The 57273-nt window shown below is 59.0% G+C and carries 51 protein-coding genes and 1 pseudogene (2 of these 52 cut by a window edge); 33 read left to right on the forward strand and 19 right to left on the reverse strand.

Translation table 11 applies throughout. From position 1 onward, the window contains the following. From tssG to AB4P92_RS16455, 24 genes are all read left to right on the forward strand, one after another. A protein-coding gene (tssG, locus tag AB4P92_RS16340) for a type VI secretion system baseplate subunit TssG (protein WP_042561791.1) crosses the window boundary here: on the forward strand, nucleotides 1–67 show its end. Its footprint begins 941 nt before the window's first position; 67 of the gene's 1008 nt are visible here — the last part of the coding sequence; the start codon falls outside the window, past its left edge; it ends in the stop codon at nucleotides 65–67. A gap of 11 nt (nucleotides 68–78) precedes the next feature. After that, on the forward strand, nucleotides 79–2736 hold the full coding sequence (gene tssH / locus AB4P92_RS16345) for a type VI secretion system ATPase TssH (protein WP_042561790.1): 2658 nt from the start codon (nucleotides 79–81) through the stop codon (nucleotides 2734–2736). Nucleotides 2737–2746: 10 nt separating this feature from the next. Beyond that, on the forward strand, nucleotides 2747–4267 hold the full coding sequence (locus AB4P92_RS16350; protein WP_042561789.1) for a sigma-54-dependent Fis family transcriptional regulator: 1521 nt from the start codon (nucleotides 2747–2749) through the stop codon (nucleotides 4265–4267). A gap of 93 nt (nucleotides 4268–4360) precedes the next feature. Next, nucleotides 4361–4501 (forward strand): hypothetical protein, encoded by a 141-nt coding sequence (locus AB4P92_RS16355; RefSeq protein WP_003229566.1) that lies wholly within the window; start codon nucleotides 4361–4363, stop codon nucleotides 4499–4501. Between the two features lie 18 nt (nucleotides 4502–4519). Then, nucleotides 4520–5716, forward strand: a complete 1197-nt coding sequence (tagH, locus tag AB4P92_RS16360; protein ID WP_042561787.1) for a type VI secretion system-associated FHA domain protein TagH — start codon at nucleotides 4520–4522, stop codon at nucleotides 5714–5716. A 5-nt stretch (nucleotides 5717–5721) separates the two neighbouring features. Then, the gene (gene tssJ / locus AB4P92_RS16365; protein WP_261735510.1) at nucleotides 5722–6222 is read left to right on the forward strand and encodes a type VI secretion system lipoprotein TssJ; all 501 of its coding nucleotides are present in this window, start codon (nucleotides 5722–5724) and stop codon (nucleotides 6220–6222) included. Nucleotides 6223–6224: 2 nt separating this feature from the next. Then, on the forward strand, nucleotides 6225–7556 hold the full coding sequence (tssK, locus tag AB4P92_RS16370; RefSeq protein WP_007920300.1) for a type VI secretion system baseplate subunit TssK: 1332 nt from the start codon (nucleotides 6225–6227) through the stop codon (nucleotides 7554–7556). A 5-nt stretch (nucleotides 7557–7561) separates the two neighbouring features. Next, complete coding sequence (icmH, locus tag AB4P92_RS16375; protein ID WP_042561785.1) at nucleotides 7562–8437, forward strand: type IVB secretion system protein IcmH/DotU; 876 nt, start codon at nucleotides 7562–7564, stop codon at nucleotides 8435–8437. A 13-nt stretch (nucleotides 8438–8450) separates the two neighbouring features. Next, nucleotides 8451–11990, forward strand: a complete 3540-nt coding sequence (gene tssM / locus AB4P92_RS16380) for a type VI secretion system membrane subunit TssM (protein WP_200612725.1) — start codon at nucleotides 8451–8453, stop codon at nucleotides 11988–11990. Beyond that, nucleotides 11990–12718, forward strand: coding sequence for a PP2C family serine/threonine-protein phosphatase (locus AB4P92_RS16385; protein WP_042561783.1), 729 nt, complete (start codon nucleotides 11990–11992; stop codon nucleotides 12716–12718). Before tssM ends, AB4P92_RS16385 begins: the two co-directional genes overlap by 1 nt. Beyond that, nucleotides 12715–13716, forward strand: coding sequence for a serine/threonine-protein kinase (locus AB4P92_RS16390; protein WP_395597886.1), 1002 nt, complete (start codon nucleotides 12715–12717; stop codon nucleotides 13714–13716). Before AB4P92_RS16385 ends, AB4P92_RS16390 begins: the two co-directional genes overlap by 4 nt. A 28-nt stretch (nucleotides 13717–13744) precedes the next feature. Further along, nucleotides 13745–15781, forward strand: coding sequence for a type VI secretion system tip protein VgrG (locus AB4P92_RS16395; protein ID WP_395597887.1), 2037 nt, complete (start codon nucleotides 13745–13747; stop codon nucleotides 15779–15781). A gap of 11 nt (nucleotides 15782–15792) precedes the next feature. Next, complete coding sequence (locus tag AB4P92_RS16400; RefSeq protein WP_261735514.1) at nucleotides 15793–16821, forward strand: sel1 repeat family protein; 1029 nt, start codon at nucleotides 15793–15795, stop codon at nucleotides 16819–16821. Then, nucleotides 16821–19856, forward strand: a complete 3036-nt coding sequence (locus tag AB4P92_RS16405) for a hypothetical protein (protein ID WP_395597888.1) — start codon at nucleotides 16821–16823, stop codon at nucleotides 19854–19856. Before AB4P92_RS16400 ends, AB4P92_RS16405 begins: the two co-directional genes overlap by 1 nt. Beyond that, on the forward strand, nucleotides 19853–20587 hold the full coding sequence (locus AB4P92_RS16410) for a hypothetical protein (RefSeq protein ID WP_261735517.1): 735 nt from the start codon (nucleotides 19853–19855) through the stop codon (nucleotides 20585–20587). Before AB4P92_RS16405 ends, AB4P92_RS16410 begins: the two co-directional genes overlap by 4 nt. A 427-nt stretch (nucleotides 20588–21014) precedes the next feature. After that, complete coding sequence (locus AB4P92_RS16415; protein ID WP_200612710.1) at nucleotides 21015–21692, forward strand: lysozyme inhibitor LprI family protein; 678 nt, start codon at nucleotides 21015–21017, stop codon at nucleotides 21690–21692. A 47-nt stretch (nucleotides 21693–21739) separates the two neighbouring features. Then, nucleotides 21740–22165, forward strand: a complete 426-nt coding sequence (locus tag AB4P92_RS16420; RefSeq protein ID WP_261735518.1) for a hypothetical protein — start codon at nucleotides 21740–21742, stop codon at nucleotides 22163–22165. Between the two features lie 9 nt (nucleotides 22166–22174). Beyond that, nucleotides 22175–22636 carry an XAC2610-related protein gene (locus tag AB4P92_RS16425; protein ID WP_261735519.1) on the forward strand — a complete coding sequence of 154 codons (462 nt, stop codon included), beginning with the start codon at nucleotides 22175–22177 and terminating at the stop codon, nucleotides 22634–22636. Between the two features lie 20 nt (nucleotides 22637–22656). Further along, on the forward strand, nucleotides 22657–24024 hold the full coding sequence (locus tag AB4P92_RS16430; RefSeq protein ID WP_395599678.1) for a lysozyme inhibitor LprI family protein: 1368 nt from the start codon (nucleotides 22657–22659) through the stop codon (nucleotides 24022–24024). 67 nt (nucleotides 24025–24091) lie between these two features. Continuing rightward, nucleotides 24092–25486, forward strand: coding sequence for a TIGR01777 family oxidoreductase (locus AB4P92_RS16435; RefSeq protein WP_395597889.1), 1395 nt, complete (start codon nucleotides 24092–24094; stop codon nucleotides 25484–25486). Between the two features lie 9 nt (nucleotides 25487–25495). Next, nucleotides 25496–27946, forward strand: coding sequence for an alpha/beta hydrolase (locus AB4P92_RS16440; protein ID WP_395597890.1), 2451 nt, complete (start codon nucleotides 25496–25498; stop codon nucleotides 27944–27946). Between the two features lie 44 nt (nucleotides 27947–27990). After that, entirely contained in the window at nucleotides 27991–28491 is a 501-nt protein-coding gene (locus AB4P92_RS16445; protein WP_395597891.1) for a hypothetical protein, read from the forward strand. 10 nt (nucleotides 28492–28501) lie between these two features. After that, complete coding sequence (locus AB4P92_RS16450) at nucleotides 28502–28873, forward strand: hypothetical protein (RefSeq protein ID WP_395597892.1); 372 nt, start codon at nucleotides 28502–28504, stop codon at nucleotides 28871–28873. 240 nt (nucleotides 28874–29113) lie between these two features. Continuing rightward, complete coding sequence (locus AB4P92_RS16455) at nucleotides 29114–29497, forward strand: SCP2 sterol-binding domain-containing protein (protein WP_395597893.1); 384 nt, start codon at nucleotides 29114–29116, stop codon at nucleotides 29495–29497. Between the two features lie 90 nt (nucleotides 29498–29587). On the opposite strand, the gene AB4P92_RS16460 is transcribed toward AB4P92_RS16455, so the two are convergent. The 6 genes from AB4P92_RS16460 to exbB all read right to left on the reverse strand — a co-directional run bounded on the left by AB4P92_RS16460 (nucleotide 29588) and on the right by exbB (nucleotide 36491). Further along, entirely contained in the window at nucleotides 29588–30988 is a 1401-nt protein-coding gene (locus AB4P92_RS16460; protein ID WP_047304175.1) for an aminoacyl-tRNA deacylase and HDOD domain-containing protein, read from the reverse strand. A gap of 79 nt (nucleotides 30989–31067) precedes the next feature. After that, nucleotides 31068–33143, reverse strand: a complete 2076-nt coding sequence (recG, locus tag AB4P92_RS16465; RefSeq protein ID WP_047304172.1) for an ATP-dependent DNA helicase RecG — start codon at nucleotides 33141–33143, stop codon at nucleotides 31068–31070. A gap of 9 nt (nucleotides 33144–33152) precedes the next feature. Beyond that, on the reverse strand, nucleotides 33153–34082 hold the full coding sequence (locus AB4P92_RS16470; RefSeq protein ID WP_042561765.1) for a hydrogen peroxide-inducible genes activator: 930 nt from the start codon (nucleotides 34080–34082) through the stop codon (nucleotides 33153–33155). Nucleotides 34083–34359: 277 nt separating this feature from the next. After that, nucleotides 34360–35106 carry an energy transducer TonB gene (locus AB4P92_RS16475; RefSeq protein ID WP_042561764.1) on the reverse strand — a complete coding sequence of 249 codons (747 nt, stop codon included), beginning with the start codon at nucleotides 35104–35106 and terminating at the stop codon, nucleotides 34360–34362. Continuing rightward, entirely contained in the window at nucleotides 35103–35531 is a 429-nt protein-coding gene (gene exbD, locus AB4P92_RS16480; protein ID WP_042561763.1) for a TonB system transport protein ExbD, read from the reverse strand. The genes AB4P92_RS16475 and exbD overlap by 4 nt, the downstream gene beginning before the upstream one ends. Before the next feature lie 6 nt (nucleotides 35532–35537). Beyond that, nucleotides 35538–36491 carry a tonB-system energizer ExbB gene (gene exbB / locus AB4P92_RS16485; RefSeq protein ID WP_047304169.1) on the reverse strand — a complete coding sequence of 318 codons (954 nt, stop codon included), beginning with the start codon at nucleotides 36489–36491 and terminating at the stop codon, nucleotides 35538–35540. 188 nt (nucleotides 36492–36679) lie between these two features. Here exbB and AB4P92_RS16490 point away from each other — a divergent pair, with 188 nt between their 5' ends. Further along, complete coding sequence (locus tag AB4P92_RS16490) at nucleotides 36680–37537, forward strand: SDR family oxidoreductase (RefSeq protein ID WP_395597894.1); 858 nt, start codon at nucleotides 36680–36682, stop codon at nucleotides 37535–37537. 140 nt (nucleotides 37538–37677) lie between these two features. On the opposite strand, the gene AB4P92_RS16495 is transcribed toward AB4P92_RS16490, so the two are convergent. From AB4P92_RS16495 to AB4P92_RS16520, 6 genes are all read right to left on the reverse strand, one after another. Then, a complete protein-coding gene (locus AB4P92_RS16495) occupies nucleotides 37678–38418 on the reverse strand; it encodes a hypothetical protein (protein WP_047304166.1) in 741 nt (246 codons plus the stop codon). Between the two features lie 68 nt (nucleotides 38419–38486). Further along, nucleotides 38487–38867: a RidA family protein gene (locus AB4P92_RS16500; RefSeq protein ID WP_003229509.1), complete on the reverse strand. Its 381-nt coding sequence runs from the start codon at nucleotides 38865–38867 to the stop codon at nucleotides 38487–38489. 24 nt (nucleotides 38868–38891) lie between these two features. Further along, a complete protein-coding gene (gene spoT / locus AB4P92_RS16505) occupies nucleotides 38892–40997 on the reverse strand; it encodes a bifunctional GTP diphosphokinase/guanosine-3',5'-bis pyrophosphate 3'-pyrophosphohydrolase (RefSeq protein WP_007920338.1) in 2106 nt (701 codons plus the stop codon). 57 nt (nucleotides 40998–41054) lie between these two features. Beyond that, complete coding sequence (gene rpoZ, locus AB4P92_RS16510) at nucleotides 41055–41318, reverse strand: DNA-directed RNA polymerase subunit omega (protein WP_016985812.1); 264 nt, start codon at nucleotides 41316–41318, stop codon at nucleotides 41055–41057. A gap of 167 nt (nucleotides 41319–41485) precedes the next feature. Further along, nucleotides 41486–42106, reverse strand: a complete 621-nt coding sequence (gene gmk, locus AB4P92_RS16515; protein WP_042561759.1) for a guanylate kinase — start codon at nucleotides 42104–42106, stop codon at nucleotides 41486–41488. Nucleotides 42107–42118: 12 nt separating this feature from the next. Next, nucleotides 42119–42982 carry a YicC/YloC family endoribonuclease gene (locus AB4P92_RS16520; protein ID WP_150593444.1) on the reverse strand — a complete coding sequence of 288 codons (864 nt, stop codon included), beginning with the start codon at nucleotides 42980–42982 and terminating at the stop codon, nucleotides 42119–42121. A 270-nt stretch (nucleotides 42983–43252) separates the two neighbouring features. On the opposite strand from AB4P92_RS16520, the gene rph reads away from it, so the two are divergent. The 3 genes from rph to gltS all read left to right on the forward strand — a co-directional run bounded on the left by rph (nucleotide 43253) and on the right by gltS (nucleotide 45923). After that, a complete protein-coding gene (gene rph / locus AB4P92_RS16525; RefSeq protein ID WP_042561757.1) occupies nucleotides 43253–43975 on the forward strand; it encodes a ribonuclease PH in 723 nt (240 codons plus the stop codon). 29 nt (nucleotides 43976–44004) lie between these two features. Beyond that, complete coding sequence (locus AB4P92_RS16530) at nucleotides 44005–44370, forward strand: DUF4870 domain-containing protein (RefSeq protein WP_042561756.1); 366 nt, start codon at nucleotides 44005–44007, stop codon at nucleotides 44368–44370. Between the two features lie 344 nt (nucleotides 44371–44714). After that, nucleotides 44715–45923, forward strand: coding sequence for a sodium/glutamate symporter (gene gltS, locus AB4P92_RS16535; RefSeq protein ID WP_042561755.1), 1209 nt, complete (start codon nucleotides 44715–44717; stop codon nucleotides 45921–45923). A 78-nt stretch (nucleotides 45924–46001) separates the two neighbouring features. On the opposite strand, the gene AB4P92_RS16540 is transcribed toward gltS, so the two are convergent. Next, nucleotides 46002–46781 (reverse strand): exodeoxyribonuclease III, encoded by a 780-nt coding sequence (locus AB4P92_RS16540; protein WP_007920349.1) that lies wholly within the window; start codon nucleotides 46779–46781, stop codon nucleotides 46002–46004. Between the two features lie 82 nt (nucleotides 46782–46863). Between AB4P92_RS16540 and pyrE the strand changes: the two genes are divergently transcribed. Next, on the forward strand, nucleotides 46864–47508 hold the full coding sequence (gene pyrE, locus AB4P92_RS16545) for an orotate phosphoribosyltransferase (protein WP_041071932.1): 645 nt from the start codon (nucleotides 46864–46866) through the stop codon (nucleotides 47506–47508). Nucleotides 47509–47618: 110 nt separating this feature from the next. Here pyrE and argB read toward each other — a convergent pair whose 3' ends face one another. The 4 genes and pseudogenes from argB to coaBC all read right to left on the reverse strand — a co-directional run bounded on the left by argB (nucleotide 47619) and on the right by coaBC (nucleotide 51904). Beyond that, on the reverse strand, nucleotides 47619–48524 hold the full coding sequence (gene argB, locus AB4P92_RS16550) for an acetylglutamate kinase (protein ID WP_003229488.1): 906 nt from the start codon (nucleotides 48522–48524) through the stop codon (nucleotides 47619–47621). Nucleotides 48525–48541: 17 nt separating this feature from the next. Further along, nucleotides 48542–49945, reverse strand: a pseudogene (locus tag AB4P92_RS16555) (phosphomannomutase/phosphoglucomutase); the annotation flags it as partial. A 289-nt stretch (nucleotides 49946–50234) separates the two neighbouring features. After that, on the reverse strand, nucleotides 50235–50690 hold the full coding sequence (gene dut / locus AB4P92_RS16560; protein ID WP_261735529.1) for a dUTP diphosphatase: 456 nt from the start codon (nucleotides 50688–50690) through the stop codon (nucleotides 50235–50237). Between the two features lie 5 nt (nucleotides 50691–50695). Beyond that, complete coding sequence (gene coaBC / locus AB4P92_RS16565) at nucleotides 50696–51904, reverse strand: bifunctional phosphopantothenoylcysteine decarboxylase/phosphopantothenate--cysteine ligase CoaBC (protein WP_042561751.1); 1209 nt, start codon at nucleotides 51902–51904, stop codon at nucleotides 50696–50698. A 135-nt stretch (nucleotides 51905–52039) separates the two neighbouring features. On the opposite strand from coaBC, the gene radC reads away from it, so the two are divergent. Next, nucleotides 52040–52714 (forward strand): DNA repair protein RadC, encoded by a 675-nt coding sequence (gene radC / locus AB4P92_RS16570; protein ID WP_042561750.1) that lies wholly within the window; start codon nucleotides 52040–52042, stop codon nucleotides 52712–52714. Between the two features lie 125 nt (nucleotides 52715–52839). Here the strand turns inward: radC and AB4P92_RS16575 are convergent, their stop codons facing one another. Next, nucleotides 52840–54426, reverse strand: coding sequence for an ABC transporter substrate-binding protein (locus AB4P92_RS16575; RefSeq protein WP_395597895.1), 1587 nt, complete (start codon nucleotides 54424–54426; stop codon nucleotides 52840–52842). Between the two features lie 447 nt (nucleotides 54427–54873). Between AB4P92_RS16575 and rpmB the strand changes: the two genes are divergently transcribed. Next, nucleotides 54874–55107, forward strand: coding sequence for a 50S ribosomal protein L28 (gene rpmB, locus AB4P92_RS16580; RefSeq protein WP_007920377.1), 234 nt, complete (start codon nucleotides 54874–54876; stop codon nucleotides 55105–55107). A gap of 11 nt (nucleotides 55108–55118) precedes the next feature. Beyond that, nucleotides 55119–55274 (forward strand): 50S ribosomal protein L33, encoded by a 156-nt coding sequence (gene rpmG / locus AB4P92_RS16585; protein ID WP_016772554.1) that lies wholly within the window; start codon nucleotides 55119–55121, stop codon nucleotides 55272–55274. Between the two features lie 134 nt (nucleotides 55275–55408). Here the strand turns inward: rpmG and AB4P92_RS16590 are convergent, their stop codons facing one another. After that, on the reverse strand, nucleotides 55409–55771 hold the full coding sequence (locus tag AB4P92_RS16590) for a cupin domain-containing protein (protein WP_042561748.1): 363 nt from the start codon (nucleotides 55769–55771) through the stop codon (nucleotides 55409–55411). A 236-nt stretch (nucleotides 55772–56007) separates the two neighbouring features. Between AB4P92_RS16590 and AB4P92_RS16595 the strand changes: the two genes are divergently transcribed. Then, nucleotides 56008–57273 carry the 5' portion of an aldehyde dehydrogenase gene (locus AB4P92_RS16595; RefSeq protein WP_042561747.1) on the forward strand. The gene runs 228 nt beyond the window's last position, so 1266 of the gene's 1494 nt are visible here — the first part of the coding sequence; its start codon is at nucleotides 56008–56010; its stop codon lies beyond the right edge, outside the window.

Below are 57273 nucleotides of genomic sequence, written 5' to 3' on the forward strand. Positions count from 1 at the left end.
CTGGACCAGTTGGCTGGGCCGCGAGAAGGCGGACGGCGTGGTGACACTGGGCAGCAAAATTCATTAAGGACGTGAGCCATGATCAACGTAGACCTGCAACAACTCATTCAGGCGCTGGACGCCGAAACCCGTCGTGATCTGGAGCGTTCGGCTGAGCGCTGTGTAGCCCGTGGCGGTAGCAAGATCCTCGTCGAAGACATGATGCTTGGCCTCCTGGAGCGTCCGAATGGCTTGCTCGCACGCGCGTTGCAGGACGCCGATGTCGATGCCGGTGAACTCAGCGCCGCGCTGCAATCGCGGGTCGAGCACAGCGCTTCGCGCAACCCGGTATTTGCCCCGGAACTGGTGCAATGGCTGCAAGACGCGCTGCTGGTGGCCAACCTCGAACTGGGCCAGACCCAGGTCGAAGACGCTGCGTTGATACTCGCCTTGCTGCGCAACCCGATGCGTTACGCCGGCAGTCGTTATCAGCCGCTGCTCGCCAAGCTGAATATCGATCGCCTGAAAGAATTTGCCCTGTCGCAAAAGGAGCAACCGGCGGCCAACGGTAAACCGGCCGCGCAGGGCGAATCGCTGTTGCAGCGCTTCACTCACAACCTGACTCAACAGGCCCGTGACGGCAAACTCGATCCGGTGCTGTGCCGCGATGGCGCGATCCGTCAGATGGTCGACATCCTCGCTCGTCGCCGCAAGAACAACCCGATCGTGGTCGGTGAGGCTGGTGTCGGTAAAACCGCCATCGTCGAAGGTCTGGCTTCGCGCATCGCTGCCGGTGAAGTGCCGCAAGTGCTCAAAGGCGTTGAACTGCTGTCGCTGGACATGGGCCTGTTGCAGGCCGGCGCCAGCGTCAAAGGTGAATTCGAGCGTCGTCTCAAAGGTGTGATCGACGAAGTCAAAGCTTCGCCAAAACCGATCATTCTGTTCATCGACGAAGCCCACACCCTGATCGGCGCGGGCGGCAACGCTGGCGGTTCCGATGCGGCCAACCTGCTGAAACCTGCACTGGCCCGTGGCGAACTGCGCACCATCGCTGCGACCACCTGGGCCGAGTACAAGAAATACTTCGAGAAAGACCCGGCGCTGGCCCGTCGTTTCCAGCCAGTTCAACTGCACGAACCAACCGTCAGCGAAGCGGTGACCATCCTCCGTGGCCTGGCCCAGGTCTACGAGAAGAGCCACGGCATTTACCTGCGCGACGACGCGGTGGTGTCGGCGGCTGAACTGTCCGCGCGTTATCTGGCGGGTCGGCAACTGCCGGACAAAGCCGTCGATGTCCTCGACACTGCTTGCGCCCGCGTACGCATCAGCCTCGCCGCTGCGCCGGAAAGCCTTGAGCGTCTGCGTGGCGAACTGGCCGAAGGTGGTCGTCAGCGTCAGGCCCTGCGCCGCGATGCCGAGGCCGGTTTGCTGATCGACCACGAAGCGCTGGATGCACTGGAAGCGCGACTGGAAGAAGCCGAAGACGAAATGGTCGCGCTTGAAACCCTGTGGACTGAACAAAAGGCACTGGCCGAGCGCTTGCTGGACCTGCGTCAGCAACTGGCCAAGGCGCGCGAAGCCGCTGCCGTCGAGCCGACCGTATCGGTTGAGGAAGACGCCGAAGGCACCGTCATCGAAACCCTGGCCGCCGAAGTCGAAGAAGGCCAAAGCGTCGCAGCGCTGGAAGCCCAACTCAACGAAACCCACAGCGCACTCACCGCCGCCCAGGTCAAAGAACGCCTGGTCAGCTTCGAAGTCTGCCCGCGTCTGGTCGCCGAAGTGATCAGCGCCTGGACCGGCGTGCCACTGGCGCAACTGGCCCGTGAGCACAACGCCAAGGTCGCCAGTTTCGCCACCGACTTGCGCACGCGCATCCGTGGTCAGGAGCAAGCCGTGCACGCACTGGATCGCTCGATGCGCGCGACTGCTGCTGGCCTGAACAAACCTGACGCGCCGGTCGGCGTGTTCCTGCTGGTCGGCCCGAGCGGCGTCGGTAAAACCGAAACCGCGCTGGCCCTCGCTGACCTGCTGTACGGCGGCGACCGTTTCATTACCACCATCAACATGTCCGAGTTCCAGGAGAAGCACACCGTTTCCCGCCTGATCGGTGCACCACCGGGCTACGTCGGTTACGGCGAGGGCGGCATGCTCACCGAAGCCGTGCGCCAGAAACCGTATTCGGTGGTGCTGCTCGATGAAGTCGAGAAGGCTGATCCGGACGTGCTCAACCTGTTCTACCAAATCTTCGACAAAGGCGTGGCCAACGACGGCGAAGGTCGCGAGATCGATTTCCGCAACACGTTGATCCTGATGACCTCGAACCTGGGCAGCGACCGCATCAGCGACCTCTGCGAAGGCGGCGCGCGGCCGACCGCCGAAGTGCTCGAAGAGACCATTCGCCCGGTACTCAGCAAACATTTCAAACCCGCCCTGCTGGCGCGGATGAAAGTGGTGCCTTACTACCCGGTCGGTGGCCCGGTGTTGCGCGAGCTGATCGAGATCAAACTCGGTCGCCTGGGCGAGCGCCTGAACCGTCGTCAGCTGGATTTCAGCTGGTGCCAGAACCTCGTCGATCATCTGTCCGAGCGCTGCACGCAAAGCGACAGCGGCGCGCGTCTGATCGACCATCTGCTCGATCAGCATGTGCTGCCACTGGTAGCCGATCGCTTGCTCGATGCCATGGCCACGGGTGAAAGCCTCAAGCGCGTGCATGCCACGCTCGACGGCAACGCCAGCGTGACGTGCGAGTTCGCCTGAGGTGGGCGTGATGTTCACTCAAGTGCCGCAGCCGCTGGCTTACGCCGAAGCGTTGCTGGCGCAGTTTGCCAGCCTGTCGCGTGCGGCGGACGGTGCTGCGCTGCTGGGTGATTTTGTGCGTGGGCTTGCCGAGCTGAGCGGTTGCGAACTGACGCAGCTGTATCTGCTCGATGCCACCCACACCTGCCTTGGGATGAACGCCGAGTGCCTCGACGGCGCGTTGCAACCGCGCCAGGCGGCGAGCCTGCCGGCGGATTACAACGGTGAGCAATTGCTGCAGTTCGCCCTGTGCCAGAACCGCGTGGTGTGCCTCGATGACCTTGGCGCCAGCCTGCACGAAACCAGTTTCCTGCCGGCCGCGTCTTCGCCGTGGCAATCATTGTTGTGCGTGCCACTGGTCAATCAGCACAAGGCTGTGGAAGGTCTGCTGCTGTGTGCCAGCCGTCGTCGCATGGATCTGCAAGGCTTTGCCGATTCCCTCGGCCAGCTCGGCTCGTTCGTGCTCGGCCAACTGCACTTGCTGCAACGCCTGCGCCAGCCACTGGATGTTCAGGCGTCAGCGGTACGCAGCGTGCCGAGCATCAGTGGTTACGGGCTTATCGGCAAAAGCGCTGCGATTCGCCAGACCTATTCGCTGATCAGCAAAGTCCTGCACAGCCCGTACACCGTGCTGTTGCGCGGCGAGACCGGTACCGGCAAGGAAGTGGTCGCGCGGGCGATTCACGATTGCGGGCCGCGTCGTTCTCAGGCGTTCATCGTGCAGAACTGCGCGGCGTTCCCCGAGAACCTGCTGGAAAGCGAGCTGTTTGGCTATCGCAAAGGCGCGTTCACAGGTGCCGACCGCGACCGCGCCGGGCTGTTCGATGCGGCCAACGGTGGCACGCTGTTGCTCGACGAAATCGGCGACATGCCGCTGTCGCTCCAGGCGAAGATCTTGCGCGTGTTGCAGGAGGGCGAGATCCGCCCGCTGGGTTCCAACGACACGCACAAGATTGATGTGCGCATCATCGCCGCGACGCACCGCGATTTGTCAGTGCTGGTCAGCGAAGGCAAATTCCGCGAGGACTTGTATTACCGACTCGCGCAATTCCCCATCGAACTGCCGGCCCTGCGTCAGCGCGAAGGCGACATCCTCGACCTGGCGCGGCACTTCGCCGAAAAGACCTGCACATTCCTGCAGCGTGATCCGGTGCGCTGGTCGGCCCCGGCGCTGGAACATTTGTCCGGTTACACCTTCCCCGGCAACGTTCGCGAACTCAAGGCATTGGTCGAGCGCGCGGTGTTGCTGTGCGAGGGCGGTGAGTTACTTGCCGAGCATTTTTCCTTGCGTATGGAGCCGATGCCCGAAGACAACAGCGGCTTGAATCTGCGCGAGCGCATGGAGCGGGTCGAACGCACATTGCTGCTCGATTGCCTGCGCAAGAACGACGGCAACCAGACCCTCGCCGCCCGCGAATTGGGCCTGCCACGCCGCACCCTGCTGTACCGCCTCGGGCGGTTGAACATCAATCTGGGAGATTTCGATGGGTAGGCAACGATCATCGTTTTCTCCTCGAAAAACCTGTTTCAGCGCCGCCCGCAAGGGTCGGCGCTTTGTGCTTTGTCTACCCCTGGAGACCCTCTGATGTCTGTTCGTCACTGGCACGCTGTCCTGCTGACCCTCGTCGTTCTATGCGGCCTTGGCGGCTGTAGCGGCAATTACAAATTCAACGACAACGACTATCGCCCGTTGGGTGATCCGCAAGCGGTCAATCGCGGCAAGTGACCGCAAGGAGCATCAAACATGGAACTGGTTTTCGAAATGCTGAACACCAAGCAGTTCGTGCCCACCGAGTTGTGCCAGAAGACCTTCAAACAGGCCGGCGGCGTGATCGGACGGGGCGAGGACTGCGACTGGATCATCCCTGACCGCAAGCGTCATCTGTCCAATCACCACGCGATTGTCAGCTACCGCGAAGGCACGTTTTTCCTGACCGACACCAGCAGCAACGGTGTTCAGGACGGCACAAGCGGCGCACGCCTGCACAAGGGCGAACCGATGCGCATCGAGCACGGCAGCACTTACGTGCTCGGCGACTTCGAAATTCGCGCGCGCCTTGTGCGTGACCCGGCGACCTTCGACGGCGAAGTCGGCCGCCCGCGTGCGGCCGGCAGCATCATTCCGGACGACGCGTTCCTCGATCTCGACCCGCTCAACGCCCTCGAACAGCAAGAGCGCGTGTACTCGGAAATCGACGAACTGCTGGCGCCGAACACCAAGCCTGAAGACTCCCGTCAGCGTGCCGACTACGCGCGCATCGACATGGAAAGCCTGATGGTGCCGGAGCTGATCGCCGCGCCCGCAGAACCTGAACCCGCTCCGGCACCGAAAGCCGTCGAGCGTCAGAGCGAAGGTTTCTGGGAGCACTTCGGTGCTGCGCTGGGTGTCGATGTCAAAGGCCTCAGCCACGACGAACGCGAAGCCCTGGCGCTGAACGCCGCGCGTTTGCTGCGTCAGAGCGTCGGCGGTTTGCAGCAGAGCCTGCGTACCCGCTCGGAGCTGAAAAACGAACTGCGTCTGGCCCAGACCACCGTGCAAGGCACCAACAAAAACCCGCTGAAATTCGCCGTCGATCCGAGCGAAGCGCTGGAGATTCTGTTGCAGCCAAGCAAGCCCGGGCATCTGCCGGCCGAGCAAGCCATCTCCCGCGCGTTCCGCGATTTGCAGGCGCATCAAGTGGCACTGCTGACCGCCAGCCGCGCCGCCGTGCGCGGCACGCTGGAGCACTTCTCGCCCGAGCAACTGACCTTGCGTTTCGAGCGCGACAGCAAGCCGCTGATCGCGACGTCCGGCGGGCGCTGGAGAGCGTTTGGTCGTTATCACCAGGCGCTGCGTCAGGACGATGACTGGAGCGAGCGTCTGCTGGCCCGCGACTTCGCCCAGGCTTACGAAGAACAGATCCGCCTGATCTCCACCCTCCACACCGACCACCAAGGATGATGCGCATGTCTCGCCGTTCGACCGCTTTTTTCAAGACGCTGACTGCGCTCACCGTGCTGGTGCTGCTCGCCGGTTGCTCGTCGCTGTCGCCGTACTCGAAAGTGACCAAGATCAACCTGAAACTGACTGGCAGCGATCAGCTCAACCCGGACCTCAACGGTCGCCCGTCGCCGATTGTGGTGCGCCTGTTCGAACTCAAGCACCCGGTGACGTTCGAGAATGCCGATTTCTTCAGCCTTTACGAGCGCGCCAAGGAATCCCTCAACCCGGATCTGGTGGCCAGCGAAGAACTCGAACTGCGCCCGGGTGAAACCTTGGAAATGAAGCTCAAGGTGGAAGAGGGCAGCCTTTATGTTGGCGTTCTCGCCGCTTACCGCGACTTGCCGGAAAGCCAATGGCGCTACACGGTGCAGATCACTCCGCTGGAAGTCACCGAAGTCGATCTGACTCTGGACCAGACCGGCATCCGCAACACAAATCAAGTGCTCGCCAAGGCGGATGACTGAACATGAATACCCATAAAGTCATTTGGCAGGAAGGCATGTTGCTGCGTCCGCAGCACTTCCAGCACAACGATCGCTATTACGATCACCAGATGAAAACCCGCACCCAATTGCTCGGTGGTTACACCTGGGGTTTCCTCAATCTGGAGATCGACTTGCAGTTCCTCAACATGGGCAAACTGGTGATCAGTGAAGCCTCGGGGATTCTGCCGGACGGCAGCCTGTTCGAACTCGGTGGCAACACCGAACCGCTGGCGCTGGATGTGCCGCCGAACACCGGCAACACGCCGATCTATCTGGCGCTGCCGCTGGTCACGGGTAACCACATCGAGTCGCGACGTCCGGAGCAATCCGACGTGCTGGCGCGTTACACCGCGTATGACGCCGAAGTGGCCGACTCCAACGCCGGCGACGATTCCGCCAGCCAGGTCAGCTGTGGTCGCCCGGATTTCAAACTGTTGCTCGGCGAGCAGCAGAGCGATCAGGCCTACGTGAAGCTGAAGATCTGCGACGTGCTCGACACCACGCCCGACGGCGTGATCAGCCTCGATCCGGACTTCGTGCCGACTTATATTCAGGCTCACGCGTCCAGCTATCTGCTGTCGTGTCTGAAAGAAGTCATCAGCATGCTCAACCACCGGGGCGACACCATTGCCGAGCGCATTCGCTCCAACGGCAAGGTCGGCGGCGCCGAGGTCGGTGACTTCATGATGCTGCAACTGATCAACCGCACCGAACTGCTGCTGCGCCACTATCTGGGCCTGGAGCAGGTGCACCCGGAAGAGTTGTATCGCACGCTGCTGACCATGCTCGGCGATCTGGCGACCTTCTCCGGCGAGAGCAAACGTCCGCGTCTGGACAGCCGCTACTCCCACGCCGACCAGGGTGGGAGCTTTCGCAAACTGATGGAAGCGATCCGTCAGGTGCTGTCGATGGTGCTCGAACAGCACGCCATCGAACTGATCCTGCAGGCGCGTCAGTACGGGATCATCGTGTCGCCGTTGCACGACCACAAACTGCTGGGCTCGGCTTCGTTCGTGCTGGCAGCCAGTGCCAATTGCGACTCCGAAGAACTGCGCCACCGCTTGCCGGCGCACCTCAAGGTCGGCCCGGTGGAGCGCATCCGCCAACTGGTCAACCTGCACTTGCCGGGGATCAAGGTCAAACCGTTACCGGTCGCCCCGCGGCAGATCGCGTTCCACTCCAACAAAACCTATTTCATCCTCGAACTCAGTTCCGAAGACCTGGCACAACTCGAGCGCTCCGGCGGCTTCGCGTTCCACGTGTCCGGCGAATTTGCCGAGCTTGAACTGAAATTCTGGGCCATCAGGAACTGACCGACATGATCAAGGAAACGGATTACAACCAGGACGACAAAACCGTCCTGCTCGATCGTCAGGGCCACGGACCGGCATCGAGTCCGCTGACCGACTTCGCTGCGCCACCGCGTTTCGAGCAACTGGAAGAACGCATGATCTACGCCGCGCGCCTGCGCCCGGCGGAGGCGTTCAATATCAGCCTCAATTCGCTTGTGGCCGCGTCATCCGAACTGCTCTCGGAAGTGGTGCGTCTCAAGCACAGCGAAACCCGCGAAGACCTCTACGCGCTCAATGAGCGCCTGACCGCCGGGCTCAAGCTGTTTGAAGTGCGCGCCTTGCACAACGGCGCTGAAAGCAGCCAGGTGATGGCCGCGCGTTACGTGCTCTGCACCGTGGTCGACGAAGCCGTCGTGACCACGCCGTGGGGCAACGAAAGCGAATGGTCGCAGATGAGCCTGCTCAGCAGCTTCCACAACGAAACCTTCGGTGGCGAGAAGTTCTTCCAGCTGCTCGATCGGCTGTCAAAGAACCCGGTCAAGCACCTGCCGATGCTCGAGCTGATGTACCTGTGCCTGTCCCTCGGTTTCGAGGGCAAGTACCGCGTGCAGGCGCGTGGGATGCTCGAGCTTGAAGGCATCCGCGATGCGTTGTACCGCCAGATCCGTCAGTTGCGTGGCGACGTGCCGCGTGAGTTGTCGCCGCACTGGGAAGGCCTCAACGATCAGCGCCGCAGTCTGGTGCGCATCGTGCCGGCGTGGATGGTGGTGTTGTTCACTTTCGTCTGTCTGGTGGTGATGTATTCGGGCTTCGCCTGGGTCTTGGGCGAGCAGCGCGAAACCGTTCTGCAACCATACCAGCCGCTTGATCCAGCCGCGGTTCAACCGCAGTCGCAGCCGTAAACAGGGACGTGTGATGAAAAAGTTTTTCAAGAAAGTCGGCGCCTTCCTGCGCCAGACCTGGGTCTGGACCCTGCTGCTGGTGCTGTTCGTGGCACTGCTGGTGTGGTTCGTCGGCCCGTTGTTGGCGGTTGATGATTACAAGTTCTGGGAAAGCGCGACCTCGCGTCTGCTGACCATCAGCGTCTTGTTCCTGATCTGGGGCCTGACCATGGTCTTCGTCAGCTGGCGCGCCGGTATCCGCAAGAAAGCCGTCGAAGAAAGCGAAGACGGCCAGGATCGTATCCGCCGTGAAGAGCAGATCGACGACGAGCAGAAAGAGTTGAAGGCACGCTTCAAAGACGCGCTGAAAACCCTGAAGACGTCGAGCCTGTATCGTGGTCGCAGCGAGCGCTGGCGCAGTGACTTGCCGTGGTACTTGCTGATCGGTCCGCAAGCCTCTGGCAAAACCAGCCTGCTGGACTTTTCCGGTCTGGAATTCCCGATCAACAAGATCGACCGCAAGCTGACCCGCGACACCCTCGGCACCCGTCATTGCGACTGGTACTTCGCCGATCACGGTGTGCTGATCGACACCGCCGGGCGCTACACCACCCAACCGGACGCAGAAGTCGACGGCAGTGCCTGGCGCACCTTGCTCGAGTTGCTGCGCAAGCGTCGTCGCGGCCGTCCGTTGAACGGCGTGCTGGTGACCATTCCGGTGGAAACCCTCACCGGTGGCAGCGAGCAGGACATCGACACCCTGGCGCGCCAGGTGCGCGGTCGTCTGCAGGACATTCATCAGAAGCTGCACGTCGATGTGCCGGTGTATCTGGTCCTGAGCAAGGCTGACAAGCTGCTCGGCTTCGACGAGTTCTTCGATCAACTGACCCGCGAAGAAAGCGATCAGGTGCTGGGCACCAGTTTCCGCAAGGAACAGGTCGGCACCGACGTGGCTGTGCTGCGCAACGAGTTCGAAGAACTGCTGCGTCGCCTCAACAGCCAGGTGATCATGCGCATGCACTCCGAGCGCGATACCCAGCGCCGTGGCCGCATCCTCGACTTCCCGCATCAACTGGGGCAGATCGGCGAGCGTCTGTGCCTGTTCGTCGACATGGCGTTCACCGGCAACCGCTATCAGCGTGCCACGCAACTGCGTGGTTTCTACCTGACCAGCGCACCGCACCTGACCCAGGAAATGGATTCGACCACCGCCGGCATCGGCGCCAGCCTCGGCATGAATGCCGGTGTGCTGCCGACGCTGCGCAGCGGTCGTTCGCGCTTCATCCACCACCTGCTTAGCCAGGTGATTTTCCCGGAAGCCGATCTGGCTGGCCTGGACAAACGCGAACGCAGCCGCATCCACTGGGGCCAACGTGCGCTGTATGTTGGCGCACTGGCGGCGCTGGCACTGTTCGGCATGCTCTGGGCGGGCGGATTCTCGGCCAACTACGAGCGTCTGGAAAACCTGCGCACACTGGCGCAAAACTGGACTCAGCAGCGCTCGGCGCTGACCCCGCGTGATGACGCGATGGGCGTGCTGAAAACCCTCGACACCAGCTACGCCGCTACTCAGGTGTTCCCGAAGAAGGGCGACGTGTCGTACCACGAGCGCGGTGGTCTGTATCAGGGCGAAGACATCAATCCGTCGGTCAAAGCGGCGTACGAGCGTGAGCTCGAAGCGCAACTGCTGCCACGGGTTGCCACGATGCTCGAAGGGCAGATCCGCACCAACATGAAGGACCGCGAAAAGCTGCTCAACAGCCTGCGCGCGTACCTGATGCTGAACATGAAGGATCGCCGCGATGCCGCATGGCTCAAGGACTGGATCGCGAGTGACTGGTCGCAACGCTACACCGGCAACACGGCGGTGCAGAACGGCCTGAACGTTCACCTCGAACGCCTGCTGAAGCAGCCTTTCATCTACCCGCTGAACGATCAGTTGGTGACGCAGGCGCGTCAGGTACTGCGCAGCGAATCGCTGGCTACCGTGGTCTATCGCATGCTTCGTGAGCAGGCGCGCAACCTGCCGGAATACCGTTTCAGCCAACACCTCGGCCCGCAGGGCTCGCTGTTTATCGGCACCGAGTACGTGATTCCGGGTTTCTACACGCAAACCGGTTATCAGCAGTATTTCTCGGTACAGGGTTCGGCGCTGGTCACCGACATCCTGCGTGACAACTGGGTACTGGGTGAAGGCGCGGGCATCAGCGACATGGACTTGCGTCGCCTGATGGTCGAGCTGGAGCAACTGTACTTCCGCGACTATGCCAACTACTGGAGCGAGGCCGTTGGCCAAGTGGCCTTGCCACCGATCAGCGACGCCGGTGAAGGCGCCGAGCAACTGGCGGGCCTGACTTCGGCCAACTCGCCGGTGCTCGCGTTGCTGACGGAAGTGCGCGAAAACACGCGCTTCGAGGCCGCTGCAGACCCGGTCGACGAAGCGGGCGAAGCCGCCGATGCGCTGGCCGGGCAGAAGGGCAAACTGGGTAAAGTCGGCAAACTGGCAGCCGCCGCAGCGGACAAGGCTTCGGCCTTGAGCGTCGCGAAAAACCTGCCGGACACCGCCAAGAAATCCCTGCAACGTCGCTTTGAACCGCTGCATCGTTTGCTCGATGACAACAACGGTCCGGCCGCTGACCTGACTCCAGCCCTCAGCGCGCTCAACGACCTGCAACTGCAACTGTCCGGTCTGGCCCGTTCCAGTACGCCGGAACAAGCCGCGTTCGAGATGGCCAAAACCCGCATGAGCGGCCAGCGTGATGCGCTGACCAACCTGCGTGCAGCCTCCGGTCGTTTGCCGCGTCCGCTGAGCGTGTGGTTCAACGTGCTGGCCGAAGACTCGTGGCGCCTGGTGCTCAACGATGCTTACCAATACCTGAACGGCCGTTATCAGAACGAGCTGTACAGCGTGTATGGCAAAACCATCAGCAAGCGTTATCCGTTCAGCGCCAGCAGCACCAGCGACGTGGCGATCAGCGACTTCCGCGAGTTCTTCCGCGCGCAAGGCACCGTCGACCGCTTCTTCGACAGCTACATGCGTCCGTTCGTCAGCGGTGATCCGGGCAACTACCGGATGCGCAGCGTCGACGGTCACAGCCTGCCGGTGTCCAAGGTCTACCTCGATCAGATGGCCGCAGCGCTGACGATTCGTCAGAGCTTCTTCTCGATCAACCCGGCCGAACCGACCGTGCAGTTCAAACTGGAGCCTTACACCCTCGATCCGGCGGTCAGCCGTTCCGAGTTCAAGTTCGGCGACAAGACCATGGAATACCGTCACGGCCCGATCCTGCCAATGTCGTTTAAATGGCCGACCGATGCTGAAGACGGGCGCACCAGCCTGGTCATGGACAAAATGGCCGGGCGTCCGATCGGCATCGAGAAGAACTCCGGCCCATGGTCGCTGTTTCGTCTGTTCGACCTGATGCAGACCGAGTACCTGACCGGCCGCGACGTACTGGTACTGAAAGCTGACGTTGGCGGCCTGCGCGCCAACTACCTGCTGACCAGCCAACGCTCGCCGAACCCGTTCGACCTCGGCGTGCTGCGCACCTTCCGTATGCCGGTGCAGCTCTGATGCTGGTGGCCAGTCCCTGGCGCAGCGCGGCGCGTACCGACCCGGGCAAGGTGCGGGCGCGCAACGAAGATGCCTTCCTCGACCTTCCGCAGCAGGGGCTGTGGGTGGTCGCGGACGGCATGGGCGGTCATCAGGGTGGCGACATCGCCAGCCAGTTGATCGTCGCCAGCCTGGCTGAACTGCCGCAACACGACGACTTCGACGAACGCCTCAAAGCCATCCGCCAGTGCCTGCACTGGTTGAACCGGCGTTTGGGGCAGGAGTTGACCGTCACTGCCGGCCGTCACGACAGCATCATGGGCAGCACCGTCGTGGCGCTGCTGGTGGAAGGTAATCGCGCGGCCTGTATCTGGGCCGGCGACAGTCGTTGTTACATGTGGCGCGGGCAGCGTCTGTATCAGCTGTCCAAAGACCATTCGCTGCAACAGCAACTGATCGACGAACAGCAAATGAGCGTCGAACAAGCGGCGGCTCACCCGGCGGCTCAGGCACTGACCCGAGCCGTCGGCGCGGCCGACACTCTGACCCTGGATGTGCTGGAACTCGAGGTGTATCCGGGCGATGCGTTTTTGCTGTGCAGCGATGGTTTGTATCAGGGCCTGAGCAGCGATGCCCTCGGCACCGCCCTCAGCCTCAGCGCGCCGCATGTGGCGCTGGAACGTTTGTTCGACGGCGCCCTGCGGGGCTCCGCTCGCGACAACCTGACTGCCGTGGTGATCCGCCAATGACCAAAATCGAATCGCCAATCGATGACTTGCTGATGAGTGAAGAACAGGCCAACAACCTGACCTACTTCGCCTTCGCCAAGCCCAATAATGCAGAGCCTTTGCTGGCGCCAACCAAGGCCAGCATTGGTGCACTGCCGGACGTATTGGCGGGCCGTTATCGCCTCGAGCGTCTGCTCGGGGCGGGCGGTATGGGCGCCGTCTACCGGGCAAGGGATCTGCTGCATGAACAGTTCGGCGATCCCGACCCTTACATTGCGCTGAAAATCCTCAGCGAAGAATTTGCCGAATCGCCGGACGCCAGTGCCTTGCTCTACAGCGAGTTCGCCCTGACCCGACGCCTGCGCCACAACAACGTCGTGCGTGCGCACACCTTTGAAGTCGACACCGACTGCCAGCTGGCCTTCATCACCATGGAATACATGCGTGGCCTGACCCTGGACAAATTGCTCTGCGAGCGGCCTCTCGGCCTGCCGTGGAAAGAACTGCGCGACATCGTCCTGCCGCTGCTCGACACACTGGCCTATGCCCACTGTCGCGGCGTGCTGCACGGTGACATGAAACCGAGCAACGTCATGCTCAGCGAAGACGGCCTGCGCCTCTTCGACTTCGGTTTGGGCCAGGCAGAAGAGGGCACCTTGCCCGGTCTGCCGCACCTGAGCCGCGAGCGCTTCAACGCCTGGACCCCGGGTTACGCCGCCCCCGAACTGCTTGAGGGCCAACCGTTGTCGGCCAGCGCGGACGTGTACGGCTTGGCCTGCGTGATCTATGAACTGGCGAGCGGCAAACACCCGTTCCGCCGCTTGCCCTCGACCCAGGCCCGCGACGAGCATCTGGAGCTTGAGCTGCAAGCCCCGGCGAACTTACCGAAACACGGCTGGTCGGCGCTGCGAACCGCGCTGAGCTTCGACCCGGCAGAGCGCACCATCACTGCCCAACAATTGCGTGACGCCTTGGGCGCCACTTCATCCTGGCTGCAACGTCTGCGGTTTCGGGCATAACGGATGACATTCGAACAGGGAGCACTTTATGTTCAACTCAGCTAACGAGACCCACTTCAGCCTGACGGTTGAAGACTATGTCGGCGACCTGCAAGTGCTGTCGTTCACCGGCACCGAAGGCATCAGCCAGCCGTATCGCTTCGACCTCGAACTGGTCAGCGAAAACCCCGATCTCGACCTGGAAAAGCTTCTGCACAAGCAGGCATTCCTGGCGTTCGATCCGCAGGGCAGCGGCATCCACGGCCAGATCTACCGCGTCGCCCAAGGCGATGCCGGCAAGCGCCTGACCCGCTACAAAGTGTCGATGGTGCCGCAGCTGCAATACCTGCATCACCGCACCAACCAACGCATCTACCAGCAGATGTCGGCGCCGAAAATCATCGCGCTGATCCTCGAAGAGCACGGCATCAAGGGCAACGCCTACAGCTTCCAGCTGAGCCAGCCGTGCCCGGATCGCGACTACTGCGTGCAGTACGACGAAACCGACCTGCACTTCGTCCAGCGCCTGTGCGAAGAGGAAGGCATTCACTACCACTTCCAGCACAGCGACAAAGCTCACCTGCTGGTATTCGGCGACGACCAGACCGTGTTCCAGAAACTCGGCCAGCCGACCGCTTACGTGCAAGGCAGCGGCATGGTTGCCGACGAACCGGTGATCAAAGGCTTCAAACTGCGCCTGGAAACCCGCACCAGCCGCGTCACCCGACGCGACTACGATTTCGAAAAGCCGCGCCTGCAAATGGAGGCCGCGTACAAACCGGAGGGTGAAAGCACTGAGCCCGACCTGGAAGACTACGACTACCCCGGCCGCTTCATCGAGCGTGCGCGCGGCAAGTTCCTGAGCCAGCGCGCCCTCGAACGCCACCGCGCCGACTACCGCCAGGCCGAAGGTCGCGGCGACCAGACCAAACTGGTCAGCGGCCACTTCATGGAACTGTCCGACCACCCGCGCAGCGAGTGGAACGACCTGTGGCTGCTCACCGAAATCGTCCACGAAGGCAAACAGCCGCAAGTCCTCGAAGAAGGCGTGACCAGCGACACCACCGACAACAAGGACGACTTCCACCAAGGCTACCGCAACACCTTCCTCGCCACTCCGTGGGACGTGTTCTACCGCCCGGCCCTCGAACACCCGAAACCCCGCGTCCTCGGCAGCCAGACCGCCCACGTCACCGGCCCCAAAGGCGAAGAAATCCACTGCGACCAGTACGGCCGCATCAAGGTGCAATTCCACTGGGACCGCGAAGGCCAGGCCGACGACAAAACCAGCTGCTGGATGCGCGTCTCCAGCTCCTGGGCCGGCGACCGCTACGGCGCCATCAGCATCCCGCGCATCGGCATGGAAGTCCTCGTCACCTTCCTCGAAGGCGACCCCGACCAACCGCTGGTGACCGGCTGCCTGTACCACAAGGAAAACCCGGTGCCGTATGCACTGCCGGCGAACAAGACGCGCAGCGTGTTCAAAACGCTTAGCTCACCGGGTGGTGGTGGGTATAACGAACTGCGCATCGAAGACAAGAAAGGCGCGGAGCAGATCTACATTCATGCGCAGCGTGATTGGGATGAAAACGTTGAGCACGACCAGAAGATTCGGGTCGGTAATGAGCGTCACGACACCGTGGTGAAAAACACCTACACCGAGCTCAAAGCCGAAGAACACCGCACAACGATCTCCGACCGCAAGATCGAAGCGAAGCTGGATGATCACCTGACGGTTGGGCAGAACCAGCACGTCAAACTCGGCACGGCGCAGCTCACTAGCGTGGGGAAAGAGATTCACCTCAAGGCTGGGGACAAGATTGTTATTGAGGCTGGGACGGAGCTGACCATCTTGGGTGGTGGGAGCTTTATCAAGCTTGATGGCGGTGGGGTTACGGTGGTTGGGCCGGTGATCAAGATCAATGCCGGTGGCTCGGCTGGGTCGGGCACGGGCATCGGGATTAAGCCGCCGGTGCTGCCGGGTGCGGCGGATAAGGATAAGGCGGGGAGTTTGATGGATCAGGCGTTGTTGAATGCGCCGCCTGAGAAGGTTAAGCCGAAGGCTTTTTTTGTGTTTTCTGAGTGATGAGTTTCGTGATGGTAACCAACAAGTACGTAAGGCAGATGAAGTGGTTTTCCATTGCACTGCTGACCTTGGGGATGAGTTCGGGTGTCTTTGCCTCTTCGTCCAGCACCGCCCAATGCCCAAGCAGCAATTTTGCTGATTTCGTCAAAATTTTTTCATCTGACTTAGAGACACAGAAAGCGTTTATTGCGTCTCCTGTGAAGCATATTCACGTGATAGCTGATGGGAAAATACCGAAGGTCATCGAACGGAGCTTGAGCGCGATAGCCGGCGATGAGTTGAAGGTGCTGCTTTCGGAAAATGCTGCCAAATCAGGTCTCACTATTGAAACCCAGGTGCCTGGCAGGGTGGTCGTCCGTGATGAGGCGGGCCATTTTTTGAAGATTTTCGTCTTCAAACACAGTGATTGCTGGGCTCTGAGTCGAGTGGAGGACTGGGCAATCGATGCGGTGATGGAAGAGATCACTCAGTCTGAGAAATTAACGCCCGGTGAGCTGGAACTCAAAAAAGGCGTCATATTCGACAGGTTGGTCAACAAGGCGTCTCCCGAATCAGGGATCTATTTGTACGCCGCGGCATTGGATAGCTATTTAGATGGCGCCCGGAAGGGTTCGGCGCAAGCAGCATTCGCTGCTGCGGGAATCAGTCTTTCTGGACAAGCGCCACGCTTGGAGAATTCCAGAATCCTAGCGTTGTTGATTCAAGCTTCAGAACAAGTCCCGGATGCCGGCTTGACTCTCGCGGATTTTTATTGCGACGAAGGTGAGTATGACGAAAATCACGGTTGTATTAACCCCAAAGAATCAATAGCGACATTGGAGCGTGTCGCCCGCCTAGGTTCGACTAAAGCACTGATTCGTTTAGGCGAAGTGTACGAAGCAGGAGCCCTCGTACCTGCTGACTTGCCTCGTGCAATGGCGTGTTACCGGAAGATTCAGAAAACCGACCCTAAGACGGCTACCGCTTTGGCTGAGCGCTTGGCAGCCCGAGGCGCCGTCAGCGATAACTCTATTCAATGTTTTGAAGCAGGAAGCTTTTGATGAGCACAGGACTACTTGAGCAAAGGCAGCAATATCGCACTGGTTATGAGTACGGCCCTTACAAGGGCGAGACTGACCATGATAACGATGGCAAAAAGGAAATCGACTGCTCCGGGCTTCTGTATCGAATGCTTAAGGATGCGGGATATACGATCCCTTACCTCACAACATCAGGGTTAAATACCGACACTACTTATTTTGATGTGATCCCGCTTGCGGAAGTACAGCCGGGCGATATTGCACTGTGGATAAACTTTCATGGGCACACGGGGGTCATCGAAGACATTTCCGGGTCGCCTGTTCGAGATCGGGGGAATTTCTTCGGTTCACAGTCTTCTAACGGACCGAAATCTGCCAAATATGGGGCGGGTAGTGGTTACTGGCCAATGCCTGAAAAGTTTTTACGCCCGAGGCCCCAATTCAGAGGCGCACAACCAGCACCCGCACCTAATCCTGCGCCGGCCCCTGCACCGGCAGGCCCAGCTCCGCTGATGAGTTTCCAATATCCATTCAGAAAAGCTGACGGTAAGCAGTTTTCTGATGCGGATGAGATTTATAAGGCTCTCGAAAACGAGAGTGCCGGGCATTATTTGCTGGGCAGCAACAAGTTCTGGCACGGTGGCATTCACATCACCAATGCCAGTGCTCCTCAGTGCATTTTGAATGAACCAATTCGTTGCATGGCCGACGGCGAGGTCGTGGCATATCGTCTTAACGAAGATTATTTGGAGTCGACCTTTGGTGAAAATGAAAAAAAACTGAAGTATTCCAATTCTTTTTGTCTTGTACGCCATGAGTATAAATCCGAGCCTAATCCTGAAGATGGGCCAAATAAGGGCAAGCAAAATAAGCTGACTTTTTTCAGCCTTTATATGCATTTGCTACCTTATAAGCGTTATCCGCTGTCGGATGAGGAAACTCCTAAGCCTAAGGTGACAATGCAGGTTGACGACTTTAAGGCCTACGATAGTTTTCCCGAAGCATCCGGCTGGCCCTCTCCAGGAAAGTTGACCAGCGGGACCAAACTTGAAGTATTGGAGGAAAAAGCCGCAGGGGATATTACCTATGCCAAGGGTAAGATTCTGTCGGGAAGCGTCAAGAACAACGCACAAAAAGTACGCTTGTCAGGCAGTGTGGTCTGGTTTGCTTACCTGAAAAATAGTGAGCCATTTAAGAACTCGCAGCAAAAGCGTATATGGCGTGCCGACCCGATTCCCGAGCGTAATAAACCAAAATATTGGCAAGGGAAGGTAAAAGGTACTGCTATCAAAAAGCTGGATCTGTATCAGGAACCGGCTTCACCGCAGAATGGACAGCCCGCAGGCCCCAGAAAAGGAACAATGCAGCTTAATCCGGGAAGCGTTGTTGAGTTTGACAGTAAAGATGTATTGAACCTGACGGTGTCGGGGGCCACCCGACGAATGGCGAAATGCACGAAAATCAGTGGCGACCTTGCCGGCGCGGGTGAGGTGACAACTAGTTTTTGGGCATTCGTGGAGAATGAATTTGTCGCTTGGGATGTCATTCCAACAAGTTTTGATTCCGTCGAGCTCACGGGGACAGGGATTAAGGCTGGCGATCCGATTGGCTATCTTGGGCTGACGGAAAATTTGTCTGGAGAGGACGGTAGTGTTTCAAGCAAGCATCAGGTTCATGTCGAGATATTCACCGCGGAAACCCATGTAGCGGACTTTTTGAAGAATAGCGCGGGGTTGAAAGTCGGGAAACAATACCTTCACTTGTTAGCAGGAACAAATCTGAAGAGAAATGCGCCAGCGACAGATTTGACTCCGCTCAAGAAAGCCCATGCCGTTAATATAAGCAAAACCCGTGCAATCAAAGAAGGCGCTGAGGATTTTTATCAGGTTTCTGTCATCGAAGACGGCTTGCCATTGGCCGGTCTGATAAACAAAAAAGAAACCGAAATAATCACGCAGCACGATTGGGAAAAACTCGGCTTCAGTGTTGTTGAGGAATCAAACTCGACGGCGGATGGATTTCTTGATCCGGATAGCATGCCGCAGTTTTTCAAAGATCTGTTCCTAAAGATGGATACCAATGACGATAAGGAAGTTGATCCTGCAGAGCTTGCTGCTGCATTGAAAAATGCAGAGACAAGAGCGAGCTGGTCCAAGCTGATCGCGCTTCATCCTACGGAATGGAAAGAGCGAGCAGATGCTGCCAAATGGAGTCGACTTGATGTGATTTTAAAAGACGCTCCGAAAACCTTGAAGCACGAGAAAGAGCGAATTACGAAGTATGTGTTTTGGGAGGATCTAAAAGACAAGGCCGCCATGAGTACGGACTTGATTTGGCATTTTCATCCCATTGAAGCGCTGAGTAACTTTATGAGCCGTTCCGAATTTATAAACGTGGAGCGTTTTGTAGCCATGTATGCTGAGCAACATGCTTCGTTCCAGGCTGACGCGCCTCCGCTGTCTGCTGCGTCGAAGTCTAACTTGCGTAAGATTGCAGAGAATGTTAATAAATATCTAGACAAAACCAAAGAGATTTATACCGTCTATGAATTGTCATATATGTTCGCGACGGCGCGTCACGAGGCTTATCAATTTATGATCGCTGAGTATTTTAGCGCTGCGCCGGAGTATGGGCCGGTTTCCTATTTTGACAAATATGATCCTGTGCTTGCGGATACCGCAACACGCAGACAAACTGCGATCGGCAACGGTAATACGGTACAAGGGGACGGTTTTAAATATCGGGGTCGTGGTCTCGTTCATTTGACGTGGAAGAAAAACTATCAAAAGGCGAAAGATTATTTTGGAATCGACTTTGTCTCCCATCCCGATGAGGCCGCTGGGTTTGAAAACTCTGTGCCAATTATGATATGGGGTATGAAGGAAGGTATATTTACTGGGAAAAAACTTGGCGATTACGTTAATAATACCACCAAGGATTATGAAGGGGCGCGCAAGGTAATCAACGGTTCTGACCAAAAAGCGCTGATCGCGAGTTATGCCGTGAAATTCGAAGCGATACTAAAGGCCACATCAATTGCGCCGGAGACCAAATGAGTATGAAGATTAAATTGCACGTAGGTTTGGCTATTGTATCTTTCGTATTGGCAGATGTCGCAGTCGCCGAACCGCATGACGTGTACTCAGCCGATGTCGACGCTCAGTCTCTAACCGTTACTTGGTCAGGTGGTAGTGAAACTATAGAAGGCGTTGTCGGCAGTCGGGGCGAAACAACTAGGGAGTTGGTTGAATTTAATGGGGGGAAGGCCCTCCATTATGAAAATTTGGCGTCGCGTGCTCCGTTTGAGGCCTATTTTACGTTGAGTAGGCAAGGCGCGAAGGTTATCATAGATTGCGTTTATACAAATATTCGGAACGAGCAGAATGGAGTTCTAATAAACAAAGCCGTTTGTGGCTTGAATCGCCCTTTAACTGAAGAATATGAAGAAACAGTTTCTGAGTTTTCAGATCAGTGGAAAAATTTAACTAACAAGGTTGCTACAGCTCCTTTGTTGGCAACGCCACCGGTATTGGTCGAAGTTGAAGACTCAACTCTTGGTGGGGTGAAGTTATCCCGAACCTATCATTCTCCGAATGACCTAAGGTTTTCGCGTCCCGAAAGCGTTGTAAAGAAAGACAAAGTCAGCCACTCCTTTGGTGATAACTACGTATTTTCCGTTTACTCGTTTGGTGATTTAATTAGTCCGCTCTATCTTGATGTGTCTTCTGGAAAGCTTGACAGTGCATTCGTAAGGTATGATCGGGCTGCTTTAAATAAGTTGTTCTGATCAACTCTTCTGGCCTCAAAGGAAGGACGGATCTGTTTGGTGTGTACTGCGATTTTTGTGTAGATTGCGAAGGCAAACAGATCTGTTCTGTTTAACTCACTGGCTTAATAATGGCAGTGGGGAAATGGGGACAGGCTACGGTTTTAGTCGTTACCCGAAAAACATGGTCTATCTCCTTTTTTCTGAGAGAAAATTTTTGAGGAAAATGGGACTGATTTATTTTTTGCGCTCGACCGCTTTGAATTTAGTTGAGAACTTAAATAGATCTGGCCCGTTTGTCGGGTCTGACTCTATCTTCTGTCACGGGCCCGATCAGAATTGAACGGATTACTGAGTTTTTTTACGGACGCCAAGGAATGCAGATTTTCAGATTCAGCCTCATTTTTTACTTTCAACACTGTCGCCTGTGGTCATGGCTGAGGGCACGATGATTGCCACCATCCTTCAGGCCGACTTTTCCAAGGATCCGGAAGTCCGGTTGCTTGTCAGAGTCGTTGATGTGGGTGGCGGTTCGGATACCCCTTCCATGGCGGTTCGTAATCAATGCCTGGAGAGGAAGGCGTCCGCAGAACGTCCTGGGCCGGATCCGTGCTTTTCGATAGAGATCACTGAGAGCAATAAGCAACGGGCCATTGTTCGGCAAACGCTATTGAATGATCCTCAGCGCACAACCGACCCTATCTATTTGGAAATTGTTTATCGCTCGGAGGTCAGCGAGAGCGATCCGACGAATCACCATCAGCGATCCGCCACACTGAAGATCGAAGAAAACGGCCTCTACAATTGGAACAATGAGAGCGAACAGGCATTGGCGGACGTTGAGTGGTTTCCCTCGGGAAATGGTGTTCTTGATCTGATGGTTCCTGACGCGGATGCATTGCTGAATTCTGTATATCGGGATCGTATGGGTCGGCTGGACGAAAGCGGTCAGAAAGCACTGAGAGAAACTCAAAGAGCCTGGATGAAATTTCGAGATGCGGAGTGCCAGGCCGACCCGAAATCGCAAAAATCAGTTTTCGGTGAGTGGTCCGATGCCTGCCTGATTCGCGCGACGATAGAGCGTGCTCGCCAATTGGCTTTGGCACCGGACAAGAGCAGACGTTGAAACGGACAAGCCAGAGCATTCGCGCGAAAGCGTCGACTTGGATGAGCATGAACAAATTTTTCTTTCTCTTTTTTGCGCTATTTCCTTTAGGCGCTCAAAGCGCAGTCACCACCGAATCACTTTGCTTCGAATTATCCCAATCGAGCCCGGTAAAGTTCGAACTCCGTACCTACTACGACGAAGCCAGCAAATGGTCCGGTGGTTTCGTGAAGTACGCCAAATCCAGCGAACCCATTTCCATCGTGTTGACAGATTCCCAGAACGAAATCCTCGACCCGGACGCGCCTTGGCAGCACACCAGAACCTGGTCTGAAGTCGTCAACGGCAAGGTCACGGGTAGCTATGAGTTGATGACTCAAGGCTCACAGATCGTCTCGATGTCTTACACAAAGCAGTCCAACGGCAAGGTGTACAGCTTCGGATTCAATACCAGCATCGATTCCTCCTTGGAGTCCGGTTGCAAGTGGGAATAGGGCGAGTACATGCAATTCAAAACTCTAGCGGTATCACTGCTCGGCCTGATGTGGACGATCCCGGCGTTAGCCGAAACCACCACCATCAGCCCAGCCAAAGGCGTCGACGCAACGCTGGTTCTCGAAGGCTCCAAGCTGAACATCGCGGTTAAAAGCGAAATGCACAGTGAGTCGCGAACAATCGATTTTGAAGCCGAAAACGAACTCCACGTGCAGTTAGACGATTTCAATTTCGACGGCGCCCAGGATTTCGCGATCTGGCAGCTTGATGACGGCATGGGTACTTACGATTACTACCGGGTGTTCGTTTACCAAACCAGAACCGGAATGTTCGAAGAGTTGCAGCCGGACTGCGGCGATGGTTTCGTCAATCTCCGTGTCGACAGCAAACGCAAGGCGTTAACCAGCACTTACTGGGAAATGAACAGACCGAAGCAATGCGTCACCCGATTCAACAAACGCAAAACCTGAATGACTCAAGGATGAACACATTGAAACGTTTTGTTTTTACCCTGCTAGCCGCGCTGCTGCCAGTTTCAGTGGTCTATGCGCAGGACGACTGCAGCCAGGTCACCTCAAGCCTGGAAATGGTGCCCTGCTCGGAGGCGGCGAAGAAGGCTGCCGATGCGCAGTTGAACGTCAGCTACAAGCAGTTGATGTCGCGGCTTGAGTCTGATTATCGAGCAGATCCGGCGTTGGGTGCGGAGTACGCGGCGAAGGTTAAAGAGTCGCAGCATGCGTGGTTGAAATTGCGCGATGCGAACTGTCCATTGGAGGCATTCGAGATCGAGGTGGGTAAGCCTGCTTACGTGGCGGTCAGCAACTTGTGCATCGCCAGAATGAGCCGCGAGCGCTCGGCGTATCTGGACAAGATCGTCCCTGCTCTTGCATCCGACAAGAGCACTTCGACGGCACCCACCAGCGACGCTTGCCCCTCGGAGGAGTTCGCGCCTTTCCTGACTGCGTTTTCCGCCAACAGCGAATCACAGCGCCGTCTGACTGCGATGACGGTCAAGTCGCTGGTGTTGAAACCGGTAGCGGGAAAGGATCGAAGTACCTTTGAGCCTTCGACCTCGGGTGTTAGTGGAGCTACTTTCAACTATCCGCTGATGGCTGCAATCACACCCGGCAAGACACTAGGGGTCGAGATCGAAGAGGTCGATGATAGTCACGTCAATGTGGTGGATAAACGGGCGGGTAACAGCAATATCAAGATCTTCAACTTCTCTCGTCAGGCATGTTGGGTGCTTGAGGGGGTTGAGGATTGGTCGATTAGTGAGAAAGACTTGGTAGTGGCGAGCAAGCCCAAGTTGAGTGTTGAGGAAAACTTCTGCCGCCAACGTGCCAACGCCTTTGGTAATTTGGGAGGACTGGAACAGTACCGTCTCACCGCAGAGCTTTTCGAGGCGTCACTGGAAAATGACCTTTGCGCAGCGCGTTCCGGAGATCCAGAATCCAGTTTGAGTGCGGCAAGTTTGAGCCTTTCGGGCATGGCGCCGCAGTTGCCAACGTATAAATTGGAGGCGTTGATCAAAGCTGCAGCGGCTACTTCGCCCGAAGGCGCACTGATGCTTTCGCTCTATTACTGCGACGGCAACACATTGGCTGGGACAGGTTCATGCCAACATCCAGCGTTGGCTGAAGAATCAATGATCCGGGCTGCGACCATGGGCAGCGTCCACGCGTTGGGTGCTTTAGGCTCCGCTTTCGAGCGGGGGGAACTGGTGACCAAGGATTTGTCCCGCGCTGTGGCCTGTTATGAAATGGGCGCGGCAAAGGGAAACAAAGGATCGATCCATCGTTTGGATGAGTTAAAGAAAAACTCCACCACACCAATCAAACCCAGCTACTGCTACTGACAACCCCCGAAACCCCACGCTTTTCCTTTAAACTCCCCACCCCCAAGGAATGCGCTCAGGACACGGAATGCCAGCCCCCTCGACCTCGCTTCGCCCAGCGCTAGTGCTCTGGCTATACGCCGCTGCGATCGTGCACATACTCGCCGGTCTTACCCTGACCTGGGCCGGGCATTCCGGATTACTCGACGGCTATCTGCAAGTTCTCGAACTGGCATTCTGGGGCGCCGACCCGGTGCCCGCCGCCGGCCACGAACAACAGGTCTGGTGGCTCGCACTCTTCGGCGCGACGCTGCAAAGTTATTCGCTGTACATGCTCGCGCTGGTGCACATCGGCAATCGCTCGAAAGCGCCGATGGTGTGGGGCTGGTTGATGGCCGGCATCCTGTTATGGGCGCCGCAGGACATGTGGCTCTCGGCGCAACAACAGGTCTGGTCGCATCTGTGGCTCGACGGTTTTGCACTGTTGCTGCTGTTGCCGCCGCTGGTCTGGCTGTATCGCCATGACCGCAAAAAATCCCGTCCAGAAAAAGCATCGAACGAGTCCAACCCGTTTACCGGCAGCGCCTACAAACGAGTGCTGATCACCGGCGGAACCGGGTTTATTGGCGAGGCGGTGGTCAATCAATTACTCGACGCCGGCCACACCGTGAGTGTGCTGGCGCGTGATCCATTGAAAGCGGCGAATCTGTTCGACGGTCGCGTGCGTTGTTTTCGGTCTCTGAGTGAAATCAGCCACGACGAATCCTTCGACGTAGTGATCAATCTCGCCGGCGCGCCCGTCGCCGGCCCACGCTGGGCCGCCAAGCGTCAGGCGCAACTGCTCGCCAGTCGAGTCGGCACCACCGAAGCGTTGATGACCTGGCTGAAGAACACCAAGCACAAACCAGCGCTATGGATTCAAGCCTCAGCCATCGGTTTCTACGGCGTGCGCGATGCCAGCGAAAGCCTCGACGAACACGCCAGCAAGGGCGACGGTTTCATGGCCGAACTCTGTGCGCGTTGGGAGGCCGCCGCGCAACCGGCCACTGAGTTTGGCGTGCGTCAGGTGGTGCTGCGCCTCGGTGTGGTGTTCGGCCCCGGCGGTGCGTTGTTGCCGCTGCTGATGCCGTTCCGCCTGGGTTTCGGTGGGCGCATGGGTGACGGTCGGCAGATCATGAGCTGGGTGCATCGCGACGATGTGCTTCAGGTAATCGCCCGTGCCTTCGACGATGAAAGTCTGGTCGGCACCTACAACATGGTCGCGCCCGAAACGATCAGTCAGGCAGCATTCGCCGAGCAGGCCGGCAAGGTCCTCAAGCGTCCGGTGTGGTTCCACATTCCCGCCGCGCCAGTGCGTGCATTGGCGGGGGAGATGGCGCAGTTGTTCTTCGACGGTCAGCGCGTGGTGCCGCAGCGTTTGACCGAGGCTGGCTACAAATTCCGTTATCCCACCCTCGACGCCGCTCTGCGCGATCTGACCTGAGGATCGCTCATGAGCAAGCCCTTGATGTACCTGCTGGCCGGCAACGGCAGCGCCGCCGATTGGTGGGACGATGCGTTGCCGCACTTTCAGCGCTACGACGTGGTGCCGCTGGAGTTGCCGGGCTTCGGCGCCAATCCGCAGCCACCCTGCGAGGATCTGGCGGACTACGCGCAGACCTTGCTGGCGATGACGGAGCAGGGCAGCGCGATCATGGCGGTCGGGGTTAACGCGTTGCTGGTGCTGCATGCGTTGCAACGTCGGCCTGGGCACTTTTCTCGCAGCGTTTTGCTGGCGCCGGTCGGGGCGTTTTTGTGGCAGCGTCGCTTGCCGGCATTGATGTCGCCGCTGCCGATCCGCAAGACCATTCACTGGTTGCTGTCGAATAAACCCACGCTGTTCGCGCGCAAGTTTTCCAACCAGACCTGGACTCCCGCGCAGTACCAACGCATGGGCGCCGGCTATGCGCGCTGTCGTGCGTTTGTGCCGCACTGGGATCTGATTCGTGCCGATACTGCGCTGCCGCTGCTGGAGTGGATCACCGATCCGGTCGAGCTGGTTTGGGGCGATCAGGACAACGTGCTGGGCATCGAGCAAGCGGCGGCGTGGTCGGCGATTCTCGCTCGCGCCGACCTGACCATCAGCCTCAAACCCGGTTGGGGTCATTACCCGTGGATCGACTCGCCCGCGCAGTTCGCGCAGTGGCTGGAGTCGGGCGAGCGCGGGTTTGTCGCGCACACCAAGGGCGGGCGTTTGCGCTTGGCTGAGCTGGCGCGGCAACCGGTGCCGGCGGCACTGACGCTCAACGATTGCGCAGATCCGCGTCTGCCTGCGTTTCTCGCCGCCCAACCCGATGTGACCTGGGCGGTGCGCTCCTCCAGTTATGGCGAGGATCAGGCCGATTCGGCGAATGCCGGTTTGAGCACAACCTATCTGCGCGAGCCGCCCGCCAATGTGCCGAAACGCATCGCCGAATTGACTGCTGAAGGCGTCGAGGAAGTGGTGGTGCAGCGCTTCATCACCCCGGTAGTGTCCGGGATAGCTTTCGTGCGACATATCTCGGTAGAACTCGAATGGGTTGAAGGCCATCTCGAATCGCTCGCCGACGGTCACGCCAGTCCCTCGCGGGTAACGCTTTCGCGGCTCGGCGATGCGTGGCGCAGCGGCACATTCACGCCATCCCACGGCTTGACCGAAGACCTGCTCTGGCACTTTCTGCAAGACGTTCTGCGCGTGTTCCACTACGTGCCCGGCGACGTCGAATGGGCCTGGGACGGCGCGCAACTTTGGCTGCTGCAATACCGGCCGATCAGTGACTACGGCTGGCGCCGGCACCTCACCGCCGCCAACATCGCCGAGATCCTGCCGCCACAACCGAGCGTTTTTGTCGAGTACGCTCAGCGCCGCGCGGCAGCGAGTATTCCGGCGATCATGGCGCGGTGGGATGCGCGAGTGTTGCAGGACAACGAGCCGTTCACTGCCGTGTTCGGCGGCGCGTCCTACATCAACAACGACCTGTTCCTCGCCCGACTCGCCGACTGGGGCATCAGCGCCAGCAACTATGCCGGTGAAGTCGGCGGCGCGACCCCGCATCTGCCGTGGCAACCACTGAAGACGCTGCGTTCGTTGCCGCTGTTCCTGCGCATGCAGCGCATTGCCCGTGGTCATCTGCTGACCCTTGAGCGTGGCTTGCAGCGCTTCGATCAAGAGCTTGCCGAACTCGTCGCCCAAGGTGCCGACGGCCAACAATTGGCGGACTGGTTCACCCGGTTTTATGTGTTCGTGGTGCAAGGCAACCTGTGCATCGCCACGGCACTGGCCAGCAGTGGCGGCGACTGGCTCGGGCGCCCGCCGACCGCGTACGAGAACCTTGAAAACAGTCCGCATCGATTGCCGTGGGAGACCGACCCGGCCACCCCTCGGCCGACGGCGAGCGAGTTGCCGCTCCAGCCATTCCCGCAATGGTCAGGGCTGATCCGCCTCGCTCATTCCACTGGACTACCGGGCCTGCGCGGCTACTACCTGCAAGTGCGCGAGTGGTATCGCGACAATCTGATGCGCATCTTCTTCCGCTTGCATCACGCGATGCCGCCGGCGGATCGCGAGCACTGGTTCGCGCCGCATCTCGACATTCGCAGCCGCGACGGTAGCTTCTGGCAGGACGGTCGTGAAGGATCGGAGCAGGCCACCGGGTTCATGATTTATCCGGGGCAGGTGCGGGGTGTTCTCGGGAAGGACATTTTGCTGGAGGACACGCTCGATCCCGGGCGACATGCGCACTATCAAGCTGCGCGGGCGGTGATTGCGCGGATGGGTGGGCGGTTGTCGCATGGCTCGACGTTGTTGCGTGAATTGCGCAAGCCGTCGGCGGTGATGCCACAGGTTGATCCGGCGTGGGTGGGGTGTGAGGTGGTGTATCGGGATGGGGAATTGGAATTGATCAATTCGAAGGATATGAAGTGAAACCATCACCTTTGCCAGTAAGCCTTCAGTTACGGAGTTACAGCGTGAAAGGACTTTCGGTTCTTGTCGGCAGCCTGTTGTTGGCCACCGCTTCAATAGCATTCGCCGCCGACCCCGACATCAAGGATTATCTCGTCGCGCCAATTTTCAGCGGCCCCCACCATGCGCTGGTGCCGCAGGAAAACAGCAATCCGGTGATGGACAGTGCGCGAGCGAAGGCCTTGAAAGGCAAGGTCAACTTCGCGGGCCATTACATCCTCAATCCGTTGGGTTGTGGCGGCGGTGCCGTCTGCGCCGAAGTCCTTGATGCACAAACCGGAGAAGTCGCTGGCGGCCTGCCGAATGCCTACGACGGCAGCACGTTCGCCATGCTCTACCAACCTGACAGCCGCTTGATCCTTATTTCCGGCATCACCCTCGACGGTGAAGAAGATGCCCAGGGGAATTCGCTGGAAAGCGTCAACCGGGATCGCTACTACGAGTTTGTGAACAACGAATTCCGGCTGCTGAGCATGACCGACGCGGAATCGCCGCCGCTTGATTAAGGATGATGGGATGAACCGTTTTTTCATTCGGCCCGTGCTGAGTGTGCTTCTGCTTTTGCCTTACGCCATGACGGCGATTGCCAGTGAGGGGAGTTGCTATGGCTACCTCACCGAAATGGTCAGGAGCAGCGACTTCCCGTTTCAGTACGTCGGCAAGGACAAGGTCAATCTGCTTATCGACGACGATGACGGTGAAACCGTTCGAGCGCAGTTGTTCTTTGACACCGACGGCACCGGCACCATTGGCTGGATCAAATACACCCCGGCAACGCGCGTGTTGCTCAATACCTCGGCGGAACTGGACGAGCCGGTGGAATTGTCTTTCGACGCCAGGTTCGCCGATGGCTACGCAAATTGTCTGACGGAAAAACAGGCCGGATAACGGCGAAAGGGAATTCCCGATGAATCAGTTCTATCTCGCGGGCAGCCTGTCGTTGCTGCTCTCTGCGCCGGCGTTCGCTGCGCCGGTAGATGCTTATAGGTAAGTGTAGGAGAGGTGTGACTTGGTAGTCATCGTGCAGGAAAATAACAGCATCCTCTTCCAACGTTTGCCAATAGTGGCGTTATCGTCCGAATCCCTTACACTGCCCCGGCCGTTCATTTTTCTTTTGAGGCTGTGCGCATGAAATTTCGTTTTCTTCTGTGGATGCTGGGTCTGTTGATGGGTAAGGCCAGTCGGACAAATCCTGCGTTCCAGCAGCAGTTGGGGGACAAGGATCTGGTGTTTCAGATGCAGACGCTGGACGGGAAGGTGGCGCGGCATTTCGTGGTGAAGAATCAGCGGATTACCAGCAAGTCTGGCACAGTGGCAGAGCCGGCGTTTGCGATTGCCTTTAAAGATGCAGCGTATGGTTTTGCCACGATGCAGGCGAAGAACAAGCAATTGGCATTCATGCAGGGGATTCAGGACAAGTCGATCCAGATCAAGGGCAATCCGGCGCTGGTGATGTGGTTTCAGGGGTTGATGAAGTATTTGAAGCCGAGGAAGGCCAAGCCTAAGGCTTGATGCGGGCAGTTGGACCGAGTTGGATTCTTCGCGAGCAGGCTCGCTCCCACAGGGATTTTGGTAATCCTGAGGGAGCGGGCCTGTTTGCGTTTAGGCCTGGCTGAATTGCGAAGCCAGTTCGCGCAACAGGACTTCAGCCTCAAGCACTTTGCTGACGACGTCGTTGGCTTTTTCGCGGGTCAGGCCGACGCGTTCTAGCAGGGCGTCGGGGATGTCTTCATCCGGGCCGGAGCCGATGCCGCGGCTGCGCAACAGGCGCACGGCCATGCAGACGAGGTTCGGGTATTCGGCGTAGGCGCCGTCGTAGCTTGGGTCGTGCTGGAAGCGCAGGGCTGTGGCCAGTTCGTCCGGCATGTCCCAGTAACGCATCAGCCACGAGCCGATCTGTTCGCGGCTGATCCCCAGCAGGTGTTGCTCGATGTAGCTGTGGCAAAGGTGCGGGTTGACCTCAAGGTGACGGCAGATCAGCGAGAAGTGCGGCGGGAATACGTGGGCCAGTAGCAGGTAGCCGAAGTTGTGCAGCAGACCGGCTAGGTAAGTCAGGCCGGCTTCCGGGCGCTGGGCGCGCGGCATGGCGCGGGTCAGGCCTTCGATGACGGCGGCGGTGTAGATCGATTGCTGCCAGTACGGCGTGGTTTGTTGTGGGTGGTCTTTCGGCAGGCTCAATGTCTTGCCGAGGGCCAGGCCCAGCGCGAGGTTGATCACCAGATCGAAACCGAGCACGCGGACGATCGCATCTTCCACCGAACGAATTTTGCCCGGCGAGGCGTAGTACGGCGACGCCGCCCAGCTCACCACTTGCGCGGCCAGCGCAGGGTCGGTTTCGACCACGCCGGTGATGTCGTCGATGGTGGCATTCGGGTCGACGCGCAGCTTGATGATCTTCTGTGCGGTTTCGGCCAGCGGCGGAATTTCGATGGTTGCTTCCAGTCGCTGCTGGATGCGTCGCGCGGTGAACGCCTGCACAGCCTGAGTGATTTCCTTGCGGTCGTCATCCGGGCGGTCGAGGTTCGGACGAATGCTGGTCAGGTTCTCGCCGAAGTTGGCGGCGCTGGCCTTGGTGAGCATGGTCTTGAAGTGTTCGCTGGTGATTTCCAGCAGCACGCCCGGTTCGCCGGAGTTGATCAGCAACTTCGGCTCGCGCAGCAGGCTTTCTTCGTAAAGGCATGGCGAACTGGTCAGCGCCGGCAGCCCTGGCAACAGGCTCAGGCTGTGTTTGCCGAGCATTTTTTGCAGGCGCTCAGTCGACACGGCGGTCAGACGACGGCCCGTCAGTTCGGCGAGACGATTGAGATCGAGCAGTTGGCTCTGTGGAAATAGCACCATCAGCGCACCGACAGCGTCGTCCAGCAACACGGCCTGGACCTTGCGCGATGCATTCAGGCCGTGGTGGTCGAGCACTTCTTCGTAGGCGATCCCGAGCTTGTCCAGCAGCAGCCGAATAACAGACGGAGCGTGCGGGGATTCGGTGGCGAGAGCAGCTTCGGTCATGGTCTGGATCCGTTTTTGAAACAAGTGCTGGAGTATAACCAGCTCTGTAAGAGCAGGCTGTCAGAAACTGCGACGGTGCTCACACTTGGCCATATTGCTGCCCGTGGCGCAGCCACCGGTCGAGCAAGGGGCTGACGTGGGTCGGCCAGCGTTCCAGCAAGGCTTGGGCGGCGTCGCGCACGGCGGGCAGCAAGTCGGCATCGCGCATCAGGTCGGCGACTTTGAATTGCAGCAGACCGGTCTGACGGGTGCCGAGCATTTCGCCGGGGCCGCGCAGTTCGAGGTCTTTTTCGGCGATGACGAAACCGTCGTTGGTCTCGCGCATGATGCCCAGGCGTTGGCGGCCGATCTGCGACAGCGGCGGATGGTAGAGCAGCACGCAATGGCTGGCCGCACTGCCTCGGCCAACGCGGCCGCGCAATTGGTGCAGTTGCGCCAGGCCCAGGCGCTCCGGGTTTTCGATGATCATCAGGCTGGCGTTAGGGACGTCGACGCCGACTTCGATCACCGTGGTTGCGACCAGCAATTGCAGGTTGCCGGCCTTGAATTCGGCCATCACCGCGGCTTTCTCGACGGGTTTCATGCGGCCGTGGATCAGCCCGACTTTCAGTTCGCCAAGAGCGGCAGTGAGGTCTTCGAAGGTGGTTTCGGCGGCCTGACAGGTCAGCTCTTCGGATTCTTCAATCAGCGTGCATACCCAGTAGGCCTGACGCCCTTCGGCGCAGGCGCCACGGACCCGTTCGATGACTTCGACGCGGCGAGTGTCAGTGACCAGCACGGTGTTGACCGGGGTTCGCCCGGGCGGTAATTCGTCGAGGATCGAGGTGTCGAGGTCGGCGTAGGCGCTCATCGCCAACGTGCGCGGAATCGGCGTGGCGGTCATGATCAGTTGATGCGGGCACATGCGCCCGCCGACACCTTTCTGCCGCAAAGCCAGACGTTGCTGCACGCCGAAGCGGTGTTGCTCGTCGATGATCACCAGCGCGAGGTTCTTGAACTTCACCTCTTCCTGAAACAGTGCATGCGTGCCCACCACCATCGGCGTGCCGCTGGCGATTTGCTCCAGCGCGGCGACGCGATTTTTGCCTTTGAGCTTGCCGGCCAGCCACGCGACTTCAATGCCCAGCGGTTCGAGCCAGCGCTTGAAGGTGATGAAGTGTTGTTCCGCGAGGATTTCGGTCGGCGCCATCAACGCGACTTGGTACCCGGCCTCCAGCGCTTGCAGCGCGGCGAGGGCGGCGACCACGGTTTTACCCGCGCCAACGTCACCCTGAATCAGCCGCAGCATCGGTTCGTGCTGACTGAGGTCGTAGGCGATTTCGTTCCCGACCCGCTGCTGGGCGCCGGTCGGGGCGAAGCCGAGGTTGGCCAGGTATTTGGGCGGCAGTTTTTCCGCTTTCGGCATGGCTGGCGCGCGCAGGGAACGCATGCTTTCGCGCAGACGTTGCTGCGACAGTTGATGCGTCAGCAGTTCTTCGAAGGCGAGGCGATGCTGGGCCCAGTGATGACCGAGGGCGAGTTCGTCGACGTCGGCATCGGCGGGCGGGTTGTGCAGGTAGCGGATCGCATCGGCCAGTGGCGCGAGTTGATAGTCGCGGGCCAGTTCGGTCGGCAGCCAGTCGGGCAGGCTGGTCGGGCCGAGCAGGGTCAAGGTCTGCATGCACAGTTGACGCAAGCGCGCTTGGGTCAGGCCTTCGGTCAGCGGATAGACCGGGGTCAGGGTTTCATCCACCGGCGGCGGCTCGTCGCCCGTGATGGCGCGGTATTCCGGGTGGTAGATCTCCAGTCCCGACGCACCGGGCCGGGCTTCGCCGTAGCAGCGAATGCGCGTGCCGCGCTTGAGGCCTTCTTTCTGCGCGTTGCTGAAATGGTAGAAGCGCAAGCTCAGGCCGCCCGTGCCGTCCTGCAAGCGCACGACGAGGCTGCGGCGACGGCCCATGACCACGTCGGCGCCGCTGACAGTGCCTTCGACCACGGCATCCTGTCCCGGTCGCAAGTGGCCGATCGGCACCACGCGGGTGCGATCCTGATAGCGCAGTGGCAGGTGGAACAGCACGTCCTGAAGATTCTCCAGACCGACCTTGGCCAATTTCTCGGCCATGGCTTCGCCGACACCCTTGAGTGCCGTCACCGACACTTGCGACAGCTCTGTCATGACGCTCGCTTAACCGGCTGTAACCGGTGCCGCTGGCTTGGCCACCGAGCACAGGCGAATGGAGTCGGCGAGAATTTCGATGGCTTTGGGCCGTGGGAAACTCGCGCGCCAGGCAATCGCCACGGTGCGGAATGGCACCGGCGGCGACAAGGGCCGCACTTCGATCACGCCCGGGGCGTAGTGGTGGCTGTCGACCGCCGACAACGGCAGGATCGAGATGCCCAGACCGGAGGCGACCATGTGGCGAATGGTTTCCAGCGAGCTGGATTCGACCGTGGTGTGCTTGGCGCCGTCACTGCCCTTGGTCAGGGTCGGGCAGGCTTCCAGTACTTGATCGCGGAAGCAGTGGCCTTCGCCGAGCAGCAACAGGCTCTTGTCGTTGAGCAGGCCGGCGTCGATGGTTTCTTTCTGGGTCCACGGGTGCTGCGCTGGCATCAAGACGTAAAACGGCTCGTCATAGAGTTGCAGGGTCAGCACGTCGGCTTCGTTGAACGGCAAGGCGATGATGATCGCGTCGAGTTCGCCGTTGCGCAGTTTGTCGCGCAGCACGTGGGTGAAGTTTTCTTCGATATACAACGGCATCTGCGGGGCGACCCGGTGCAGTTGTGGAATCAGGTGTGGAAACAGGTACGGGCCAACGGTGTAGATCGCGCCGACTTTCAGCGGAGCCGTCAGCTGGTTCTTGCCGGCCTGGGCCAGCTCGCGAATACCTTGGGCCTGTTCCAGTACTTTTTGCGCCTGGGCGACGATGCCTTCGCCGACCGGCGTCACACGCACGGCACTCTTGCTGCGCTCGAAAATCAGCACACCGAGTTCGTCTTCAAGTTTCTTCACGCCCACCGACAGGGTCGGTTGGCTGACGTGGCATTTTTCGGCGGCGTGGCCGAAATGCTGCTCTTGGGCGAGGGTGACGATGTAGCGTAATTCTGTGAGGGTCATAGCAAGCGTCCATGAAGATGCGGGCCAAGCATACCGGCTGCAATCGATAGACGCACGTTATCAGACTGAGGGAGGAGTGCGACACAGGGCAATGCCGGTTTGCCGTGCATAGATATGCAAAAGGCACCTTTCAGTGCCTTTTTGGCTGGATCTATCGGCTTGCGGATAGCCACTGCGGGAGCGAGCCTGCTCGCGAAAGCGGTGTGCCAGAAAAAATATGCGGACTGACACGGCCTCTTCGCGAGCAGGCTCGCTCCCACAGGTATTGCGGTGTGTCTTAGCGACGGCGTTCCAGCGAGTAAACAAACGGCGCAACAATTTCAATCGAGCCATTGGTCAACATGTCGGCCGGCGGCTTGGGCAGGGGTTGTGCGCGGCGGATCATTTCCAGGGTGGCCCGGTCCAGATCGGCGTTGCCGGAGCGGCCCACCAGTTCGAACGACAGCACGTTGCCCTCGCCATCAACCACGAAACGCAGACGATTCAAGCCTTCCTTGCCCCGAGCCTGTGCGCTTTGCGGGTACTTTTTGTACTTGGCCAAATGCGCAAGCAGGGTGCCTTGCCAGCTGGCCTTGGCAGCCATCTGGGCTGGCGACGGGCCTGGCGCAGGTTGAGCGGATTTCTCCGTTGGCGCCTGAGTCGGTTGTGTGTCGGCCGGTTTTTCCTCGGAAGGCTTTTCCTTGGGCGGATCGGGCAGCTTTTTCTCGACAGGCTTCGGCGGTTTAGGCTTTGGCTTCGGTTTTGGTTTCTGCACCGCGATTTCGGCTTTCGGTGCTTCGGCCAGTTTCGGAATTGGCAGTTCTTCAACCGGAGCCGGTGGCTGCGGCGGGGTGACGACTTTTGGCGGAGCTGGCGGTGGCGGGGCTGGAACCGGAGCCAGCTCGACCATCATTGCCTGGGGAGGCAGTTCGATGGGCGGGCGGGTGGTCCAGTTCAGCGCCAGCGCGATGGCCAGCGCGTGAACGCCCAGCACCACGGCCAGGCTACCGCTGTAACGCGTCAGCTTATGGCGCGTCGTGATCATTTTTTGACTGCGCTCTCGAGCCCGACCAGACCGACCTTCAGGTAACCCGCGGCACGCAGGTTATCCATCACGCTCATCAGGTCGCCGTAATCCACGCCTTTGTCGGCCTGGAAGAAGATGGTGGTGTCTTTTTTGCCTTTGGTTCTGGCGTCGAGGGTGGCGCCCAGTGTTTCAGGCTTCACTTCGTCTTCGCCGAGGAACAGGCGCTGATCAGCCTTGACGCTGAGGAACACCGGTTTCTCTGGCCGCGGCGCCGGCTTGGCGGTCGAGGCGGGCAGGTCGACTTTGATATCCACAGTGGCCAACGGCGCGGCCACCATGAAGATGATCAACAGCACCAGCATCACGTCGATGAACGGCGTAACGTTGATTTCGTGGTTCTCGGCCAGATCGTCGTCTGCGCCTTCTTTCAAATGCAGGCCCATGGCCGATTACCCCACTTTCACCATGTGCGGTTGCGAGCTGCGCTCAGGCTGGTGATCGAGGTCACGGCTGACCAGCAGCAGGACTTCTGCCGAGGCATCGGAGACCTGCGCCTTGTAACCGGCGATGGAGCGCGCAAACACGTTGTAGATCACTACCGCAGGAATCGCAGCCACCAGACCCAGTGCGGTAGCCAGCAGAGCTTCAGCGATACCAGGTGCCACGACGGCAAGGTTAGTGGTTTGGGTTTTGGCGATGCCGATGAAGGAGTTCATGATGCCCCACACGGTGCCGAACAGGCCGACAAACGGTGCGGTGGAACCGATGGTTGCGAGTACGCCGGTGCCGCTGCTCATGTTGCGACCGCAGGCTGCGACCAGACGCTCGAGACGGAAGCTGACGCGCTCCTTGATGCCTTCTTTCTCGCGGCTGTTGGTCGACAGGCGCATCTCTTCAAGGGCGTCGTGGACCAGCAGGTTGGCAAGCGTGCCTTCTTTTGCGGCAGTGGTGCTGGCTTCTTTAAGCGTGGTGGCTTTCTTCAGGGCGGCGATTTCACCACGCAGACGACGCTTGGCGCCCATCAGCTCAAAGCCCTTGGCGATCCAGATGGTCCAGGTGATGATCGACGCGATGGCCAGGCCGATCATCACGATTTTCACGATGATGTCGGCGTTCTGGTACATGCCCCAAGGCGACAGGTCGTGGGCCATGCCCAGGGTGTTGTCGGCTTCAAGGGCTTCTGGCGCGTCGGCAGGTGTGGCGTCGAGGGTTTGAACCGGAGCAGTTGCATCCGGTGCAGCCGCCGCTGGAGCGCTCTGTTCGGAGGCGGCTGGAGCAGCAGGTGCCTGAGCGTCGGCGAAAGCGGCGGTTGGCGACAGCATCAGGCTGAGCAACAGAGCCGCCACCGCGCTCCAGGCGCGAGGTCGTTTGGTTGGCGAAGCGGGGATTTGATTACGATTCATGCTGGCCGGACCTGAGATAGAAAAACGGTAATGCTCTTCCAGGCCTCGTGAGGCCGAGAACAAAAGTGGCAGGCATTATTGCAAGTAATTCTTGTTAACAAAAGTAATAGAGTAACTTTTTTTCCTTCATTGCTAGCCGCTCGTCCTCTGCCGAGGCTAGTCTGTGCCTTTCCGATGGGAGTTTTTTGATGTCCGCGCCTTCTGTTTTGATCGCCGGTTGTGGTGATGTCGGCAGCCGTCTGGCCACGCAATTGCTGGCTGCCGGTTGGGAAGTTCATGGCTTGCGCCGAAATGTCTCGCGTCTGCCTGAAGGGGTCATCGGCGTTTCCGGCGACCTGTTCAATGAAGACTGCCCGGCGACCTGGCCGGTCGGTGCCGTGGATTACCTGGTGTATTGCGCCGCCGCCACCGATCACGATGAGGCCGGTTATCGCGCGGCTTATGTGCAGGGTTTGCAGAATGTACTGAGTTGGCTGGACGACTATGGTCAAGTACCGGATCGGCTGATTTTCGTGTCCAGCAGCAGTGTTTTTGGACAGCTGGACGGCGAGTGGGTTGATGAAACGAGCGAGACCGCCGCTTCCGGTTACTCAGGTCGGTTGATGCTCGAAGCCGAGCAGGTAGCGCTCAACAGTGGTATCCCGGCGAGCATCCTGCGCCTGACCGGTATTTACGGCCCGGGCCGGGAATGGCTGTTGACTCAGGTACGGCGTGGCTATCGAGTGGCCGTTGATCCGCCGTTGTATGGCAATCGCATTCATGTTGATGACGCGGCGGGGTTGTTGGCGTTTCTGCTTGAGGCTGACCGTCGGGGCGTGGCGCTTGAGCCGGTCTACATCGGTGTCGATGATGCGCCGGCGCCGCTGGCCGAGGTGGTGGGCTGGTTGCGCGAGTTTATTGGGGTCACTGAATGGTCGGAAGATGAAAGCGTTCGGCGTACCGGTAGCAAGCGTTGCAGCAACGCGCGGGCGAAAGCGCTGGGTTGGACGCCAAAGTATCCGAGTTATCGAGAAGGGTATGCGGCGATTCTCGAAGGTAAATGCTGAATCTCAGGCTCCACAACACAACTGTGGGAGCGAGCCTGCTCGCGAAGGGTCGTCACATTCAACATCTCTGCTGACTGTGACGCCGCTTTCGCGAGCAGGCTCGCCCCCACATTTGGATCTTCGATGATTTCAGCAGCGGGTTACTGCTTCTCGAGCAACCACTTGCGCTCACCTGCGGTGAACTGCGGTTGTTCATCCGCCAGAGCGGTGTTCACCGCTTGCAGGATTTCCAGTTCCTTGCCCTTGCGCACAAAGATCCAGTTGTTGCCTTGGCCATTCTGCTGCAACCACATGCTGTCGTTGCCACTGCTCATCGATGCGCAATCGCCCGCCAGGCACAACGCGTAACGATCGGCGCCCGGCAGGCCGGAGACCTGGCCGTCGGCCTGAAACTGCACGGTGCCGCCTTCGCCCTGACCATTGGCGATTTTCCAGGTGCCGCCCATGTAGGTTGAATACAGCGCGCGTTCGAAGCTCGCACCGATCGGCGCGCCTTCGGGCACCGGGATCTGTGCGCGGTCGAAGAGCTGTTCCGGTTCGTTGTCGCTGGCGGCCTGTTGCAGTTGATTGCCGTCGCGTTTCAGCTCGCTGGCGGAGCTGCCATAAAAGTCGACTTTCCAGGCACCAGACTGTTCGCCCAGCAGCCGACCTTCGACTTTCTCAAAACCGTTGGTGTAGCGGGCCTGGCCGGCCTTGGTGTTGACGTCCCATTCCAGATTCGGGCCGTAAGCCTGAAGCGCTTCGCGCAGGGAGCCGCCCTGGGTGGCAGCATCGATCGCCACCTGATTGATCCAGGTGCCGCTGATGTCACGGTCGGCAGGGTCGCTGGCGCAGCCGCCGAGGAAAATGGCGAACAGCGAGAGAGCAAGCGCTTTGCGCATGGTGGAATCCTTTCAAAACCTTTCTTGCAGAGCAGTCGGCGCGGCGTATGAAGGCCGCGCCGTGCGCATCACTCGATGACCAGAATGGCATCCATTTCAACCTGCGAACCCTTTGGCAGGGCAGCAACGCCAATGGCGGCGCGGGCCGGGTACGGCTGGTCGAAGTATTTGCCCATGATCTCGTTGACCTTGGCGAAGTGGCTCAGGTCGGTGAGGAAGATGTTCAGTTTGACGATGTCCTTGAACGAACCGCCGGCGGCTTCGGCCACGGCTTTGAGGTTCTCGAACACCTGGACGGTCTGGGCTTCGAAGCCTTCAACCAGTTCCATGGTTTTTGGGTCCAGCGGGATCTGGCCCGACATGTAGACGGTGTTGCCAGCCTTGATCGCCTGGGAGTAAGTGCCGATGGCTGCCGGGGCCTTGTCGCTGGTGATAACTGTCTTGGTCATGCATGACTCCTTGTAATGGTGGACTTATGCACGCATGCGGGTGATGCGGATCACCCCGGTCAGTGCGCGCAGTTTCTTGATTACACGGGCCAGGTGCACACGGTCGTGAACGCTGACCACCAGTTGGACGACGCTGATACGACCATCGCGTTCGTCCATGCTGATTTTCTCGATATTGCCATCGGCTGCGTTGACGCTGCTGGCCAGCAGGGCGATCAGGCCGCGCTGGTGTTCCAGCTCGACACGCAGTTCGACGTTGAATTCGCCGGTGACATCCTTGGCCCACGAGAGCTGGATGCATTTTTCCGGGTTGTGCCTGATTTCGCTGATATTGCGGCAGTTGTCCAGGTGCACGACCATGCCTTTGCCAGCCGACAGGTGCCCGACAATCGGGTCGCCCGGGATCGGCGTGCAGCACTTGGCATAGCTCAGCACCAGACCTTCGGTGCCGCGAATCGCCAGCGGGCCTTCCGGGCTAGGCAGTTGCTCGCCTTCGCCAAGCAGGCGACGGGCGACCACGTAGGCCATGCGATTGCCTAGACCGATGTCTTCGAGCAAGTCTTCGATCAGTTCGAGGCGGTACTCGGTGAGCATTGCCTTGACGCGCTCGGCCGGAATCTTCTCCAGCGAACTGTCGAAACCGTTCAGTACCTTGTTCAGCAGGCGTTCGCCGAGGCTGATGGATTCGGAGCGGCGCTGCAGTTTCAGCGCATGGCGAATGTGCGTGCGCGCCTTGCCGGTGACCACGAAGTTGAGCCAGGCCGGGTTCGGTCGTGCGCCGGGAGCGCTGACGATCTCGACCGTGGAGCCACTTTGCAGCGGTTCGGACAGCGGTGCGAGGCGGCGGTTGATCCGGCAGGCGATGCAGCTGTTACCGACATCGGTGTGCACCGCGTAGGCGAAGTCGACGGCCGTGGAGCCTTTCGGCAGCTCCATGATCCGTCCTTTTGGCGTGAACACGTAGACCTCGTCCGGGAACAGGTCGATTTTCACGCTCTCGATGAATTCCAGCGAGTTGCCGGCCCGTTGCTGCATTTCCAGCACGCCTTTGACCCACTGGCGGGCGCGTGCGTGAGTGCCCTTCGGCTGCTCGTCACCGCTGGATTTGTACAGCCAATGGGCGGCGATGCCGTTGTTGGCCATCTCTTCCATTTCGCGGGTGCGGATCTGGATCTCGATCGGTACGCCGTGCATGCCGAACAGCGTGGTGTGCAGCGACTGATAGCCGTTGGCCTTGGGGATCGCGATGTAATCCTTGAAGCGCCCCGGCAACGGTTTGTACAAATTATGCACAGCACCCAGTACGCGGTAGCAGGTGTCGACCTTGTCGACGATGATCCGGAACGCGTAGACGTCCATGATCTCGTTGAAGGCCCGACGCTTGCCGCGCATTTTCTTGTAGATGCCGTAGAGGTGTTTCTGGCGACCGCTGACTTCGCCCTGGATGCCGTCGATAGCGAGGCAATGGCCGAGGGATTCTTCGATCTTGTTGACGATTTCCTTGCGGTTGCCCCGAGCGCGCTTGACCGCTTGGTAGATCCGCGCGGAACGCATCGGGTGCATGGCCTTGAAGCCGAGGTCTTCGAATTCGATGCGAATGGCATGCATGCCCAGCCGGTTGGCGATGGGCGCGTAGATTTCGAGGGTTTCCTTGGCGATCCGGCGGCGTTTTTCTCCGGACAGCACTTCCAGCGTGCGCATGTTGTGCAGGCGGTCGGCGAGCTTGACCAGGATCACGCGGATGTCGCGTGCCATGGCCATGGCCATTTTCTGGAAGTTTTCAGCCTGGGCTTCGGCCTTGGTCTCGAAGTTCATCTGGGTCAGTTTACTGACCCCGTCGACCAGTTCGGCCACGGTTTCACCGAACTGCGCTTGCAGCGCCTCTTTGGCGATACCGGTGTCTTCGATCACGTCATGCAGCATCGCAGCCATCAGGCTCTGATGGTCCATGTGCATGTCGGCAAGAATATTTGCCACGGCAAGAGGATGCGTGACGTACGCCTCGCCACTTCGTCGGCGTTGGCCGTCGTGGGCTTGTTCGGCGTAGAAATACGCTCGGCGGACCAGGTTGACCTGGTCATTGCCGAGGTAGGTCGATAAGCGATCGGCGAGGGCGTCTATGCTCGGCATGATGACTCCTGCCGTACGTTGTGACCCTGCGCCGTGCTACGTCGACCAGGCATAGGCTTAGACGGCCTCGTTGGACTCGTCCTCGAACGCTGCGAACAGCGGTTCATCCTGGACGATTTCCTGCTCGGCGATGAACTCGTAGCTCATCAGGCCTTCAGCGATTTCACGCAGCGCTACAACGGTAGGCTTGTCGTTTTCCCACTGAACCAGTGGCTCTTTGCCGCCGGTGGCCAGTTGACGGGCACGTTTGGTAGAGAGCATGACCAGCTCAAAACGGTTTTCCACGTGGTTCAGGCAGTCTTCAACGGTTACGCGGGCCATGGTATTCCTCGGAGCGAATGCAATATGCGCGCTGCCCGGTTGGGCGAGCGGACTGAGCAGTTTAAAAAAACACCAGCGATTAGGGAAGCGCTGATTTTTTGATCAACCTCTTCAACGCGCTGCAAGTGCCAATGTAAAGCCCTTGCAGCGCTTTTGGGAAGCGCTGATTAACCGAGCAATTCGGCCAGTAATTTGCCGAAACGCACCTGTTGGCGTTTCTGTTGCAACTGATTGGCGCGGAAAATCGCCTTCAGATCGTCCAGTGCATGAGCGAAGTCGTCGTTGATGATCAGGTAGTCATATTCGACGTAATGGCTCATCTCGTTGACCGCTTCGCGCATCCGCCCGTCGATAATCTCGTCGCTGTCCTGGCCGCGATTGGTCAGACGCTGGTGCAAGGCCTGCAACGATGGCGGCAAAATGAAGATCGAGCGTGCCTGCGGCATCAGCTTGCGCACTTGCTCGGCGCCCTGCCAGTCGATTTCCAGAATCAGGTCGTGGCCTTCATCGAGGGTCTGTTGCAGATGGCTTTGCGAGGTGCCGTAGAAGTTGCCGAAGACTTCGGCGCGTTCGAGGAAGTCACCGTGCTCGCCCATCTTTACGAAGGCTTCGCGGGTTACGAAGTGATAGTTCACGCCGTTCACTTCACCCGGGCGCATGGCGCGGGTGGTGTGGGAGATCGACACGCGGATCTCCGGGTTGGCATCGGTCAAAGCCTTGACCAGGCTGCTCTTGCCCGCGCCCGATGGCGCGGAAATGATGTACAGGGTGCCGGTGCTGTGGGTCATGTCGGGGTAGCCTTACTCAATATTCTGTACTTGTTCGCGCATCTGCTCGATCAACACTTTGAGGTTGACGGCTGCCTGGGTGCTGCGCGGGTCGAAGGCTTTGGAGCCCAGTGTATTGGCTTCGCGGTTGAGCTCCTGCATCAGGAAGTCGAGGCGCCGTCCGGCTGCACCGCCGGATTTAAGCACTCGGCGTACTTCTATGATGTGAGTGCTCAGACGATCCAGTTCTTCGGCCACATCGCTCTTTTGCGCGAGGATGACCATTTCCTGTTCCAGGCGCTGCGGATCCAGCTCGGCCTTCATGTCGGCAAAGCGGTCGAGGACTTTCTGGCGTTGGGTGGCGAGCATCTGCGGAACCAGTTCACGCAGGGTCACGACGTCTTCTTCGATGGAAGTCAGGCGATCGTTGATCAGCCGTGCCAGCTCCGAGCCTTCACGCTCGCGACCGGCCTTGAGTTCCTTCAGCCCCTGATTGAACAGGGCCAGGGCTTCGGCATTCAGTGCTTGCGGGTCACTGGCATCGGCGACCAGAACGCCGGGCCAGGCCAGCACTTCCAGCGGATTGAGAGCAGCAGGATTCTTGATCAGGCCGGCAATCGTTTCGGCTGCGGCGACCAATTGCGCGGCGCGCTCGCGATCAACTTGTAGCGTTTTGCCGGTGCTTTCTTCAGTGAATCGCAGGGTGCATTCCAGCTTGCCCCGCGACAGGCCCTGACGCAGTGCTTCGCGCACGGCCCCTTCGAGGTCGCGAAACGATTCCGGCAGACGCAGGTGCGGTTCCAGATAGCGACTGTTGACCGAGCGCAATTCCCAGCTCAGGGTGCCCTGTGCGCCGGCTTTTTCGACGCGGGCGAAGGCGGTCATGCTGTGCACCATGGCGGTGACCTCGCAATGCAAATCGGCGCGGAAACTGAATTCCGCAGGCGCGATATCAATGAATTTAAGCCGACTGGCAGCAAAGGCGCAGGATTGTAGCGCAGTGCGGCGAATGCGCCCAAACACACGGTGTGACAAAGGGCTGCAGCCCGTCGGTAATAAGTGTTTGAGGCCCTTCGGTCGTCCTCGCGGATTTTTAACCCGTGCCCAGTGGCGGTGCACCGCTCTATAATGCTCGGCAGTTTTCCGTCCCCAGTACAGGTATTTCCTATGAAACGTCCAAGTGGTCGCGCTGCCGATCAGCTCCGCTCGATCCGCATTACCCGCAACTACACCAAACACGCCGAGGGATCCGTACTGGTCGAATTCGGTGATACCAAAGTCATCTGCACCGTCAGCGTCGAAAACGGCGTGCCGCGTTTCCTCAAAGGCCAGGGTCAGGGCTGGTTGACTGCCGAGTACGGCATGCTGCCGCGCGCCACCGGCGAGCGTAACCAGCGTGAAGCGAGTCGCGGCAAGCAGGGCGGCCGCACCCTGGAAATCCAGCGTCTGATCGGCCGGTCCCTGCGCGCGGCGCTGGACATGTCCAAGCTGGGCGACGTTACCCTTTATGTCGACTGCGACGTGATTCAGGCTGATGGCGGCACCCGCACCGCCTCCATCACCGGCGCCATGGTAGCCCTGGTCGATGCGTTGAAGGTCATCAAGAAGCGCGGCGGCCTGAAGGGCGGCGATCCGCTCAAGCAAATGATCGGCGCTGTATCGGTGGGCATGTATCAAGGCGAGCCAGTGCTGGATCTGGACTATCTTGAAGACTCCGCCGCTGAAACCGACCTCAACGTGGTGATGACCAGCTCCGGTGGCTTCATCGAAGTGCAAGGCACTGCTGAAGGCGCGCCGTTCCAGCCAGAAGACCTGAACGCCATGCTGGAACTGGCCAAGAAAGGCATGAACGAAATCTTCGAACTGCAGAAGTCAGCACTGGCTGACTGATCAGGTTGATAACCCGCAAGGAGGACGCGATGAGTGACCAAGAGCTGCTGCCCAAACCGAGCCAGGAGGTTCGTCAGTGGGCGATGTTTTGTCACTTGTCCGCCTTGCTGGGGATCTGGATTCCTTTCGGCAATCTGATCGGGCCGCTGATTCTGTGGCAGATGAAGCGTGAGTCGGATCCGTTTATCGATGCACAGGGCAAAGAGGCGCTGAATTTTCAGATCACCGTCGCAATTGTTACCGCGATCTGCATTCTGCTGATGCTGGTCATCGTAGGTTTCTTCCTTTATGGACTGGTCACCATTGCTGCGTTGGTTTTGGCGATCATCGGTGGTGTGAAAGCTAACGAAGGTTTTCCCTATCGTTATCCGTTTACTTGGCGCCTTATCAAGTAGCGATCAACGCCTGCAAAAGATTTGCATTTTTGCAATTAAACCCGTTTCAAAAGTGTGTAGGAATGATCTTGCTGCGATGAGTGGTAGTTGAGATTGCTATATACATCAGCCTCTTACATCTTTAGTCACAACTGCGCCAACATAGTACTGCCCATGTCCTTGGCAATCAGGCGGAGTGGTTGTTAAAGTCCCCGCACGTCATATTCCTGCAGAATATTTCGATGTATTCAGGCCAGCGAAGGTCCTTGAAATCCAATTCAATCAGTGTTGAGAAAGTCAGCCAATTCATGAGGTGTGGACAGGTATAAAGTTCGCCTCTGAATATCTAGCCAAGAATAATCCCAATGATTCAGCTCGATTTTTATGGAACGCTTGTGGCCGCTTCCCTGGTGCTTTTGCTAGGGCGCGGACTTGTTACACGTATTGCTTTTCTGCGTAATTACAATATTCCTGAGCCCGTCGCCGGTGGCCTGGTCGTGGCGCTGGCTCTTCTGTTGCTACGAACGTTCGACATCGAGGTTCGCTTCGACACTTCGCTGCAAACACCTTTGATGCTGGCGTTTTTCGCCACTATTGGCTTGAGTGCCGATTTTGCCAGCCTGAAGAAAGGTGGGCGTGTAGTGGGCATATTCGTGCTGGCGGTCACCGGCTTGCTGGTGGTTCAGAATGCCTTGGGCATCGGTCTGGCCACTGCGCTGGGGCTGGACCCGTTGATGGGTCTACTGACAGGTTCGATAACGCTGGCGGGCGGTCATGGCACAGGCGCTGCGTGGGGCACGGTGTTTAGTGAGAAGTACGGTCTGGCATCCGCCTCCGAGCTCGCCATGGCATCTGCGACGTTTGGTCTGGTGTTGGGTGGGTTGATTGGTGGTCCCGTGGCTCGCCTGCTCATCAAGCGTGTTCGAGTGCCCGGATGCCAGCCGCAAGAAACGCCGCGATTGCCAAAAGGTTTCGAGCAGCCGAACAAGGAGCGCTCGATCACCCCGTTCTCGTTTATCGAGACACTGGCGCTGATTGCAGTCAGTCTGTTGGCCGGCAATTTGCTGAATGGTCTTCTGCACGGTACCGCATTTGAGTTGCCGACATTTGTCTGCGTCTTGTTCGTGGGTGTCGTTCTGCGTAACGGGCTATCAGCGCTGGGCTTGTATCAGGTGTTCGAGCGCGAAGTCTCGGTGTTGGGGAATGTCAGCCTGTCGCTGTTTCTGGCGATTGCCTTGATGTCGCTCAAGCTGTGGGATCTGGCAGCACTGGCACTACCGATATTCATCATCCTGGCTGCGCAAACACTGGTCATGGCGCTGTTTGCGATTTTCGTGACGTTCAGAATGATGGGCCGTAACTACGACGCGGCGGTATTGGCAGCGGGGCACTGTGGTTTTGGGCTGGGTGCGACACCGACGGCCATCGCCAACATGCAGGCGGTGACGCAGCGCTACGGTCCTTCGCAGATTGCGTTTCTCGTGGTGCCGATGGTGGGTGCATTTTTCATCGACATTATCAATGTCATCGTGATCAAGCTGTACCTGGTCTTGCCGTTTTTTGTCGCCGTCTGAGCTTCGGACTACTTTAGTCTGAGGCACAAAAAATGCCCGTATCTCGCGATACGGGCATTTTTTTGTCTGAATCGCCGCTTAGATGGTCAGCGTCCAGTCGTAGTCGACGATCAGCGGTGCGTGCTGCGAGAACCGAGGCTGACGAGGCAGGCGTGCGCTGCGCACAAAGCGCCGCAAGCCTGGAGTCAGGATCTGGTAGTCGAAGCGCCAGCCCAGATTGAGCATCTCGGCCTGTTCGTTGTCCGGCCACCAGCTGTACTGGTCGCCTTCACGGCTGACTTCGCGCAGGGCATCTACATAGCCCATGTTGCCGACAATCTCGTCCATCCAGGCGCGTTCTGGCGCCAGGAAGCCCGGGGATTGCTGGCTGTCGCGCCAGTTCTTGATGTCGAGCTTCTGCTGCGCGACATACAGCGAGCCACAATAAATGTACTCGCGACGTTTACGCCGCTGTTTGTCCAGGTACTTGCCGAAGTCGTCCATGAGCTTGAACTTCTGGTTCAAGTCCTCATCGCCGTTCATTCCCGAAGGAAGCAGCAAGGTGGCAATACTGACTTTGTCGAAATCTGCTTGCAGGTAGCGCCCGTAGCGGTCGGCCGTCTCGAAACCGAGACCGCTGATGACAGCCTTCGGTTGCAACCGCGAGTACAAAGCCACGCCACCTTGGGCGGGGACTTCAGCATCGCAGGCATAAAGGAAGTAGCCATCCAGTTGGAAGGCTGGGTCATCCAGTTCAAAGGCGGAGGCACGGGTGTCCTGCAGGCAGATGACGTCGGCATTCTGTGCTTGCAGCCAACTGAGCAAACCACGCTCGACTGCAGCCTGAATACCATTGACGTTCACACTGATGATCCGCATAAATGGCCCCAAAAATCGCGTGCGTGTATGATACACGGCGTCAAGCTAATTAGCTAAATCCGTGGTATTTGGGGTTTTTTTCATGCAAGCGTATCAGCGCGATTTCATTCGTTTTGCCATCGATCGCGGCGTTTTGCGCTTCGGTGAGTTCACCCTGAAGTCCGGGCGCACCAGTCCTTACTTCTTCAATGCCGGCCTGTTCAACACGGGTTCGGCCCTGGCGCAGCTGGGTCGGTTCTACGCCGCAGCCATTGCCGAAAGTGGCATTTCTTTCGACGTGCTGTTTGGCCCGGCGTACAAAGGTATCCCGTTGGCAGCGACCACCGCCGTCGCGCTGGCCGAGCATCACGACCGTGACTTGCCATGGTGCTTCAACCGCAAAGAGGCCAAGGCCCACGGCGAAGGCGGCAGTCTGGTTGGCGCCCCGCTGACCGGTGATGTGCTGATCATCGACGACGTGATCACCGCCGGTACCGCGATCCGCGAAGTGATGCAGATCATCGCTTCCCAGGACGGCGCCAAGGCAGCTGGCGTGCTGATCGCCCTGAACCGTCAGGAGCGCGGCAACGGTGAGTTGTCGGCAATCCAGGAAGTGGAGCGCGATTTCGGCATCCCGGTCATCAGCATTGTTTCGCTGAATCAGGTGCTGGAGTTTCTCGCTGACGATCCGCAGCTCAAGCAGCATTTGCCAGCCGTGGAAGCGTACCGCGCCCAGTTCGGCGTGTAATCGCATTCCCCTCTGTAGGAGCAGCCGTCGGCAGCTCCTACAGAGATTGCAGGCAAAAAAAGACCCCGCTCAGCCAGGCTGAGCGGGGTCTTTTTGTTTGCACCAGTTACTTACGGGCGCTTGCGATTACTGATCAGCGTACCCACACCGGTGTCGGTGAAAATTTCCAGCAGGATCGCGTTTGGCACGCGCCCGTCGATGATCAACGAGCTACCCACGCCACCCTGAACCGCTTCCAGCGCGCAACGGATCTTCGGCAGCATGCCGCCGTAGATGGTGCCGTCGGCGATCAGATCGTCGACCTGCTGGGTGCTCAGGCCGGTCAGAACCGTGCCTGACTTGTCCATCAGGCCGGCGATGTTGGTCAGCAGCATCAGCTTCTCGGCTTTCAGCGCTTCGGCAACTTTACCGGCCACCAGATCGGCGTTGATGTTGTACGACTCGCCGTTCTCACCCACACCGATTGGCGCGATCACCGGGATGAAATTGCCTTTGACCAACAGGTTCAACAGCTCGGTGTTGATCCCGACCACTTCGCCCACTTGGCCAATGTCGATGATTTCTGGCTGGGTCATCTCCGGAGTCTGGCGGGTAACGGTGAGCTTCTTCGCACGAATCAGTCCGGCGTCTTTACCGGTCAGGCCAATGGCGCTGCCGCCGTGGCGGTTGATCAGGTTGACGATGCTTTTGTTGACCTGACCGCCCAGAACCATTTCAACCACGTCCATGGTCGCGGCGTCAGTGACGCGCATGCCGTCCACGAAGTGGCTTTCGATCGACAGGCGCTTGAGCAGGTCACCGATTTGCGGGCCGCCGCCGTGAACCACGACCGGGTTGATGCCCACGGCTTTCATCAGCACGATGTCGCGGGCGAAGCCGGTTTTCAGCTCCTCGCTTTCCATCGCGTTGCCGCCGTATTTGATCACCAGGGTCTTGCCGACATAACGTCGGATGTAAGGCAACGCTTCGGACAGGACCTGGGCGGTGTGGGCGGCGGCTTCGCGTTCGAGGGTCATTCAGGGCTCCGGGTGGATCAGAACGGTAGTTGGAGATCAGGTGCAACGCGTTTCAGTTGGGCGTGGAACACATCCTTGATGCGCTGCAGTTCAGCCTCGTCATCGGCCTCGAAGCGCAGCACCAGCACCGGTGTGGTGTTGGACGCGCGCACCAGGCCCCAGCCTTTGGCGTAATCGACTCGCACGCCGTCGATGGTGGTCAGGTCGGCGCCTGCGCCCCACTGTGCGTCGTGCAATGCATCAATGATGCTGAATTTGCTCTCTTCGGTCACATGGATATTGATTTCCGGCGTAGAAATATCGTTCGGGAAGGTCGCAAACAGCTCCTCCGCGGTGGATTTTTCCTTGCTGAGGATCTCCAGCAGACGTGCGGCGCTGTAAATACCGTCGTCGAAACCGAACCAGCGTTCCTTGAAGAAAATGTGCCCGCTCATTTCACCGGCCAACAGCGCGCCGGATTGTTTCATTTTCTTTTTGATCAACGAATGACCAGTCTTCCACATTAGCGGCCGACCACCGTACTCCTTGATCAGCGGTACCAGGCGACGGGTGCATTTGACGTCGAAGATGATTTCCGCGTCCGGGTTGCGCGCCAACACGTCACGGGCGAACAGCATCAGCAGGCGATCCGGAAAAACGATGCTGCCGGTATTGGTTACTACGCCGACACGGTCGCCGTCACCATCGAACGCCAGGCCGATGTCGGCGTTGGTTTCCTTGACCTTGGCGATCAGGTCGACGAGGTTTTCCGGCTTGCCTGGGTCCGGGTGGTGATTGGGGAAATTGCCGTCAACTTCACAGAACAGCGGGATGACTTCGCAGTTCAGCGCTTCGATTAGTTGCGGGGCAATCACGCCGGCTGCGCCGTTGCCGCAATCGACCACGACTTTCAGGCGTCGCGCCAGTTTGATGTCCTGGACGATCTCGGTGTTGTAGCGGTCGAGGATCTCGACCTGGGTGACGCTGCCGTTGCCGCTGCTCAGATTGTTGGTCTTGAGGCGTTCGTGCAGAGCCTGAATCTGTTCGTTGGCGAGAGTGTCGCCGGCGATGACAATCTTGAAGCCGTTGTAGTTCGACGGGTTGTGGCTGCCGGTGAGCATCACGCCGGACTTGCCGGCCAAGACGTTGGCGGCGTAGTACAGCGCCGGAGTGGGCACCAGGCCGACATCGCTGACGTGGCAGCCACTCTCGGCGATACCGCGGATCAGCTCGGCGACCAGTTCCGGCCCGGACAGGCGGCCGTCGCGACCGACGGACACATTGGGCTCGCCTTGGGCAAGGCTCTGCGAACCGACGGCGCGGCCGATCCAGTAAGCGGTTTCGGCATTGAGGAATTCCGGCACGGTGCCGCGAATGTCATAGGCGCGGAAGATGCTGTCAGGCAGCTTCGGGGCAATCTTGGCTGGGGTGCTCATCTGCGGAAATGCTCCATCTCGAAAGTGGTGGGTCACACCGACGATTCACTCGACGGCAGGCTCAAACTGAAGGGTATGACGGCGTTTTCCACAGAGAGTTCGTGGTGTGAAAGGGCCATGACGCCTCGGCTGGCGTGGCTTTTGTCCGGCAAAACCTTGATTGGCGGTGCTAAAACCTGTCGCTGAAATAACGCAAATTTCCCCCTGCAGGAGCTGCCGCAGGCTGCAATCTTTTGACTGTGATTGTTTAAAAACAGGATCAAAAGATCGCAGCCTGCGGCAGCTCCTACGCGGATTATTTGGTGCCGGTATGGCCAAAACCACCGGTACCGCGCTCGGTTTCGACGAACTCTTCAACCATCTCGAAATGCGCCTGTACCACCGGCACAAGCACCAGTTGCGCCAGGCGTTCGCCGACGGCCATGGTGAAATCGGTCTGGCCGCGGTTCCAGCAGGAAACCATCAGCGGGCCCTGGTAATCGGAGTCGATCAGGCCAACAAGGTTGCCCAGCACGATGCCGTGTTTGTGGCCCATGCCCGAGCGAGGCAGGATCAGCGCGGCGAGGTTCGGGTCACCGATGTAGACCGACAGGCCGGTCGGGATCAGCACGGTTTCACCCGGTTTGATCACGATGTCCTGCTCCAGCATGGCGCGCAGGTCGAGGCCGGCGGAGCCCGGGGTGGCGTATTGTGGCAGCGGGAATTCGGTGCCGATGCGTGGGTCGAGGATCTTGGCTTGCAAAGCGTGCATGTAAATTAAACCTGGTTCAGACGTTCGGCGATAAAAGTGACCAGTTGGCGAGCGATCTTGCTCTTGCTGGTCTGGGCGAAAACCGTGGCGTGAAGCTCACGGTCAATTACGCTGCAGGCGTTTTCTTCGCTGTTGAAACCGATGCTCGGGTTGGCGACGTCGTTGGCGACGATCAGATCGAGATTCTTGTCCTTCAGCTTGCGTGCAGCGTAGTCGAGCAGATGTTCGGTCTCGGCGGCGAAACCGACACTGAATGGACGATCGGGGCGGGTCGCGATGGTGGCCAGAATGTCTGGGTTGCGCACCATTTGCAGGACGAAGCCGTCGCCGCTCGTAGGATCTTTCTTGAGTTTTTGCGGGGCGATGACTTCCGGACGGTAATCCGCAACCGCTGCCGAGGAAATGAACACGTCACAAGGGATCGCGGATTCGCACGCCGCGAGCATGTCGCGGGCACTGACCACGTCGATGCGCGTGACGCGATCCGGGGTCGGCAGGTGCACCGGGCCGCTGATCAAGGTCACGCGGGCGCCGGCTTCCACCGCCGCTTCGGCCAGGGCGAAGCCCATTTTTCCGGAGCTATGGTTGGTGATGTAGCGCACCGGATCGATGTTTTCCTGGGTCGGGCCGGCCGTAATGACGACGTGCTTGCCAGTCAGCGCCTGACGCTGGAAGCAGTCCGCCGCGCACTGCGCCAGATCGGTAGCTTCCATCATGCGGCCCATGCCGACGTCGCCGCAGGCCTGGCTGCCGGAGGCCGGGCCGAACGTCTTCAGGCCGCGGCTTTGAAGCAGTTGCAGGTTGGCTTGGGTCGCGGGGTCGCGCCACATCGCCTGATTCATTGCCGGCGCGACCGCCACGACGGCGTCGGTGGCCAGCACCAGCGTGGTCAGCAAATCGTTGGCGATGCCTTGGGCCAGTCGGGCGAGCAGGTCGGCGGTGGCCGGGGCGATGAGCACCAGATCGGCCCACTTGGCCAGTTCGATGTGGCCCATCGCCGCTTCGGCGGCAGGGTCGAGCAAATCCAGGTGAACCGGGTGCCCGGACAGGGCCTGCATGGTCAGCGGGGTGATGAACTCGGCGCCGCCATGGGTCATGACCACACGCACTTCGGCGCCCTGGTCGATCAGGCGACGAACCAGATCGGCGCTCTTGTAGGCAGCGATGCCGCCGCCGACGCCCAGAACGATGCGTTTCCGATACAGCCGCTGCATAGGTCTGCCTTTGATTTCGTGGGTGACATACGTGGCGAAACCCCCTCCCCAGGGTGAATCCGCCCGCAAAAAAGATGGGCTAAGATATCACAGCGACCGCTACGGAACAGCGGCGCCCACAGACAGGGAAAGTGTATGAGTATTCGCGATTGGCCTGCGGCGGAGCGCCCGCGGGAAAAGCTACTTGAACAGGGCTCTGCGAGCCTTTCCGACGCCGAATTGCTGGCGATCTTCTTACGCACTGGCGTCACTGGAAAAAGCGCGGTGGATCTTGCGCGACACCTGTTGACTCAATTCGGCAGCCTGCGCGTGTTGCTGGAGGCCGATCTTGCACAATTCAGCAAGGAGCTGGGATTAGGGCCGGCGAAGTTCGCGCAGTTGCAGGCGGTGCTGGAAATGGGCCGTCGGCATCTGGCTGAGCGCATGCGCAGGAAACCCGCACTGGAGAATCCGCAGGCGGTTCGCGATTACCTCAAATCGATGCTGCGCCACGAGCCGCACGAGGTATTTGGTTGTCTGTTTCTGGACTCCAAGCATCAAGTGTTGACGTTCGAGGCGCTGTTTCGCGGCTCCATCGACAATACCAGCGTACATCCCCGTGAGGTGGTGAAGCGTTCCCTGGCCAATAACGCGGCGGCGGTGATCCTTTGTCACAACCACCCGTCCGGGAACAGCGACCCCAGTCAGGCGGATCAGTTGTTGACCAAGCGTTTGCAAAAGGCGCTGGACCTGATTGATGTGCGGGTGCTCGATCACTTCATCGTGGGGGAGGGTGAGCCTCTGTCGATGGCGGAGTGCGGCTGGATGTAAGTCTCAGGATCATGCGCAACCTTGTGGGAGCTGGCTTGCCAGCGATAGCGCACAGGCAACATCCGTTCTGAATGTGCCGCCTTCATCGCTGCCAAGCCAGTTCCCACAGGTTTATAGAGTGACGGTTACTTGAGGTTGACCCTGGAGTAGTCCTGCCGGCCAAACGGGCTTACCGAGTAACCCTGAACGTCTTTACGTGTCAGCGCGAACGCCGTTGGGTGTGCCAGCGGCAGCCACAGTGCCTGCTGCTGAATCTGCGCCTGCGCCTGCTCGTAGAGTTTGGTGCGCACGCCTTGTTCGCTGGTGGTCTTGCCGGCGCTGATCAGCTTGTCGAGATCGGCGTTGCAGTAGCGTGCGAAGTTGGTGCCGGACTTGACTGCGGCGCAGGAAAACTGCGGCGTGAGGAAGTTGTCCGGGTCGCCGTTATCACCGGCCCAGCCCATGAACAAGAGGTCATGCTCGCCTGCTTTGGCGCGGCGAATCAGCTCGCCCCATTCGATCACGCGGATTTGCGCCTGAATGCCGATTTGCGCCAGATCCGATTGCAACATCTGGGCGCCCAGGCTCGGGTTCGGGTTGAGCAGACTGCCCGACGGCCGCGTCCAGATGGTGGTCTGGAAGCCATCCTTCAAACCGGCCTTGGTCATCAGTGCCTTGGCTTTCGCTACGTCGTGAGGGTAGCCCGGCAGGTTTTTCGCGTAACTCCAGGTGTTTGGCGGGTAAGGGCCGTTGGCTGCTTCAGCCGTGTCTTCGAACACGGCTTTGATGTAGTTGGCCTTGTCGAAGGCAAGGTTGATCGCCTGACGCACTTCCGGTTTGTCCAGTGGCGGATGCTGGCTGTTGATGCCGACGAAGGCGGTCATGAATGCGTCGGTTTTTTCGACTTTCAGCGTCGGCTCTTTCTGCGCAGCCTCTACGTCCAAGGGTTTTGGCGACAGGGCAATCTGGCATTCATTGCGTCGCAGTTTTTGCAGGCGCACGTTGGCATCTGGCGTAATCGCGAAGATCAGCGGATCCACGGCGGGCTTGCCACGGAAGTAGTCCGGGTTGGCCTTGTAGCGGACCGCGGCGTCTTTCTGGAATCGCGTGAAGACAAACGGGCCGGTGCCGATTGGCTGGCTGTTGAGCTTGTCGGTGGCGTTGGCCTTCAACAGTTTGTCGGCGTATTCGGCGGAATAGACCGAGGCGAAACCCATGCTCAGGGTCGCCAGAAACGTCGAGTCCGGGTGATCAAGTGTGAAGCGCACAGTCAGTGGGTCCAGCGCGTCGATCTTCTTGATGAGTGCCGATAGTTGCATCGATTGCGCGTGAGGGAAGCCGCTTTGGGCAACTTTGTGCCAGGGATTGGCCGGATCGAGCATGCGGTCGAAACTGAATTTGACGTCTTCGGCAGTCAGCTCGCGGGTTGGCTTGAAGTACTCGGTCGTATGAAATTTGACCTGCGGGTGCAATTTGAAGATATAAGTCAGGCCGTCGGTGCTGATTTCCCAGCTGTCGGCCAGGCTCGGGATGACCTTGCCGCTGGCAGTATCGAAATCAACCAGGCGGTTCATCAGCACATCGGCCGACGCATTGGTGGTGGTCAGCGAGTTGTACTGCACCACATCGAAGCCTTCAAGGCTCGCCTCGGTGCAGACGCTCAGTGCGGCGGCCTGGGCCAGAGGGCTCAGCAGGAGCGGGGCGAACAGCAGGGGTAGGGCAGCGAGGCGCATGGTCGGTTTCCTATTACAGATCGAAGGCCCATCTGCAAGTGCAGTCTGGAAAAGTCCTACCCTAGAGGTCGCGATTGCAAATGACTATCCCCTTTTGTATTTTCGCAGACGTTTTTACGCAGTTCCGGCGTGTGCTCGGTGCAACGACTAGCCAGAATCGGGCGCATGAGCGGTTTTCTTCGACGAGTGGTAAAACCCCTTCCCGGCCTTTGTCCAAGGCGTTCGCGAGCAGAATCTGCGTCTTTTTGTGGATTGATTGCACACGGAAAGTTGTTGCACCCCAGTCTTTCTGGTATAAAGCAGCGCTCTTTTCTAGGGGCCCGGTTCCTTCACTGTAGGTGTAGCCGGTAAGACCTCTAAAGAAACGCGGCGCCTGGCGCCAAATGACTGAGAGATTAAGCGGCCAACCCATGCCGGGTTGGGCATGTGGTTTTAGAGGGCTGAGGCATGTCGAGAGTATGTCAAGTTACCGGTAAGGGTCCGGTGACTGGGAATAACATTTCCCACGCAAACAACAAAACCCGTCGTCGTTTCCTGCCGAACCTGCAGCATCACCGCTTCTGGGTTGAAGAAGAGAAACGTTTTGTGCGTCTGCGCGTATCTGCCAAAGGCATGCGTATCATCGACAAGCGTGGCATCACTGTCGTGCTCGCCGAACTTCGCCGCGATGGCAAGATTTAAGGGAGCTAATCATGCGTGAATTGATTCGTTTGATCTCGAGCGCCGGTACTGGTCACTTCTACACTACCGACAAGAACAAGCGTACTACCCCGGACAAAATCGAGATCAAGAAATATGATCCGGTTGTTCGCAAGCACGTGATGTACAAGGAAGGCAAAATCAAGTAATTGATTTTTCCCGACTTACAAAAAAGGCCCATATCTCACGATACGGGCCTTTTTTGTTTTTCAGGTTTTGTCGCGCCCGTCCGGGCCTCATCGCTGGCTTGCCTGCTATGGGGCAGATCAGCCAGCGAAAATCCTCAGCCCTTCTGTTCGAAAATCACATAGACCTTGCGGCAAGCCTCCAGCACCTCCCAAGTGCCGCGAAACCCTGCCGGAATTACAAAACGATCACCCACGCGCAACGTTTTGGCATTGCCGTCGCTGTCACGCAGCACCGAAACACCCTGGAGAATTTCGCAGTATTCATGCTCGGTGTAGTTCACCGTCCACTGACCCACCGCACCTTCCCACACGCCGACACCCATCTGCCCGCAAGGACTTTCATATTGATGGAACACTGCCTGCTCGGGATCGCCCTTGAGTACTTTGGCCGGGTCCGGGCGATAGCGTTCGGCTTCGCTGGAGGTCAGGCTGATGTCGACGACGTTCTGGATGTTCATTGTTGTTATCTCCCGTAAATGCGGCGCAAGGCTGGAAAAGGCCAAAGTCTATGTTGATTAAAATCAACACTGCAAGGTCGTATAGCCGCCTTATGTCAAATATATTGAAACAAACCCGGCCGCTGGTTTAGGGTGGCGGGTGCCTCGGGCCGAAATGCAGGCTGGCCGGGCAGAATTGCTGAGGACGTCGGCGAAGATCGCGCGGCGCTCGTATTCAACAAGAGGAGGACACCTGAATGACCACCCTGACTCGTGCCGATTGGGAACAACGCGCCCGCGACCTGAAGATCGAAGGCCGCGCCTACCTCAATGGCGAATACACCGACGCCGTCTCCGGCGAGACTTTCGAATGCATCAGCCCGGTCGATGGCCGTCTGCTGGGCAAAATTGCCAGCTGTGACGCCGCCGACGCCCAGCGCGCCGTGGAAAATGCTCGCGCTACCTTCAATTCCGGCGTGTGGTCGCGCCTGGCGCCGACCAAACGCAAAGCCACCATGATCCGTTTTGCCGGCCTGCTGAAGCAGCACGCCGAAGAACTGGCCCTGCTCGAAACCCTCGACATGGGCAAGCCGATCAGCGATTCGCTGAACATCGACGTGCCGGGCGCGGCGCAAGCGCTGAGCTGGAGCGGTGAGGCGATCGACAAGATTTACGACGAAGTCGCAGCTACGCCGCACGATCAACTGGGTCTGGTGACCCGCGAGCCAGTCGGCGTGGTTGGCGCCATCGTGCCGTGGAACTTCCCGCTGATGATGGCGTGCTGGAAACTCGGCCCGGCGCTATCGACCGGTAACTCGGTGATCCTCAAACCGTCGGAAAAGTCGCCGCTGACCGCCATCCGTATCGCGGCGCTGGCTGTCGAGGCCGGCATTCCGAAAGGCGTGCTCAACGTGCTGCCGGGTTACGGCCACACCGTGGGCAAGGCGCTGGCCCTGCACAACGATGTGGATACTTTGGTGTTCACCGGTTCGACCAAGATCGCCAAGCAATTGATGATTTATTCCGGCGAATCGAACATGAAACGCGTGTGGCTGGAAGCCGGTGGCAAGAGCCCGAACATCGTCTTTGCCGATGCTCCCGATCTGCAAGCCGCTGCCGAATCGGCCGCCAGCGCCATCGCCTTCAACCAGGGCGAAGTCTGCACCGCCGGTTCGCGTCTGCTGGTCGAGCGTTCGATCAAGGACAAATTCCTGCCGATGGTGATCGAGGCGCTGAAAGCCTGGAAGCCGGGCAACCCGCTGGATCCGGCGACCAACGTCGGCGCGCTGGTCGATACCCAGCAGATGAACACCGTGCTGTCCTACATCGAGTCCGGTCATACCGACGGCGCCAAACTGGTGGCTGGCGGCAAGCGCATCCTTCAGGAAACCGGTGGCACCTACGTCGAGCCGACGATTTTCGACGGCGTGAGCAACGCGATGAAGATCGCACAGGAAGAGATCTTCGGCCCGGTGCTGTCAGTCATCGCTTTCGACACGGCTGAAGAAGCCATCCAGATTGCC

The organism is Pseudomonas sp. A0308 (genome assembly GCF_044218815.1).
Lineage (GTDB): Bacteria > Pseudomonadota > Gammaproteobacteria > Pseudomonadales > Pseudomonadaceae > Aquipseudomonas > Aquipseudomonas iridis.

Coding starts and splice junctions, on each gene's coding strand:
- pyrE (WP_041071932.1), top strand. CDS start 46,864: ATGCAAGCGTATCAGCGCGATTTCATTCGTTTTGCCATCGATCGCGGC.
- AB4P92_RS16490 (WP_395597894.1), top strand. CDS start 36,680: ATGTCCGCGCCTTCTGTTTTGATCGCCGGTTGTGGTGATGTCGGCAGC.
- AB4P92_RS16440 (WP_395597890.1), top strand. CDS start 25,496: ATGAGCAAGCCCTTGATGTACCTGCTGGCCGGCAACGGCAGCGCCGCC.
- AB4P92_RS16405 (WP_395597888.1), top strand. CDS start 16,821: ATGAGCACAGGACTACTTGAGCAAAGGCAGCAATATCGCACTGGTTAT.
- tssJ (WP_261735510.1), top strand. CDS start 5,722: ATGTCTCGCCGTTCGACCGCTTTTTTCAAGACGCTGACTGCGCTCACC.
- radC (WP_042561750.1), top strand. CDS start 52,040: ATGAGTATTCGCGATTGGCCTGCGGCGGAGCGCCCGCGGGAAAAGCTA.
- AB4P92_RS16425 (WP_261735519.1), top strand. CDS start 22,175: ATGCAATTCAAAACTCTAGCGGTATCACTGCTCGGCCTGATGTGGACG.
- coaBC (WP_042561751.1), bottom strand. CDS start 51,904: ATGCAGCGGCTGTATCGGAAACGCATCGTTCTGGGCGTCGGCGGCGGC.
- gltS (WP_042561755.1), top strand. CDS start 44,715: ATGATTCAGCTCGATTTTTATGGAACGCTTGTGGCCGCTTCCCTGGTG.
- AB4P92_RS16575 (WP_395597895.1), bottom strand. CDS start 54,426: ATGCGCCTCGCTGCCCTACCCCTGCTGTTCGCCCCGCTCCTGCTGAGC.
- AB4P92_RS16495 (WP_047304166.1), bottom strand. CDS start 38,418: ATGCGCAAAGCGCTTGCTCTCTCGCTGTTCGCCATTTTCCTCGGCGGC.
- AB4P92_RS16540 (WP_007920349.1), bottom strand. CDS start 46,781: ATGCGGATCATCAGTGTGAACGTCAATGGTATTCAGGCTGCAGTCGAG.
- rpmG (WP_016772554.1), top strand. CDS start 55,119: ATGCGTGAATTGATTCGTTTGATCTCGAGCGCCGGTACTGGTCACTTC.
- AB4P92_RS16500 (WP_003229509.1), bottom strand. CDS start 38,867: ATGACCAAGACAGTTATCACCAGCGACAAGGCCCCGGCAGCCATCGGC.
- rpmB (WP_007920377.1), top strand. CDS start 54,874: ATGTCGAGAGTATGTCAAGTTACCGGTAAGGGTCCGGTGACTGGGAAT.
- exbD (WP_042561763.1), bottom strand. CDS start 35,531: ATGGGCCTGCATTTGAAAGAAGGCGCAGACGACGATCTGGCCGAGAAC.
- AB4P92_RS16410 (WP_261735517.1), top strand. CDS start 19,853: ATGAGTATGAAGATTAAATTGCACGTAGGTTTGGCTATTGTATCTTTC.
- AB4P92_RS16460 (WP_047304175.1), bottom strand. CDS start 30,988: ATGACCGAAGCTGCTCTCGCCACCGAATCCCCGCACGCTCCGTCTGTT.
- tssK (WP_007920300.1), top strand. CDS start 6,225: ATGAATACCCATAAAGTCATTTGGCAGGAAGGCATGTTGCTGCGTCCG.
- rpoZ (WP_016985812.1), bottom strand. CDS start 41,318: ATGGCCCGCGTAACCGTTGAAGACTGCCTGAACCACGTGGAAAACCGT.
- AB4P92_RS16355 (WP_003229566.1), top strand. CDS start 4,361: ATGTCTGTTCGTCACTGGCACGCTGTCCTGCTGACCCTCGTCGTTCTA.
- spoT (WP_007920338.1), bottom strand. CDS start 40,997: ATGCCGAGCATAGACGCCCTCGCCGATCGCTTATCGACCTACCTCGGC.
- AB4P92_RS16350 (WP_042561789.1), top strand. CDS start 2,747: ATGTTCACTCAAGTGCCGCAGCCGCTGGCTTACGCCGAAGCGTTGCTG.
- gmk (WP_042561759.1), bottom strand. CDS start 42,106: ATGACCCACAGCACCGGCACCCTGTACATCATTTCCGCGCCATCGGGC.
- AB4P92_RS16385 (WP_042561783.1), top strand. CDS start 11,990: ATGCTGGTGGCCAGTCCCTGGCGCAGCGCGGCGCGTACCGACCCGGGC.
- AB4P92_RS16520 (WP_150593444.1), bottom strand. CDS start 42,982: ATGGTGCACAGCATGACCGCCTTCGCCCGCGTCGAAAAAGCCGGCGCA.
- AB4P92_RS16395 (WP_395597887.1), top strand. CDS start 13,745: ATGTTCAACTCAGCTAACGAGACCCACTTCAGCCTGACGGTTGAAGAC.
- tagH (WP_042561787.1), top strand. CDS start 4,520: ATGGAACTGGTTTTCGAAATGCTGAACACCAAGCAGTTCGTGCCCACC.
- dut (WP_261735529.1), bottom strand. CDS start 50,690: ATGCACGCTTTGCAAGCCAAGATCCTCGACCCACGCATCGGCACCGAA.
- AB4P92_RS16470 (WP_042561765.1), bottom strand. CDS start 34,082: ATGACCCTCACAGAATTACGCTACATCGTCACCCTCGCCCAAGAGCAG.
- AB4P92_RS16590 (WP_042561748.1), bottom strand. CDS start 55,771: ATGAACATCCAGAACGTCGTCGACATCAGCCTGACCTCCAGCGAAGCC.
- AB4P92_RS16450 (WP_395597892.1), top strand. CDS start 28,502: ATGAACCGTTTTTTCATTCGGCCCGTGCTGAGTGTGCTTCTGCTTTTG.
- exbB (WP_047304169.1), bottom strand. CDS start 36,491: ATGAATCGTAATCAAATCCCCGCTTCGCCAACCAAACGACCTCGCGCC.
- recG (WP_047304172.1), bottom strand. CDS start 33,143: ATGACAGAGCTGTCGCAAGTGTCGGTGACGGCACTCAAGGGTGTCGGC.
- rph (WP_042561757.1), top strand. CDS start 43,253: ATGAAACGTCCAAGTGGTCGCGCTGCCGATCAGCTCCGCTCGATCCGC.
- AB4P92_RS16455 (WP_395597893.1), top strand. CDS start 29,114: ATGAAATTTCGTTTTCTTCTGTGGATGCTGGGTCTGTTGATGGGTAAG.
- AB4P92_RS16530 (WP_042561756.1), top strand. CDS start 44,005: ATGAGTGACCAAGAGCTGCTGCCCAAACCGAGCCAGGAGGTTCGTCAG.
- argB (WP_003229488.1), bottom strand. CDS start 48,524: ATGACCCTCGAACGCGAAGCCGCCGCCCACACCGCCCAGGTCCTGTCC.
- AB4P92_RS16475 (WP_042561764.1), bottom strand. CDS start 35,106: ATGATCACGACGCGCCATAAGCTGACGCGTTACAGCGGTAGCCTGGCC.
- AB4P92_RS16415 (WP_200612710.1), top strand. CDS start 21,015: ATGATTGCCACCATCCTTCAGGCCGACTTTTCCAAGGATCCGGAAGTC.
- tssM (WP_200612725.1), top strand. CDS start 8,451: ATGAAAAAGTTTTTCAAGAAAGTCGGCGCCTTCCTGCGCCAGACCTGG.
- AB4P92_RS16400 (WP_261735514.1), top strand. CDS start 15,793: ATGGTAACCAACAAGTACGTAAGGCAGATGAAGTGGTTTTCCATTGCA.
- AB4P92_RS16390 (WP_395597886.1), top strand. CDS start 12,715: ATGACCAAAATCGAATCGCCAATCGATGACTTGCTGATGAGTGAAGAA.
- AB4P92_RS16420 (WP_261735518.1), top strand. CDS start 21,740: ATGAACAAATTTTTCTTTCTCTTTTTTGCGCTATTTCCTTTAGGCGCT.
- tssH (WP_042561790.1), top strand. CDS start 79: ATGATCAACGTAGACCTGCAACAACTCATTCAGGCGCTGGACGCCGAA.
- icmH (WP_042561785.1), top strand. CDS start 7,562: ATGATCAAGGAAACGGATTACAACCAGGACGACAAAACCGTCCTGCTC.
- AB4P92_RS16435 (WP_395597889.1), top strand. CDS start 24,092: ATGCCAGCCCCCTCGACCTCGCTTCGCCCAGCGCTAGTGCTCTGGCTA.